57 protein-coding genes, 1 tRNA gene and 2 pseudogenes (1 of these 60 cut by a window edge) are annotated in these 55,870 nt (G+C 60.7%); 23 read left to right on the top strand and 37 right to left on the bottom strand.

The genetic code is table 11. The annotated features are described in order from the left end of the window. The 4 genes from AC1DYF_RS31850 to AC1DYF_RS31835 form a co-directional block, all read right to left on the bottom strand. A protein-coding gene (locus AC1DYF_RS31850; RefSeq protein ID WP_477881789.1) for an ABC transporter permease crosses the window boundary here: on the bottom strand, positions 1–48 show its 5' portion. Its footprint begins 897 nt before the window's first position; the window shows 48 of its 945 coding nt (coding positions 1–48); its start codon is at positions 46–48; its stop codon lies beyond the left edge, outside the window. Positions 49–292: 244 nt separating this feature from the next. Then, a complete protein-coding gene (locus AC1DYF_RS31845) occupies positions 293–2,308 on the bottom strand; it encodes a CocE/NonD family hydrolase (protein ID WP_477881787.1) in 2,016 nt (671 codons plus the stop codon). Continuing rightward, a complete protein-coding gene (locus AC1DYF_RS31840; RefSeq protein ID WP_477881785.1) occupies positions 2,305–3,567 on the bottom strand; it encodes an MFS transporter in 1,263 nt (420 codons plus the stop codon). The genes AC1DYF_RS31845 and AC1DYF_RS31840 overlap by 4 nt, the downstream gene beginning before the upstream one ends. Next, positions 3,567–5,681, bottom strand: coding sequence for an oxidoreductase (locus tag AC1DYF_RS31835; protein ID WP_477881783.1), 2,115 nt, complete (start codon positions 5,679–5,681; stop codon positions 3,567–3,569). The genes AC1DYF_RS31840 and AC1DYF_RS31835 overlap by 1 nt, the downstream gene beginning before the upstream one ends. A gap of 183 nt (positions 5,682–5,864) precedes the next feature. Between AC1DYF_RS31835 and AC1DYF_RS31830 the strand changes: the two genes are divergently transcribed. Then, positions 5,865–6,506 carry a TetR/AcrR family transcriptional regulator gene (locus AC1DYF_RS31830; RefSeq protein WP_477881781.1) on the top strand — a complete coding sequence of 214 codons (642 nt, stop codon included), beginning with the start codon at positions 5,865–5,867 and terminating at the stop codon, positions 6,504–6,506. On the opposite strand, the gene AC1DYF_RS31825 is transcribed toward AC1DYF_RS31830, so the two are convergent. The 3 genes from AC1DYF_RS31825 to AC1DYF_RS31815 all read right to left on the bottom strand — a co-directional run bounded on the left by AC1DYF_RS31825 (position 6,497) and on the right by AC1DYF_RS31815 (position 7,690). After that, positions 6,497–6,730, bottom strand: coding sequence for a hypothetical protein (locus AC1DYF_RS31825; protein WP_477881779.1), 234 nt, complete (start codon positions 6,728–6,730; stop codon positions 6,497–6,499). The two genes, AC1DYF_RS31830 and AC1DYF_RS31825, sit on opposite strands and share 10 nt — an antisense overlap. Before the next feature lie 147 nt (positions 6,731–6,877). Next, positions 6,878–7,180 carry a hypothetical protein gene (locus tag AC1DYF_RS31820; protein WP_477881777.1) on the bottom strand — a complete coding sequence of 101 codons (303 nt, stop codon included), beginning with the start codon at positions 7,178–7,180 and terminating at the stop codon, positions 6,878–6,880. 90 nt (positions 7,181–7,270) lie between these two features. Continuing rightward, the gene (locus AC1DYF_RS31815) at positions 7,271–7,690 is read right to left on the bottom strand and encodes a DUF2000 domain-containing protein (RefSeq protein ID WP_477881776.1); all 420 of its coding nucleotides are present in this window, start codon (positions 7,688–7,690) and stop codon (positions 7,271–7,273) included. Between the two features lie 133 nt (positions 7,691–7,823). Between AC1DYF_RS31815 and AC1DYF_RS31810 the strand changes: the two genes are divergently transcribed. Beyond that, entirely contained in the window at positions 7,824–8,312 is a 489-nt protein-coding gene (locus AC1DYF_RS31810; RefSeq protein WP_477881774.1) for an Lrp/AsnC family transcriptional regulator, read from the top strand. On the opposite strand, the gene AC1DYF_RS31805 is transcribed toward AC1DYF_RS31810, so the two are convergent. The 8 genes from AC1DYF_RS31805 to AC1DYF_RS31770 all read right to left on the bottom strand — a co-directional run bounded on the left by AC1DYF_RS31805 (position 8,300) and on the right by AC1DYF_RS31770 (position 16,557). Further along, the gene (locus tag AC1DYF_RS31805; RefSeq protein WP_477881772.1) at positions 8,300–9,268 is read right to left on the bottom strand and encodes a PDR/VanB family oxidoreductase; all 969 of its coding nucleotides are present in this window, start codon (positions 9,266–9,268) and stop codon (positions 8,300–8,302) included. The genes AC1DYF_RS31810 and AC1DYF_RS31805 overlap by 13 nt on opposite strands. A gap of 11 nt (positions 9,269–9,279) precedes the next feature. Continuing rightward, the gene (locus AC1DYF_RS31800; protein ID WP_477881770.1) at positions 9,280–10,011 is read right to left on the bottom strand and encodes a GntR family transcriptional regulator; all 732 of its coding nucleotides are present in this window, start codon (positions 10,009–10,011) and stop codon (positions 9,280–9,282) included. 3 nt (positions 10,012–10,014) lie between these two features. Next, positions 10,015–11,061: an aromatic ring-hydroxylating dioxygenase subunit alpha gene (locus AC1DYF_RS31795; RefSeq protein ID WP_477881768.1), complete on the bottom strand. Its 1,047-nt coding sequence runs from the start codon at positions 11,059–11,061 to the stop codon at positions 10,015–10,017. Positions 11,062–11,169: 108 nt separating this feature from the next. Continuing rightward, positions 11,170–12,060 (bottom strand): DMT family transporter, encoded by an 891-nt coding sequence (locus AC1DYF_RS31790; protein ID WP_477881766.1) that lies wholly within the window; start codon positions 12,058–12,060, stop codon positions 11,170–11,172. A gap of 151 nt (positions 12,061–12,211) precedes the next feature. After that, positions 12,212–13,255 carry an SIS domain-containing protein gene (locus AC1DYF_RS31785; RefSeq protein WP_477881765.1) on the bottom strand — a complete coding sequence of 348 codons (1,044 nt, stop codon included), beginning with the start codon at positions 13,253–13,255 and terminating at the stop codon, positions 12,212–12,214. 165 nt (positions 13,256–13,420) lie between these two features. Then, a complete protein-coding gene (locus AC1DYF_RS31780; RefSeq protein WP_477881763.1) occupies positions 13,421–14,680 on the bottom strand; it encodes a glycerate kinase type-2 family protein in 1,260 nt (419 codons plus the stop codon). 3 nt (positions 14,681–14,683) lie between these two features. Further along, positions 14,684–14,995, bottom strand: coding sequence for a Dabb family protein (locus AC1DYF_RS31775; protein ID WP_477881761.1), 312 nt, complete (start codon positions 14,993–14,995; stop codon positions 14,684–14,686). A 131-nt stretch (positions 14,996–15,126) separates the two neighbouring features. After that, positions 15,127–16,557, bottom strand: coding sequence for an aldehyde dehydrogenase family protein (locus tag AC1DYF_RS31770; RefSeq protein WP_477881759.1), 1,431 nt, complete (start codon positions 16,555–16,557; stop codon positions 15,127–15,129). A gap of 304 nt (positions 16,558–16,861) precedes the next feature. On the opposite strand from AC1DYF_RS31770, the gene AC1DYF_RS31765 reads away from it, so the two are divergent. Then, a complete protein-coding gene (locus AC1DYF_RS31765) occupies positions 16,862–19,393 on the top strand; it encodes a sensor domain-containing protein (RefSeq protein ID WP_477881757.1) in 2,532 nt (843 codons plus the stop codon). 50 nt (positions 19,394–19,443) lie between these two features. Here the strand turns inward: AC1DYF_RS31765 and AC1DYF_RS31760 are convergent, their stop codons facing one another. The 13 genes and pseudogenes from AC1DYF_RS31760 to AC1DYF_RS31700 form a co-directional block, all read right to left on the bottom strand. Then, a complete protein-coding gene (locus AC1DYF_RS31760) occupies positions 19,444–20,091 on the bottom strand; it encodes a LysE family translocator (RefSeq protein WP_477881755.1) in 648 nt (215 codons plus the stop codon). 110 nt (positions 20,092–20,201) lie between these two features. After that, the gene (locus tag AC1DYF_RS31755) at positions 20,202–21,629 is read right to left on the bottom strand and encodes an aldehyde dehydrogenase family protein (RefSeq protein WP_477881753.1); all 1,428 of its coding nucleotides are present in this window, start codon (positions 21,627–21,629) and stop codon (positions 20,202–20,204) included. A 147-nt stretch (positions 21,630–21,776) separates the two neighbouring features. Then, entirely contained in the window at positions 21,777–22,856 is a 1,080-nt protein-coding gene (locus tag AC1DYF_RS31750) for an ABC transporter ATP-binding protein (protein WP_477881752.1), read from the bottom strand. Beyond that, the gene (locus AC1DYF_RS31745) at positions 22,849–23,469 is read right to left on the bottom strand and encodes a helix-turn-helix domain-containing protein (RefSeq protein ID WP_477881750.1); all 621 of its coding nucleotides are present in this window, start codon (positions 23,467–23,469) and stop codon (positions 22,849–22,851) included. The genes AC1DYF_RS31750 and AC1DYF_RS31745 overlap by 8 nt, the downstream gene beginning before the upstream one ends. A 74-nt stretch (positions 23,470–23,543) precedes the next feature. Next, positions 23,544–24,602, bottom strand: coding sequence for an ABC transporter substrate-binding protein (locus tag AC1DYF_RS31740; RefSeq protein ID WP_477881748.1), 1,059 nt, complete (start codon positions 24,600–24,602; stop codon positions 23,544–23,546). A gap of 21 nt (positions 24,603–24,623) precedes the next feature. Continuing rightward, positions 24,624–25,430 (bottom strand): ABC transporter permease, encoded by an 807-nt coding sequence (locus AC1DYF_RS31735; protein WP_477881746.1) that lies wholly within the window; start codon positions 25,428–25,430, stop codon positions 24,624–24,626. Further along, positions 25,427–26,314 carry an ABC transporter permease gene (locus tag AC1DYF_RS31730; RefSeq protein ID WP_477881744.1) on the bottom strand — a complete coding sequence of 296 codons (888 nt, stop codon included), beginning with the start codon at positions 26,312–26,314 and terminating at the stop codon, positions 25,427–25,429. Before AC1DYF_RS31730 ends, AC1DYF_RS31735 begins: the two co-directional genes overlap by 4 nt. 81 nt (positions 26,315–26,395) lie before the next feature. Then, on the bottom strand, positions 26,396–27,679 hold the full coding sequence (locus AC1DYF_RS31725) for an NAD(P)/FAD-dependent oxidoreductase (protein WP_477881800.1): 1,284 nt from the start codon (positions 27,677–27,679) through the stop codon (positions 26,396–26,398). 308 nt (positions 27,680–27,987) lie between these two features. Beyond that, a pseudogene (locus AC1DYF_RS31720) lies at positions 27,988–28,159 on the bottom strand (DUF3175 domain-containing protein); the annotation flags it as partial. Positions 28,160–28,175: 16 nt separating this feature from the next. Beyond that, positions 28,176–29,336 carry an N-acetylglucosamine-6-phosphate deacetylase gene (nagA, locus tag AC1DYF_RS31715; protein ID WP_477881742.1) on the bottom strand — a complete coding sequence of 387 codons (1,161 nt, stop codon included), beginning with the start codon at positions 29,334–29,336 and terminating at the stop codon, positions 28,176–28,178. Next, on the bottom strand, positions 29,333–30,355 hold the full coding sequence (locus AC1DYF_RS31710) for an SIS domain-containing protein (protein WP_477881740.1): 1,023 nt from the start codon (positions 30,353–30,355) through the stop codon (positions 29,333–29,335). Before AC1DYF_RS31710 ends, nagA begins: the two co-directional genes overlap by 4 nt. 25 nt (positions 30,356–30,380) lie before the next feature. Then, positions 30,381–31,145 (bottom strand): GntR family transcriptional regulator, encoded by a 765-nt coding sequence (locus tag AC1DYF_RS31705; RefSeq protein WP_477881738.1) that lies wholly within the window; start codon positions 31,143–31,145, stop codon positions 30,381–30,383. After that, positions 31,142–32,029, bottom strand: coding sequence for a glucosamine kinase nucleotide-binding domain-containing protein (locus AC1DYF_RS31700; protein ID WP_477881736.1), 888 nt, complete (start codon positions 32,027–32,029; stop codon positions 31,142–31,144). Before AC1DYF_RS31700 ends, AC1DYF_RS31705 begins: the two co-directional genes overlap by 4 nt. A 210-nt stretch (positions 32,030–32,239) precedes the next feature. Between AC1DYF_RS31700 and AC1DYF_RS31695 the strand changes: the two genes are divergently transcribed. The 8 genes from AC1DYF_RS31695 to AC1DYF_RS31660 all read left to right on the top strand — a co-directional run bounded on the left by AC1DYF_RS31695 (position 32,240) and on the right by AC1DYF_RS31660 (position 40,756). Continuing rightward, complete coding sequence (locus AC1DYF_RS31695; RefSeq protein WP_477881734.1) at positions 32,240–33,133, top strand: N-acetylmuramic acid 6-phosphate etherase; 894 nt, start codon at positions 32,240–32,242, stop codon at positions 33,131–33,133. 177 nt (positions 33,134–33,310) lie between these two features. Then, positions 33,311–34,576 (top strand): ABC transporter substrate-binding protein, encoded by a 1,266-nt coding sequence (locus AC1DYF_RS31690; protein WP_477881732.1) that lies wholly within the window; start codon positions 33,311–33,313, stop codon positions 34,574–34,576. Positions 34,577–35,019: 443 nt separating this feature from the next. Beyond that, positions 35,020–35,967, top strand: a complete 948-nt coding sequence (locus AC1DYF_RS31685; protein WP_477881730.1) for a carbohydrate ABC transporter permease — start codon at positions 35,020–35,022, stop codon at positions 35,965–35,967. 10 nt (positions 35,968–35,977) lie between these two features. Continuing rightward, positions 35,978–36,817: a carbohydrate ABC transporter permease gene (locus AC1DYF_RS31680; RefSeq protein ID WP_477881728.1), complete on the top strand. Its 840-nt coding sequence runs from the start codon at positions 35,978–35,980 to the stop codon at positions 36,815–36,817. Then, positions 36,814–37,872: a Gfo/Idh/MocA family protein gene (locus tag AC1DYF_RS31675; RefSeq protein ID WP_477881726.1), complete on the top strand. Its 1,059-nt coding sequence runs from the start codon at positions 36,814–36,816 to the stop codon at positions 37,870–37,872. Before AC1DYF_RS31680 ends, AC1DYF_RS31675 begins: the two co-directional genes overlap by 4 nt. A gap of 32 nt (positions 37,873–37,904) precedes the next feature. Continuing rightward, positions 37,905–38,903 carry an ABC transporter ATP-binding protein gene (locus AC1DYF_RS31670; RefSeq protein WP_477881724.1) on the top strand — a complete coding sequence of 333 codons (999 nt, stop codon included), beginning with the start codon at positions 37,905–37,907 and terminating at the stop codon, positions 38,901–38,903. Positions 38,904–39,123: 220 nt separating this feature from the next. After that, on the top strand, positions 39,124–40,038 hold the full coding sequence (locus AC1DYF_RS31665; RefSeq protein ID WP_477881722.1) for an ROK family protein: 915 nt from the start codon (positions 39,124–39,126) through the stop codon (positions 40,036–40,038). Beyond that, positions 40,031–40,756: a copper homeostasis protein CutC gene (locus tag AC1DYF_RS31660; RefSeq protein ID WP_477881720.1), complete on the top strand. Its 726-nt coding sequence runs from the start codon at positions 40,031–40,033 to the stop codon at positions 40,754–40,756. The genes AC1DYF_RS31665 and AC1DYF_RS31660 overlap by 8 nt, the downstream gene beginning before the upstream one ends. A gap of 46 nt (positions 40,757–40,802) precedes the next feature. Here the strand turns inward: AC1DYF_RS31660 and AC1DYF_RS31655 are convergent, their stop codons facing one another. The 3 genes from AC1DYF_RS31655 to AC1DYF_RS31645 are packed head-to-tail and all read right to left on the bottom strand — an operon-like array spanning position 40,803 to position 41,612. After that, a complete protein-coding gene (locus AC1DYF_RS31655) occupies positions 40,803–41,033 on the bottom strand; it encodes a hypothetical protein (protein ID WP_477881718.1) in 231 nt (76 codons plus the stop codon). 38 nt (positions 41,034–41,071) lie between these two features. After that, on the bottom strand, positions 41,072–41,296 hold the full coding sequence (locus AC1DYF_RS31650) for a hypervirulence associated TUDOR domain-containing protein (protein ID WP_477881716.1): 225 nt from the start codon (positions 41,294–41,296) through the stop codon (positions 41,072–41,074). A gap of 55 nt (positions 41,297–41,351) precedes the next feature. Continuing rightward, positions 41,352–41,612, bottom strand: a complete 261-nt coding sequence (locus tag AC1DYF_RS31645) for a DUF2171 domain-containing protein (RefSeq protein ID WP_477881714.1) — start codon at positions 41,610–41,612, stop codon at positions 41,352–41,354. Between the two features lie 593 nt (positions 41,613–42,205). Between AC1DYF_RS31645 and AC1DYF_RS31640 the strand changes: the two genes are divergently transcribed. The 4 genes and pseudogenes from AC1DYF_RS31640 to AC1DYF_RS31625 all read left to right on the top strand — a co-directional run bounded on the left by AC1DYF_RS31640 (position 42,206) and on the right by AC1DYF_RS31625 (position 46,394). Then, positions 42,206–42,433 (top strand): hypothetical protein, encoded by a 228-nt coding sequence (locus tag AC1DYF_RS31640; protein ID WP_477881712.1) that lies wholly within the window; start codon positions 42,206–42,208, stop codon positions 42,431–42,433. Between the two features lie 94 nt (positions 42,434–42,527). Beyond that, positions 42,528–44,577 (top strand): annotated as a pseudogene (locus AC1DYF_RS31635) (ATP-dependent helicase). 119 nt (positions 44,578–44,696) lie between these two features. Next, a tRNA-Thr gene (locus tag AC1DYF_RS31630) sits at positions 44,697–44,771 on the top strand. Between the two features lie 81 nt (positions 44,772–44,852). Next, complete coding sequence (locus tag AC1DYF_RS31625; RefSeq protein ID WP_477881711.1) at positions 44,853–46,394, top strand: DUF6538 domain-containing protein; 1,542 nt, start codon at positions 44,853–44,855, stop codon at positions 46,392–46,394. Between the two features lie 39 nt (positions 46,395–46,433). Here AC1DYF_RS31625 and AC1DYF_RS31620 read toward each other — a convergent pair whose 3' ends face one another. Beyond that, a complete protein-coding gene (locus AC1DYF_RS31620) occupies positions 46,434–46,988 on the bottom strand; it encodes a hypothetical protein (RefSeq protein WP_477881709.1) in 555 nt (184 codons plus the stop codon). Between the two features lie 225 nt (positions 46,989–47,213). Then, positions 47,214–47,447, bottom strand: coding sequence for a hypothetical protein (locus tag AC1DYF_RS31615; RefSeq protein ID WP_477881707.1), 234 nt, complete (start codon positions 47,445–47,447; stop codon positions 47,214–47,216). Positions 47,448–47,680: 233 nt separating this feature from the next. Here AC1DYF_RS31615 and AC1DYF_RS31610 point away from each other — a divergent pair, with 233 nt between their 5' ends. Then, positions 47,681–47,908: a hypothetical protein gene (locus AC1DYF_RS31610; protein ID WP_477881705.1), complete on the top strand. Its 228-nt coding sequence runs from the start codon at positions 47,681–47,683 to the stop codon at positions 47,906–47,908. On the opposite strand, the gene AC1DYF_RS31605 is transcribed toward AC1DYF_RS31610, so the two are convergent. The 3 genes from AC1DYF_RS31605 to AC1DYF_RS31595 form a co-directional block, all read right to left on the bottom strand. Further along, the gene (locus AC1DYF_RS31605) at positions 47,895–48,617 is read right to left on the bottom strand and encodes an SOS response-associated peptidase family protein (protein WP_477881703.1); all 723 of its coding nucleotides are present in this window, start codon (positions 48,615–48,617) and stop codon (positions 47,895–47,897) included. The genes AC1DYF_RS31610 and AC1DYF_RS31605 overlap by 14 nt on opposite strands. Next, complete coding sequence (locus tag AC1DYF_RS31600) at positions 48,617–48,907, bottom strand: hypothetical protein (RefSeq protein WP_477881701.1); 291 nt, start codon at positions 48,905–48,907, stop codon at positions 48,617–48,619. Before AC1DYF_RS31600 ends, AC1DYF_RS31605 begins: the two co-directional genes overlap by 1 nt. A gap of 339 nt (positions 48,908–49,246) precedes the next feature. Beyond that, positions 49,247–49,684: a hypothetical protein gene (locus AC1DYF_RS31595; protein ID WP_477881699.1), complete on the bottom strand. Its 438-nt coding sequence runs from the start codon at positions 49,682–49,684 to the stop codon at positions 49,247–49,249. Between the two features lie 287 nt (positions 49,685–49,971). Here AC1DYF_RS31595 and AC1DYF_RS31590 point away from each other — a divergent pair, with 287 nt between their 5' ends. From AC1DYF_RS31590 to AC1DYF_RS31565, 6 genes are all read left to right on the top strand, one after another. Then, the gene (locus AC1DYF_RS31590) at positions 49,972–50,430 is read left to right on the top strand and encodes a Rha family transcriptional regulator (protein WP_477881697.1); all 459 of its coding nucleotides are present in this window, start codon (positions 49,972–49,974) and stop codon (positions 50,428–50,430) included. A 317-nt stretch (positions 50,431–50,747) separates the two neighbouring features. Then, positions 50,748–50,933: a hypothetical protein gene (locus tag AC1DYF_RS31585; protein WP_477881695.1), complete on the top strand. Its 186-nt coding sequence runs from the start codon at positions 50,748–50,750 to the stop codon at positions 50,931–50,933. Positions 50,934–50,994: 61 nt separating this feature from the next. Next, entirely contained in the window at positions 50,995–51,633 is a 639-nt protein-coding gene (locus AC1DYF_RS31580; protein ID WP_477881693.1) for a hypothetical protein, read from the top strand. A 526-nt stretch (positions 51,634–52,159) separates the two neighbouring features. Continuing rightward, positions 52,160–52,723 carry a hypothetical protein gene (locus AC1DYF_RS31575; RefSeq protein WP_477881691.1) on the top strand — a complete coding sequence of 188 codons (564 nt, stop codon included), beginning with the start codon at positions 52,160–52,162 and terminating at the stop codon, positions 52,721–52,723. Between the two features lie 355 nt (positions 52,724–53,078). Further along, entirely contained in the window at positions 53,079–53,579 is a 501-nt protein-coding gene (locus tag AC1DYF_RS31570) for a hypothetical protein (RefSeq protein WP_477881689.1), read from the top strand. 11 nt (positions 53,580–53,590) lie between these two features. After that, positions 53,591–54,151, top strand: a complete 561-nt coding sequence (locus tag AC1DYF_RS31565) for a hypothetical protein (RefSeq protein WP_477881687.1) — start codon at positions 53,591–53,593, stop codon at positions 54,149–54,151. Positions 54,152–54,552: 401 nt separating this feature from the next. On the opposite strand, the gene AC1DYF_RS31560 is transcribed toward AC1DYF_RS31565, so the two are convergent. Continuing rightward, positions 54,553–54,933: a hypothetical protein gene (locus AC1DYF_RS31560; protein WP_477881685.1), complete on the bottom strand. Its 381-nt coding sequence runs from the start codon at positions 54,931–54,933 to the stop codon at positions 54,553–54,555. A gap of 195 nt (positions 54,934–55,128) precedes the next feature. Here AC1DYF_RS31560 and AC1DYF_RS31555 point away from each other — a divergent pair, with 195 nt between their 5' ends. Continuing rightward, positions 55,129–55,689, top strand: coding sequence for a recombinase family protein (locus tag AC1DYF_RS31555; protein WP_477881683.1), 561 nt, complete (start codon positions 55,129–55,131; stop codon positions 55,687–55,689). Positions 55,690–55,870 lie beyond the last annotated feature (181 nt).

Below are 55,870 nucleotides of genomic sequence, written 5' to 3'. Positions count from 1 at the left end.
CAGGATGACGATGCCCAGCGCGATACGGCGGGTGACGAAGAGGGTCATTGGAGGGGACCTCCAAGCGCTTCAGAGTCCGAGGCGCACCCCCCTCTGCCCTCCTGAGCTTTTGTCGAAGGGCGGGCATCTCCCCCACAAGGGGGGAGAATGGGAGGGGCACCGCTTCGCATCCCTTTGCCGTCGCATTTTGGGCTACGCTTGATTGGGCCCGTGAGCGCGCTGCCTGCCACTCTCCCCCCTTGTGGGGGAGATGCCCGGCAGGGCAGAGGGGGGTAGCCAAAGCCGCTGACGATCAAATATGATCCCGATCGATCCATACATCGCCCTCCCGCTCGAAAACCTTGTCGCCCTTCTCCCGTGCTTCCAGCCGCCACTCCAGCCGGAATTTTGTCTCCGTCGATGTCACCACCACTCGTGAAGTCGTCTCGACATCACAATCCGCGCTTTTGTATCCAAGCACCCAACTTGTATCGAGTTTTGGCGACAGCGGATCGTCTTCGACGATCTCCATCCTGTCCGTCACGCGTGCCCAGGTCTCGTTTGCGCGATCTGTCAGATGCTGCCGGCCATGATTGCTGGACAGCGTCAGCGTCTCGCGGCGTTGGCCTGCATTGATAACCAACTCGTGCGTATGCTCTTCGGCTTCGATCTCCTCCATCGGTACCGGCGGCGAGATCTCGGCTTCCTCGAATCCGAATATGCCGTCATCCAGCTGCGGCGCGCGCATCGGCAGCATCAACTCGCAGGCGCCCGGTTCGATCTCGAAGGTCGGCATCACCGGTGCCGGCCAGAGCACCGGCCAATGCTGGTTCGACAACACCAGCCGCAGCCGATTGCCCTTGCCAAAGCGGCGGCCGCAATGATTGAGCTCCAGCCGTGCTGTCATCCGTTCGCCCGGAACGAGCGATACGGGACGCTCGCGGCTCGCGCGCTGCGAAAGGTTCAGCGCACCCCATGTCACCAGCGTGGATGTACCATCCGGCAGCACTTCACAAAGCCGGGCGACAATGGTGGCCTGGGGCACGCTCGACCGAAGCACCAGATCAACCGCAGGCGCGCCAAGCAGGTCGAAATCCTCCGTGACCGGCATGTCGAAGCAAAGGCCGAGCCCATCCTCGCGCCGCTGATCGCCGGCCATATCCGGCACCGTGCCGCCATAGCCGCCATAGCGGCCGCAATCGCGCCCGGCGGTGACGGGTGAGCGCAGCCACATCGTCGCACCTGCCTCCCGGTGATCGCCAAGCCGGCCGGCATTCAAGTAGAGTAACTTTTCGCTGACATTTGGCGACGGCCAGCTCGGCTCACGCACCCAGCGGCCGGGATGTTCGGGATAGCAATGAGCAGGCCGGTGCGGGTCCTTGATCAGCACCGTATAGGCCGGCTCATCCATGATGCCGGTGTCGATACCTTCAAGCCAATGCCGCCACCAGCGGATCGCTTCCTTGAGGTAGTGGATCGCTGGGCCGGGATTGCCAAGGAAGGGATAGGCATGCGTCCAAGGTCCGATCAGGCCTTTTCGTGGTCCCGAAAGTCCTGCCAGCAGCCGCGGCACGGCGTTGAAATAGGTGTCGTCCCAGCCACTGATCGCGTAGACGGGGATTTTGATCTGCGAGAAATCCTCTGAGACCGAGCCGAATTTCCAATAGGTATCGCGACGCTGATGCTGCATCCACGTCTCGGACCAACAAGCGGTGGCTTCCAGGCGCTGCCGCCAGATATCACGCCACTTGTCGCCGACGATTTGCGGGTCGGGCGGCAGCCCACCCATGCCGAGGATGAAGGCGGCCCACATGCCGTCCTCTGTCAGCAGATTGCCGCCGTAATAATGCACGTCATCAGCGTAGCGGTCGTCGGAACAGCAGAGCGCGATGACCGCCTTCAACGCCGGCGGCTGTTTCGCCGCCACCTGCAACGCATTGAAGCCGCCCCAGGAAATGCCGGTCATGCCGACAGAACCCGTGCACCATGGTTGCTCTGCCAGCCAGGCGATGATCTCGCAGGCATCGTCCTGTTCCTGGGCAGTATATTCGTCCGTCAGGATGCCTTCGGAATCCCCCGAGCCGCGGATATCGACACGACAGCAGGCAAAGCCGTGGCCGGCGACGTAAGGATGCATCTTCATGTCACGGAACACGGTGCCGTCGCGGCGTCGATAGGGGATGAGTTCGAGGATAGCTGGTACCGGCTTTTGCGCCGCATCCTCCGGCAGCCAGATCGTGGCAGCTAGACGTGTGCCGTCGGTCATGGTGATGAACACCGGATCGAGCGTGCGGACCTTTCGCGGGAAAGTGTCGACGATCCGGGTCATGGCTTGGTCTTCCCGCCATCGCCGGCCTCGTCATGCGGAGTCCATTCATAGACCATGGGCGAAGTCTGCGGGTAGGCGACGAACTGTTCGCGGCTCTTGGCGGCCGGCTGGCGATACAGCCGCCAGAGCGCATAACCGGCAAACAGCACGGCAAGCGCGATTGCATACCAGAAGAAGATTTTCGCACCGAACGGCGCGACACCGGCAGTGACGATTGCCGGACCCACAGTGCCACCAAAGGCCCAGAGCAAAAGCATGTTGGAGGACAGCGTCACGAATTCGCTCGGCTCGGCCTTGTCATTGGCATGCGCCACGCCGAGCGGATAGAAAATCTCGGAAATGCCGCCGAAGATCGAGAAGGCGACGAGGAACAGCCAGAAGGGCGTAGTCGGTCCGAAGAACAGAAAGATCGCGCAGAGCACAGCGAGCGCCACCGACAGCCACAGCATCATCATACGCCGGTCGAGCCGATCGGAAAGATAGCCAAGCGGGAATTGCAGAAAGAGCGCGCCGAGCTGCGTTGCCGCCATGAGGATGACGATGGTCTGCTGGTTGAATTTCAGCTCCAGCCCGTAGAGCGGACCGATCGATGCGAAGGTAGAGGAGATCAGCCCCGTCAGCAGGCAGGCCATGGTTCCCGACGGCGAGATCTGGAACGTTCGAAAGATCTTGATGCCCATCGGCACGTGCAATTGCGGCTCGCCGACCCAGATGGCGGTCACCGGCACCAGCGCCAGCACATAGGCCGCTGCCGCCATCATCAGCATCGCGTCGCCGGCCGGATCGATGTTGGTCGCCAGCAACTGGCCGGAGCCGTAGAACAGGCCAAGCAGCAGCACATAAAGCGTCAGGATGCGGCCGCGATTGGCGTTGGATGTCATCGCGTTCATCCAGCTCTCGATCACCACCGATTGCCCGGCATTGGCAAAGCCGACCACTGCCTGGATGATCATGAACACGGCCAGATTCGGCCGCATGCCGAGCGACAGGATCAACACGGCGGAGACTGCCGAGAGCGCCGCATAGGCGCGCACCTCGCCGACCGAGCGGATCAACCGTACCGAACCGACGCAGCCGACAAGAAATCCCGCACCCTCGGCGCCGACCACAAGACCGATTGCATCCGGACCATAGCCTTCCGCCACCAGCCTGAGCGGCAGGAGAGTGTGAAACAGACCCGAACCCACAGCGTGCAACGCCCCGCCGGCGAGCGGCGAAGCGACGGACCACGGCGACATGGACGGGGCCTCGTTCGCCATCAGGCCACCTCGAGACCAGCGATGGAGGTGTAGGACGGCTCGAACTCGACGATGGGTGCATCGCGGCGAAAGCCTTTCGACTTTTCGCCAAGCTCCATCGCATAGCGATGACCGCTATGCACGGCATGGGTGATGGCACCCGCCGCCAGTGCATCGCCAATCCGTTCGACGCTCTTTATGCCAGCGGCTTCGATCTCGGCGGAACGGGCGCTGAGTACGTTGAAAAGATGATCATTCGGCATGCGTAAGCCGACGATGACCAGGTTGAGGCATTGGATTCGGTGACGTTCGCCGGTGAAGAGTTGCGACAGGGTTGCGCTGTCGCCATCGAAAGCGGCGACCGTGGTCAGCGTTGTCACCGGCACGTTGCGCTTCGTCAGCGCCCGATGCACCAGCGGCAATTCGTTGGTCATGATCGTCCAGGCCGAAGCCTGGCCGGCGGGCGTTGCATAGGAGACCGGCACGCCCTGCGCCGCCAGGTGCTCGGTGATCACGCCGCCCATGTAATAATTGTCGAAATCGAAGACCAGCGTTTCGCCTGACGGCATCCGCCCACCAGCAATATCGTCGGGCGTGAAGACATTTGGATGCTCGATCCGGCCCATGGGGATTTCCATTGGCGAATAGAGCAGATTGGTCCAGTGCGAACCCGTCGCCAGCACCACATGATCGGGCGCCATGTCGATGATGTCGTCGATTCCGAGCTGGCTTTCCAGATACATCGACACATTGGTCATCTGGTTGAGCCGCCCGAGGCGATAATCAACCACTCGGTTCCATGCGGAGAGACCCGGCAAGCTCTTCTCGAAGGTCAGCCGGCCGCCGAAACTGGACTTCGCATCGGCGAGCGTCACCTCATGCCCGCGCCGGCCGAGCGTCAGCGCCGTCTCCAACCCGGCCGGGCCGCCGCCGATCACCAGCACGCGCTCGGGTTTTTCGGCCTTGCCCGGCTTTTCCGGATGCCAGCCGCGCCGCCATTCCTCGCCCGCCGTCGGGTTTTGGGTGCAGCGCACCGGCACGCCGTCATGCCAGCTCGAAATGCAGATGTTGCAGCCGATGCATTCGCGGATTTCCTCGATCCGATCTTCCCTGATCTTGTTGGGCAGGAAGGGATCGGCGATCGAGGGTCGCGCGCCGCCGATAAGGTCGAGCACGCCACGGCTAATCTGGCTGACCATCGTGTCCGGCGAAGTGAAGCGGCCGACGCCGACCACCGGCTTGTTGGTTATCTGCTTGACGAAATCGATCACCGGCTCATGGCTGCCCTCGCCAGTAAAACGCGAGGCGGAACAGTCCGTCGGGCTCGAATCCATCTTCACGTCGAAGAGGTCCGGTACGTCGGCCAACAGTGCGATCACCTCATGCGCCTCGGAGGGGTGATGCGTGCCCGGCCGTCCCCGCAGTTCTTCAAGCGAAATACGGAGCGCGACACCGCAATCCTTGCCCACGGCATCCTTGGTCGCTTCGATCATCTCGCGCACGAAGCGGACCCGGTTGGCAACCGAACCGCCATATTCGTCGATACGGTGATTGTATTCCGGCAGTAGGAATTCGTATCCGAGATAGCCCATGCCAGCATAGACATAAACGATGTCGAAGCCTGCCTGCCGCGCCTTGCGGGCGCCTTCCGCCTGCCAGCGCAGCACGTCCCTGATGTCCTGCTTGTCCATCGAGCGCGGCTTGAGATTGCCCATGAAGCCGACATGCGTTGCCATCCAGGGAATGCCGGAGGGCGAAATCGGCGCCACGCGTGTCGTGCGGTTCATCACCGAAGCACCGCCATGCCAGAGCTCGACGCCGGCCAATGCTCCATGCTTGTGCACCGCCTCGGTCATCAATGCATGTGCCTTGATGTCGTTGTCGTCCCACAGCGTCGCCATCGGCAGCGGCGAGTCATCGGAAGACAGGTCGATGGAACAGGCGCCGGTACAGATCACGCCCCAGCCACCCTCGGCCTTCATCTCACGAAAGCCGGCGCGGATATGCGGCAGGGCATTGGTCATGCCCGAGGCATGCGGAACCTGATAGAAACGATTGGGCGCGGTGACCGGTCCGATCCTGACCGGTTCAAACAGGATATCGTACCGCGATTGCGGCTTCGCCATCATATTCATGCTCGTTCCCCTGGCCGGCTTTTGCCGATCGTTGGGGGCAGGATAAATTTCCGACGCCTTTTGTCAAGCATTATTATACGAGTTTATAATTTCCCTTGAAATGCCTGTGAAATTAGATGGTTGCGCTGAATTTCAGAAAACGCTATTCAAAACGGTAGTGAGTTTATGAACGGGACGACACCGTTGACTGGAGCCAAGACCAAGCCGAAGCCGCGTGCCCGGTTCCGCCGCGAAGCACCCGAGGATCGCCGCCGGCAATTGGGCGAGGCTGCCCTTCGCTGCATCGTCAAGCATGGCAATGCCGGTGTCTCGGTGCGGCAGATCGCGGCCGAGGCCGGTGTCACGCAGGGGTTGATCACACACCATTTCGGCGAGATCAACGAACTCGTCGCCTATGCCTTCGACATCATGTCGACCGGTCTCTTGCAGCAGATCCTGAAGGCGGTGGACGAGGCTGATCCGACGCCGCAGGCGCGGCTCGACGCCTTTATCAAGGCATCGTTTTCGCCACTGCTCTTCGATCGCGATGTCCTGGGCGTCTGGGTGGTGTTCTGGGGGCTGATCCTGCATTCACCGCGCATGAGCGCTTCGCAGCAGAAGGAATATGCCGACTATGTCGAAACGGTCGACGGTCTGATCTCCAGCCTGTCAGAGGCGGAAGGCTTCAAGGTTGGTGATGTACGCTTGACCGCCATGGCATTCACGGCTCTGATGGATGGCTTGTGGCTGGCGTGGTGCTTGAACCCCGGTGCATTCCGGCCGGAAGACGGCGTACAGCTCTGCCGCAACTGGATCGAGGGTCTGAGACGCGGCGCTTACGCCTGAGCCGCTTCCTCATGCCTGGCAACGAGCTGCGCCTCCAGTTCGTCGCGACGTTCGCGATAGGCGCGCGCCATCGTGTGCGACTGCGACATCTGCATCTCTGCCGCTTCGACCGACTGCCCGTGCCGCTTGAGGTGCTCGATCACGATCTTCATCCGATCAGCTTGCCGCTCGCTTTCCTCCGCAAACCGGCGGATGGCTTCGATCTGTTCCTGTACATTCGACATGGCAATATCTCCGATAGGAAATGGATAGATGATTCGATCTGAGAGCGCTGTCGAAATTATACGATTTGTTAACGTTTGGTAACTTCGGCTCTATAGGCATTAATGCCTAGCCACGAACTTGCTGAAGCGGCTAAAACGCAAAGGCGATCAATGCCTGCGACTGCCAAACCAATAGCCGACCAAGGCGGCGAGCGCGAGGCTGCCGACCGGATAACGATCGACGGCCGTCTGCGCCGCAGTCTGGATGCGGTCTTGAGCAAACTTGGAGCCGTTCTCGGCAAGCTGTGTGATCGTCCGGCTGAGTTGGCGAAGCTCTTCCTTGATTTCGGCAAGCTGGGCGGCCTGATCTTTACTGCGTGGATTGCTGCCATAGCTGTCGTCGGCGATTGCCGCAGAATCGCCGATAATGCCTCTTGGAATGGGTTCGCCCATTGTTTCGTTCATCGCCATGCATCGGTCCTCCGTTTTGGCTAGAACCGAAATGCCGCACTTTGGTTCCTCCCCGGAACTGCCAATGATCGTGCGGAAGCTCCGAAACTGTCAGCGCAGCAATTTCAACGATCCAGTCAGCGACCGCACCCATTTTGCCGGGCCGCCGAGACCGATGCCGTCGATCACCTCCGCCGCAAGGTCGCGGCCGGGTATCGCCGCCTCGTAGTCGCGGTAATCATGCAATTGCCGGGCGAAGCGCGGAAAGGGAACGACGACCGCATGGTCCGCTGTCGGCAGTGCTTTGGCGAGCAGTGCCTGCAAGCCATCGCCATTGGCCTGCAGAACCGGGACCGGTCTGTTGGAACTGATATGAAATTGCCGGCTGGTGGCGTCCGTCAGTCGCTCACCGGCGAAGCGGGGCACGGCGGCGCCAAGACCGATGCCTAGCACGGCGACCGTATTGGTGAGTTCCCCGAGGCTCAGTCCCGGGTCCACGACGATCGCAACCTTCCAGTCATCCAACACCATTCACGCACCCCCTCGGCCTTGCGGGGATCATAGGCGTATGGCAGAGGAAAATCCTGCCCATTGCTGGCTTTATCTGCATTAGATCGGTAAAACTTACCTCTGAAATGTGAAAATTGGAAAGGAGTTACCGAAAATGGATGTAGAATCCGGCGATGTCCGCATTTTGCGCGCTCTGCAGAGTGACGGTCGGCTGACCAACCAGGAACTGGCGGAACGGGTCGGCATGTCGACGTCGCCGTGCTGGCGGCGAGTGAAGCGGCTGGAGGAGAGCGGCGTGATCCGTGGCTATCAGGCGATGATCGACCGCCGGGCGATTGGGCTTGGCGTGCTCGCCTTCATCCGTGTGCAGATCGATACGCATTCACACGATGAGGCGGAGCGGTTTTCCGATGATGTGCGCAAGCTCGACAATGTCATCGCCTGCTATTCCGTGGCGGGCGAGGCGGATTTCCTGCTGCAGGTGGTGGCGGAGGATCTCGATAGCTATGCCGATTTCGCCATGACCGTCGTCCGCCGCCTGCCCGGGATCAAGGAAATGAACACGATGTTCGTGCTCAAAGACATCAAGCCTTCAGCCGTGTTGCCGATTCCCGGCGAGCGAAGCCGGGATCAGGGTCGGTAGCCGATATCGATAACCGCGCGACCGCCCGTCAGGCGCGAGACACAGGCGCACATCTGGTGGTTCTCGGCTTTTTCCTCTTCGCTGAAAAACACGTCGCGATGATCGATCTCTCCATGTCTCTCGACGATGCGAACGGCACACAGGCCGCATTCGCCGCGCTGGCAATCGTAGATCATTTCCACGCCGGCGCCGATCAGCGCATCGAGCAGGGATTGGTCCGGCGGCACGACGATATCGATGCCGCGGTTGAGCACCGAGATCTCGAACGGCACCTCGGCGAATTTTCCGTTGTCGCCGAACACTTCGTAGCGCAGACGGCTCACGGGGCGACCGCTTTCGAGCCAGAGCCGCTTGACGGCCTCCAGCAGTCCGAGCGGCCCGCAGACATAGGCTTCGCCGTCTTCGGGTAGCGCGGCGATTTCGTCGACGAGATCGAATGTCCGTCCCTCGTCGGCCGGAAAAAATTCGATCGATTGGCCGAGCAGGTCCGACAGTTCATCGACAAAAGGCATGGCGGCGCGAGACGCTGCGCCGTAGACCATCCTGAGCGGTTGCCGGGCCACTGCCAGCGCGCGCGCCATGCCGTAGATCGGCGTCACGCCGATTCCGCCGGCAATCAACAGGTACCGGCTCGCCCGCCAGGAGAGCTCGAAGCGGTTTTCCGGCAGCGTCATTTCCACCGTGCCGTCCAGCTCGAGCGACCAGACGAAGCGCGAGCCGCCGCGGCTGTTGGGATGCAGCTTGACCGCGATCGCCAGGCAATTCGGCGCCGCCGGCACGCAGGTATAGGTGCGGATGGCGCGGGCACCGTCGATCGTGACGACGATATTGGTATGCGAGCCCGGATCGAAGGGCGGCAGCGCGCCATCGAGCTCGAATTCGACGCGGCGGACGCCTTCGGCGATCTCTTCGGCGGAGCGGACACGGGCATGCCGCCATTCTGTGTTCATACGCATCGCTCTCTCCTTCAGGCGGTCACAAGCGCCAGTCCCGGCACTCTCTTGATCAGGCTGCGATCTTCGCCGATGACGAATTCCAGGTTTTTGCGGGCGAGCCGCGCATGTTCGCGGCCGAGAAATTCGGCCCGGGCGCCCTCGCGCTGTTCGAGCGCGTTGACCATGTCGTGATGCTGTCGCTGGGCAAAGACCAGCGATTGCCGGAAGGCCGGAACGTCCTCCTGTTTCTCGAGGAAGGCGCTCGGCGAGGCGAAGGGCAGTTGCGCGACCCTTTCGAGTTCGCGGCGCATCGTCTCGCTACCGGGCAAAAGCGCCAGCAGCGCATGAAATTCGGCGTTGAGCGCGACATAGCGCTCGAACTGCATATCTTCCAGCCGTTCGGCAAAGGTCCTGTCGAGCGCATGGACCAACGCCCGAAGCTGGGCGAGCCGGGCGGCCGGCACGCCGCGTTCGGCGGCCAGGCGCAGAGCCGTGCCTTCCATCACGCCGCGCAGTTCGATGGCGTCGAAGACGTCGGCGATGGTGAAGCTGCGGACGGCATAGCCGCCGGAGGGAATGGCTTCCAGCAGTCCCTCCTGTTCCAGCCGCGAGAGCGCCGCCCGGAGCGGTGTTCGGGAAACACCGAGCATCTCGGCCAAGGTGACCTCCGACAAGCGTTCGCCCGCCACGACGTCGCCGCCCAGCACAAGGTCGCGGACGCCGAGCAATGCCTTCAACGTCTGGGAATCGCGTTTCGGCTCCATGATTTACTCCGCCGCCAGGCGCACGGCCTGTTCGCTGTCGATCATCCTGTCGATCAGCCGCCGCGCCCACATCGAGCCGGCATCGATGTTGAGATTATAGAAGACGTGGTCGGGATTGGCCTCGATCGCTTTCTGCTGCGCTTCGAGAATAACCTCATCCTCCCGGAAGACGCCGGCCACGGCTTCGCGCAGCTTGTGCGTCCAGGCCTGGTTGCCGAGGTCCCAGTTACGGACGAAGGCCCAGAAATAATGACAGGTGCTGCCGGTCTCGGGCGTCATCGTGTTGAGCACGAAGCCATTGACGCCCTGGCTGCGGTCGCCGTTGCGGGCACCGGTGCCGGCAACGGCAACACCGACATCGATGGCAATGGTCGACGGTGCCTCGCAATGGATGATCTGCCAGCGATCGACCTTGCCCGGACGCTGCAGCTGCGCCGACCAGAAGGGCGGCGGGTCGATGCCTTCCATCCATCGGGTGACGGTCGCTGTCTTTTCGGAATGCGTGACCTCGAACGGTGCTTCTGCAACGGCGCGATTGCCGATCGACGAACCGTGGACGAAAGTCTCGTGGGTCAGGTCCATCAGGTTGTCAACGACCAGGCGGTAATCGCATTTGACGTGGATGACCTTGCCGTCGCCGGTCCATTCTGGATCGTCATTCCAGTGCAGGTCGGGAATCTTTGCCGGGTCGGCGAGCGCCGGATCGCCCATCCAGATCCAAAGGAAACGGTGCTTTTCCTTCAGCGGATAGCTTTTCACGCAGGCAGATGGGTTGATCGTGTCCTGCGATGGCATGTAGACGCAGCGGCCGGTCTCATCGAATTCCAGCCCATGGTAGCCGCAGATGACATTGTCGCCATGCAGTTCCCCCTTGGAGAGCGGCAGCAGCCGGTGCCAGCAGGTGTCGGCGAGCGCTGCCGCCCTTCCGTTCTGTTTGCGAAACATCACCACGGGCTTGCCGCAGATCATCCGCGGCAGCAGCGCTCGCTTGACCTCGACATCATAGGCGGCGGCATACCATGCATTCAGGGGATATGTCTGTGCGTTCATGACCGGCTCTCCTCCAAGACCAGGTCATGCGTACCATCTGTATACAAGATAAGTCAATAGTGGAGAATTTTGCCCACTTCCATCGGAATTCCCCTTAAAATGTATACATCAAGGGGTCGCGTTCGGCGGATTAAGATTTTTGAGCAGCCGCTCGCCGAACAGGATGATGCAGCCGGCGAAGAAGATCAGCCCGGCGCCGTAGAAGACATTGTGCGCCGGCACATCACCCCAGATGACGAAGCCGAGGATGAAGGCCCAGACCAGTGACGTATATTCGAACGGCGCGAGGATCGAGACCGGTGCACGGCGCATGCCTTCGAACATGGCGAACTGGCCCAGCCCGGCAAACAGGCCGGTGGAGGACATGAGCAACAGTTCCTTGAACGAGATGTGCACCCAGAAGAACAGCGAGGCGACGCCGGTCATGATGACGAAGAAGCCGCTCGATATCATCATCTGCACCATGGTCTTTTCGTGCATCGCCGTCTTGCGCAACAGCACGCTGGCGCAGGCCCAAAGAACCGCGGCGAACAAAGCCATGCCGACCGGCAGCGAAAGCGTGAAGCCGTGGCTGATCGGATCGACGGCGACCATGACGCCGATGAAGCCAAAGATCACCGCCAGCCAGCGGATCGATGGGACCTCCTCTTTGAGGATCGGCACCGCGAGCAAAGTGATCAGGATCGGCGAGGCATAATAGACAGTGGTCAGCTGTGCCAGGCCGAGATAGCGAGCGGCATTGTAATAAGTCAGCCAGGCGGAGAGCAGCAGCAGATTGCGGATGAAGAGCGGCCCGATGACCGGCGAGGCGACCGCGCGCATGAACAGCGGCTTGCGGCCGATGGCGAAACAGCAGCAGAAGATCACCACGCTGCGGACGAACAGGATCTGGAAGACCGGCAGATCGGTGACCAGCCATTTCACCGAGGCATCCTGCAGCGAGAACAGGAAATAGGAAGCGATCGTCAGCATTACGCCTGACAGCACGGTCTTGGTCATGCAGGACTCCGGAAGGCCGCAAATCAGCAGATTGGCTGAACGGCCGTTCAATGCATAATCCCGGAGCCGGCCGGACGGAAGTCCCAGCCGAAAAAATGTAAGGCTTTATTACGTTTGACGTGCCTTCGTGCGGTGGATCTTGGCCGCCTGTCTATTCGGCTGGGGTCAGGCCCGCCAGTCCCGTCTCGGTGCGGGTCACCTTCGAACCATAGCGGAATTCGCCCGGCGTAATGCCGCGGGCGCGCGCCGTGCGGATCGCGGCACGCTGGGCCGGGATGATCTCGACCAAAGGCGACAAGAGCGGCGACAGTGGCTTGTAGGACCAGTCGCGGCCAGGGCCGATCAGCCTGACCTGGCCGCCGGCGCGACGGATATCGGCGGCCAGCGCCAGATTGAGCTCCTCATCCCGATCCTTCGGGGCGAAGCCGATGGCGCGGAAATCCTGATCCATCACTTCGAGAGGACCGTGGCGGAAATTGCCGCCGCTCATCGGGATCGATGGCATGCGGGCCATTTCGTGGAACAGCAGGCCGGCAAAGCGAGCGGAGGCAATGGAAGGGCCGCGGCCATAGAAATAGACCGGGCCGGTCGTGCCGGGAAAATCGTCCTCATCCTGCATATGATCATTGACCAGTGCTTCCATGGTTGGAATGACCGGCTCGAAATCACTGCGTTCGCTGATCCCCGGCCGCTTGGAAAGCGCCATCAACACGGCGAGCGTGCCGAGATAGGTCTGCATCGCCACCATCGTGTCGCGCGGGCTGCCGACGATCAGCGGGTGGTGGGCGCGCTGCGCCAGCGAACCGGGCTCTTCATTGGTGACGCCGATGGTGACGGCGTTCAGGCCGATGACGGCGTCGAGCAATTGCACGGTCTCGATCGTCTCGCCGGATTGCGAGACCACGACGATCACGGCATTGCGGCACATCATCAGCCGGTGGCGAACGAGTTCGCCGGTTTCGATCAGGTTGGCGGAAATGCCGTGGGCGGACAGATGATAGGTTAGCGGCAGCGCCACATGATAGGACCCGCCCATGCCGGTAACAATCACCGGCCGGCCGCTCAACACCGTCGCGCGCGCTTCTTCGAGCTGCGATCGACCGGGACCGAACAGGCGATCGACGACAATACCCATCGACTTCGGCTGGTCGGCGAAGTCGTCTTCGACAGTTCTCGGGGTCTTCTGATTGGCCATTTTCGTTATCCCGTGCGCATGCTGACGGTAAAACGCACAACTCCGTCCGTTAACGGAGACTAACAGGAAAATTTCGGAAAAAAGAACTGACGCTCAAGCATAGCGCGTCTGCAAAAATGCGTGACTGGCCTCGCGTTTTGGGCAGCGTAGCTGTTTTGAGTGATGCTACCGGATCAAGATCGCCCTGAAATCATTGACATTCGTCCCCGTCGGCCCAGGAGCAAACAGATCGCCCACGGCATTGAACGCCGTCCAGGCATCGTTGTTGTTAAGCAGCTCCGACGGCTGCATCCCCGCCGCCACCAGCCTGGCGACGGTGGTACCGTCGGCGAATGCGCCGGCATTGTCCTCGCTGCCGTCGATACCGTCGGTGTCCGCCGCCATGGCCTGGATACCCGCATGACCAGCAATATCCAGCGCAAAAGCGAGCAGGAATTCGGAATTGCGTCCGCCCTTGCCCTTACCGCGCAGGGTCACGGTCGTCTCGCCGCCGGAAAGCAGCACTATGGGTTTTTGGAACGGTCGATTGCGATAGAGCACTTCGCGGGCGATCGCAGCATGGATTCGGCCTGCCTCGCGCGCCTCGCCCTCGATGGCATCGGACAGGATCGCCGCCTGGATGCCGGCCTTCTCCGCTTCAGCCGCCGCAGCTTCCAACGACACCGATGCGGAGGCGACGACATAATGGCTGTTGCGGGCAAAGGCTGGATCGGACGGCAATGGCGCGCCGGCCCGGCCGGAGGAAATGTGCCGGAGGATGGGTTCGGGAAGCTCGATGCGGTAGCGCTTGATCTCTGCCAACGCATCTTCCGGCGTCGACAGGTCCGGCACGGTCGGGCCGGAGGCGACATAGGCCGGATTGTCGCCGGGAATGTCGGAGACGATCAGGCTAACGACGCGGGCCGGATAAGCCTCCTTGGCAAGACGCCCGCCCTTGATACCAGAGACATGCTTGCGGATGGTATTCATCGCCGAGATCGGGGCTCCCGAGGCGAGCAAAGTCCTGTTGAGCGCGATTTCGTCGGCGAGCGAGAGGCCTTCCGGCGGCGACGGCAGCAGCGCCGAACCGCCGCCGGAGATAAGAGCAATCACCAGGTCGTCGGCCGTCAGCCCTTTGACCGTCTCGAACAGGCGGCGGGCGCCGATAATGCCGTTCTCGTCCGGCACCGGATGGGCGGATTCGAACACCTCGATCCGCTCGGTCCTGGCGCCATAGCCATAGCGGGTGACGACAAGACCTTCGAGCGGTCCGTCCCAGTGCTTTTCCAAGGCCGCCGCAAGCTGCGCCGCGCCTTTGCCGGCGCCGATGACAATGGTACGGCCTTTCGGCTTCTCGGGCAGGAAGGGCAGGATGGCGCGTTCGGGATCGGCGGCCTCGACCGCCTTGTTGAACAGCGTGGTGAGGAATGGTTTGGCGTCCAGCATCGTTTAGACCTTCATATCGAAGACGATGAGGCCGTCGACGCCACCTTCGGCATTGGCGACGAGCTTTCCGCCGGCCGCCTGGTGGGCCGGATCGACGAGATAGGCGTCACGCGCCGCCTCGTCGGCGAAATCAAACCAGAAACCGTCCTTGAAGCCATGGATGACAGGCTCTTCCGGCGAGACGTTCGGCCCGAAATGCGACCCGAGAATGCCGCCGAGATGACCCTTCAATGCCTCCAGTTCGGCATAATGCGCCGCCTTCGTTTCGGCGGTCACGCTGGATTTGAAGCGCAAAAGGACGATATGGCGAATCATGATCTGCCTCCCGGAAATCTGTCTCTGCCGATTCGCCCCATTCCGCGACGGCGGTCAAGCCGTCCCTGTGCGCAAAAAGAAAGGCGGGCCGAACTTCTTCGGCCCGCCTCGCAAATATCGGAGGTGTCAGATCAGGGCTGCGTATAAGCCGTCTTCACCGTGGTGAAGAACTCGTTGGCATATTTGCCCTGTTCGCGCGGACCGAAGGACGAACCCTTGCGGCCGCCGAACGGCACGTGGAAGTCGACGCCGGCAGTCGGCAAGTTGACCATGACCATGCCGGCTTCTGCATTGCGCTTGAAGTGGGTCGCATGCTTCAGGCTGGTCGTGGCAATGCCGGACGACAGGCCGAACGGCGTGTCATTCGCAGTCGCCAGCGCTTCCTCGTAATCCTTGACGCGGATGACGGAGATGACCGGCCCGAAAATCTCTTCGCGGCTGATGCGCATCTGGTTGGTGGCTTCTGTGAACATGGCCGGGGCCAGGTAATAACCGGGGGTTTCACGCTCGACACGTCCGCCGCCGACGAGCTTGGCGCCTTCCTGCTGGCCGATGGCGATATAGTCCTCGTCCTGCTTCAACTGGCTCGGATCGACCACCGGGCCGATATTCGTACCCTGCTTCAGCGCATTGTCGATCTTGAGGCCGCTCATGCGCTCCTCGACCGCCTTGACGAAACGGTCATGGATGCCTTCGGTGACGATCACGCGCGACGAGGCGGTGCAGCGCTGGCCGGTGGCAAAGAAGCCCGAATTGACGGCGGCTTCGACGGCGACGGTGAGATCGGCATCGTCGAGCACGACGAACGGGTTCTTGCCGCCCATTTCGAGCTGGAACTTGCGGTTATGCTCGATCGAAGCGAGCGCCACGCGCTTGCCTGTGGTCGTCGAGCCGGTGAAGGTCATGCCGGAAAGGTCGGGGCTGTCGAGCATGACCTGGCCGACGACCGAGCCCTTGCCCATGACCAGGTTGAGCACGCCCTTCGGCAGGCCGGCGCGATTGAGGATGTCGACGATCGCCCAGGCCGAGCCCGGCACGAGTTCGGCCGGCTTGAACACCACGGTGTTGCCGAAGGCCAGCGCCGGCGCGATTTTCCAGGCGGGAATGGCGATCGGGAAATTCCAAGGCGTGATGATGCCGATGACGCCAAGCGGGTCGCGGGTGATCTCGACGCCGATACCCGGACGCGCCGACGGAATGATTTCACCGGCCAGACGAAGGGTTTCGCCTGCAAAGAAATCGAAGATCTGGGCAGCGCGGATGACCTCGCCAGTGCCTTCCGGCAGGGTCTTGCCTTCCTCGCGCGACAGAAGTGCGCCGAGCTCGTCCTTGCGCGCCAGAATCTCGTCGGAGGTTTTCTTCAGGATCGCATGGCGTTCGAGAATGCCTGAGCGCGACCAGGCCGGGAAAGCTGCCTTCGCCGCTGCAATGGCATTCTTCATGTCCTCGGCGGTGCCGCGCGCATATTCGCCCACGACCTCATTGGTGTCCGATGGGTTGATGTTGGGAACGGCGTCGCCGCCCGTCCATTCGCCCGCGATGAGATTCTGGTGAAGTGCCATGTTTCCTGTCCCGTGATGATGTTTTGGAAGGCCGGCCGGACGGCCGGATGTGAGATATCCGAATTTTGCCGCTGGGGAAACCGATTAAGACGTGAGACGTCCTCGATCAAGAATTAATATGACTTTTTATTTATGGCATATACCAGTGATTTTCAACTGCGGCCAATCGCGAAATTTGAACGGGAGGCCATGGCCGCCTGGATGTCGAGGAAACGTCCGGACGAATGGCTGCCGTATGCGCAGGTTAATCGGAATTTAAGCCGATCGTTTTATACACTTTGCGAACATGTATGAGAGTAGAGATTTGGCGTCGCCGGGCAAGAAAAACAATGACATCGCAGTTGTCGCGCCCGGTGCCGATCATCCTCTCGTCGGCTCGATCCAGCACGCGCCTATGGGGGCGGTCCTGTTGTCGGAAGATTTCCGCATCGTCGCCGCCAATGATGCCTTCTCCAACCTGATGTCGGCCAAGCCCGGCGACGATCTGTTCTCGCACATCCATGCCGAGGACAGGGAGAGCCTGAGGTTCCACATCACCCGGCATCGGCTCTCGCAGCGCAATATTTCGAATATCGAAATCAGGATCATCGACCGGCAAGGCGCCGAACGCTGGACGCTCGCCAGCATTTCGCCCGGCGCAACCGAGCCCGCTTCGGCAATTATCCTCTGGCTTGTGGACGTCGATCAGCGCAAGCGCGAGGCGATGGAGCGGCGGAGATGGGAGGAGCGCTGGAACAGCGCGCTGGTTTCCTCGACGCTCGGCGTCTGGGATCACGATTTCAGGAATGGCACCATGTATTATTCGGATACGTGGAAGCTGATCCGCGGCATGCAACCGGACGAGGAAGTCCAGGCCGACACCGACGACTGGATTCTCTCCGTCCATCCCGACGACCGTGCCCACGTGCTCGAATGGATCCGCCGCCAGAACGAGGGCGAAGTCGCCTCGGCCGTGTTCGAATATCGCGAGAAGCGCAAGGACGGCACGTGGGTCTGGATCGAATGCCGTGGCTCCTGCGTCGAATGGGATGCCGATGGCAAGCCGTGCCGCATCGCCGGCACCGATCTCGATATCACCGACCGTAAGGCAACAGAGGCAATGCTTGCGCATATGCAGCGGCGGCTCGAACTGGCCCTGGAAGTAACCCAGATCGGCGTGTTCGAGGCCGATGTCGCCGCAGACACCGTGCTGCTCGACGACCGATTGCTGGCGATGATGGACATGGTTGGCGAACCGCATCTGCAAGGCGGTGGGGACTGGGTACACATCATCCATCCCGATGACCGCCGGCCGGCTCAGCAACAGATCGACGGCCATTTCGAAGCCAATGCCGCGTTCAGCAACCAGTTCCGCATCATCCGCAAGGATGGCAGCATCCGCCATATAAAGGCAAGGGCCGCTCCCTTCGAGGATGAAAGCGGCCATCAGAAATATATCGGCGCCAACTGGGACGTGACCGCCGACGTCACCATCCGCGAAGAGCTGGAGCGGGCGAAATTGCTCGCCGAGGCGCGCAACCGCGAGCTCGAAGCGACGCGCGCCAAAATCGAGCACAATGCGCTGCACGATTTCCTCACCGACCTGCCCAATCGCCGTTATCTCGACGAGAGGCTCGCCAAGCTTGGTTCTGGCGCGCATTCCGGGCTCGCCGTGCTGCATATCGATCTCGACCGCTTCAAGCAGATCAATGATACGTTGGGACATCAGGCCGGCGACTTCATGCTGCTGCATGCCGCCCGGGTGCTGCGTGAGAATACTGGCGACGGCGAGTTCGTCGCCCGTATCGGCGGCGACGAATTCGTCATCCTCACGGATTTCGGGGGCGACAGTGCCAGGCTGGCCGTTCTTGCCGATCGCATCATCGAGCAGATGCGCCAGCCGGTGCATTACGGCGGCATGGCCTGCCGCATCGGCGCCAGCATAGGCATTGCCTGCGATCCGCATGCCGAGATCGACGCCAAGCAATTGCTGCTCAATGCCGATATTGCCCTCTATCGCGCCAAGAGCCGCGGCCGCAACCGCCACGAATTCTTCTCGATCGACATCCAGCATCAGGTGATCAACAACAAGCGGGTATCGGACGAAATCCTCGCGGCGCTGGAACGCAGTGAATTCGTACCGTATTACCAACTGCAATTCTGCGCGCGCGATCTTTCCGTCGCCGGCGTCGAGACATTGGCGCGCTGGCAGCATCCGACAAAGGGCCTGCTGGCCCCCGACACCTTCCTCACCATTGCCGAGGATTTGGACGTGGTGGCGGCGATCGACGCGATGATCTTCGAGAAGGCGCATGTAGACTTCCTCGCCTGGCAGGGACTCGGCATCGAAATTCCGAAAGTCTCCGTTAATGTCTCGACGCGCCGGCTTTACGATCCCGATCTCGGCGACAAGCTTGCCAAGCTGCCGATCATGCCGGGCACGGTGTCCTTCGAACTCCTGGAATCGATTTTCCTCGATGATTGCGACGACACCGTCGCCGACAATCTCAAAACCATGCGCCGCATGGGCATCGGTATCGAGATCGACGATTTCGGCAGCGGCCACGCCTCGATCATCAGCCTGCTGAAGATCGGGCCAGGCACGCTGAAGATCGATCGCGAACTGGTCATGCCGATCATCGAGGCCAAGGAAAAGACCAGGCTCGTCGGCTCGATCATCGAGATCGGCAAGTCGCTGAACATCCGGGTCGTGGCCGAGGGTGTCGAGACCCCAGAGCATATCCGCATCCTGCAGAGACTCGGATGCGACGCATTGCAAGGCTATGCCCTGGCGCGGCCGATGCCGTTCGAGCGGATCGAGCCGTTCGTGCGCGAGGAGAAGTGGCGGCTGAAGTGATCTTCGCCGAGAGAAGCCCTTACTTGTCTGATCGGGACCCGGGCGTCATCTCAATGACGTGACGCATTGCCGGTCATGACAATTCTCAGCCCCAATGCCACCATGACACATCCGGTAAAGCGCTCTTGCCATACCAGCAGGCGAGGCCAGCGGCGGAGCCATTGCCCCACAGTCCCCGATGCCAGCGCGACCGACCCGAGCGAGAGGATGCCCGCAAGCTTCTGGATGGTCCCAAGGATGATCAACTGGCTCCAGACGGGACCGGCATGCGGAGAAATGAACTGCGGCAGGAAGGCGAACATGAAGAGAAGCGATTTGGGATTGGTGAGACTGTTGAGGCAGCCTTCCCGAACGGCAGCCCAATCCGACGACACGCCGGGAACGACTGTTCGCTCCTGTGGCGGCTTGCGGCTCGCCCACAGCATGCGAGCCCCGAGATAAAGCAGATAGAGCGCGCCTGCCCATTTTAGAACCAGCAGGCTGGCGGGATAGGCTTGCATCAGCGATGCAAGTCCGAGGACAAGAAGGCCGACCTGGATGACACCGGCCATGAACACCATGCCGACAACAGTCAGCAAGGCGATTTTGCGGCCTTGCCCAACACCGCGCGCCAGGACCAACATCATATCGGGGCCTGGGCTTATCTCCAGGAGGAACAATGCGGCGATAAACGTGAGAAGCGTGGTAAAGTCCAGCACTTATAGTTCGAGCTCACATGCGATTTGATTTGCCGCTCCTGGTCGTCAGACGAGGAGAAATCGGGAGCGAGCGCGGCGACCGTCGGGCCGCCGCCCCGCCTTGCTCTCATTTATTCGCCGTAGCCGACGATGCTCTTGATCTCCAAGAAGTCGTGGATACCGAAGTCGGCATATTCGCGGCCGTTGCCCGACTGCTTGTAGCCGCCGAAAGAGGAGAACACGTCCCAATCGGGATAGTTGATGTTGACCGTGCCGGCGCGCATTTCGGCGGCGACGGCGCGGGCGTGCTGGATGTTTTCCGACTGGATATAGGCGGCGAGGCCATAGACTGTGTCGTTGGCGATCTTGATCGCGTCGGCATCGTCTTCGTAGGACAGGACCGAAAGCACCGGCCCGAAAATCTCTTCGCGGGCGACGGTCATCTGCGGCGTCACATGGCCGAACACGGTCGGTCGGATGTAGTAGCCGCGGTTGAGGCCGTCCGGACGGCCGACGCCGCCGGCCACCACGGTCGCACCTTCGTCGATGCCGGCCTGGATCAGACGCTGGATCTTGTCATACTGCATCTGGCTGACGACCGGGCCGAGATCGGTGCCTTCGGCCTTCGGGTCGCCGGTCCTGAACTTTTCCGCTGCCACCTTGGCGATCTTCAGCGCCTCGTCATGGCGGGTGCGCGGCACCAGCATGCGGGTGGGCGCGTCGCAAGATTGTCCGGTATTGCCGAAGCAGCCTTCGACACCCTTGGTGACGGCGCTCTCCAGATCGGCATCTTCGAGGATGATGTTGGCTGATTTGCCGCCGAGTTCCTGCGCCACGCGCTTGACCGTGTCGGCGGCCGTCTTGGCGACGATGATGCCGGCGCGGGTCGAGCCGGTGAACGAGACCATGTCGACATCGGGATGGCCGGCCATGACCTGGCCGACATCCGGACCAGTGCCGTTGACCAGGTTGAAGACGCCCTTCGGCGTGCCCGCCGTTTCCATGACCTCGGCGAAGACGATGCCGCTGATCGGGGCGATTTCCGAAGGCTTGAGCACCACGGTGCAGCCGGCGGCGATCGCAGGCGCCACCTTGCAGACGATCTGGTTGAGCGGCCAGTTCCACGGCGTGATCAGCGCGCAGACGCCGATCGGCTCCTTGACCACCATGGTCGAGCCGCGCTGCTCGCTGAATTTATAGTTTTCGAAGGCGGCGATCGTCGCTTCCATATGCGCACGGCCAGCCCAGGCCTGGGCATCGCGGGCAAAGCCGATCGGTGCGCCCATTTCGTCGGAAACCGCCTGGGCAATATCCTCAAAGCGGTCGTTGTAGACTTCGAGGATGCGCTTGAGCAGCGCCAGGCGCTCGGCATGTGAGGTCTTGGAGAAGGTGGCGAAAGCGCGCTTGGCGGCGGCGACGGCCTTGTCGACATCGGCCTTCGTGCCGACGGCGATCTTCGTATAGGCTTCCTCGGTCGCCGGATTGATGACGTCGAGCGTCGCGGGCACGACCGGGTCGACCCAGGCGCCGTCGATATAGAATTTCAGATGATTGCTCATGCAATTGCTCCCGTTTGTTATAGCCCTGTTGTTCTTGTTCTAACCAGACTTTCGCCGGCAAGCCAACGAAAGTCTGGTTAGAACCCTTATGTTTTGCCGCAGGTTCTTGTCGGAAAACCGTGGAACACTTTTCCGGAACCTGCTTAGTCAGGCCGGCAGCAGCGGGCAAGAGGCGCCCGGCCTGAGGCCGATGTTGAGGATGGTGCCCGGACGGCAGGAGGCATTCTCGCCCTGGCGCGGCATATCGATGACGATTCCCGTCCCTGCGCCGATCTCGGAGTGAACACGCAACGTCTTGCCGTGAAAGACGACGCTTGTGACGCGGGCCGGTATCGTCGTCGGTCCAGCCCCGGAAGCGATCAGGTCTTCCGGCCGCACGCCGACCATGGCAGTCTGGCCCGTCAGAGGCGCCACGCCATCCTCCGCCGGAATGTCGATCCGCAGCCCATCGGCATCGAAACGCAGTTGTCCATCCGATAGGCCGATGAAGCGCGCCGAGAGGATATTCATCGTGCCGATGAAGCCGGCGACAAAACGCGTCTTCGGCCGATCGTAGAGTTCGGCCGGCGAGGCGGTCTGCTCGATCCGGCCCTTATTCATCACCACGATGCGGTCGGAGATCGACATCGCTTCGGTCTGATCATGCGTGACCATGACGAAGGTGGTGCCAAGGCTCGATTGCAGTCGCTTCAATTCCACCTGCATCTGTTCACGCAAGTGCGCATCGAGCGCCGAAAGCGGTTCGTCCAGCAGTAGCACGCGCGGTTCGCAGACGATGGCGCGCGCCAGCGCCACGCGCTGCCGCTGGCCGCCGGAGAGTTCGAGCACACGCGCCTTCACCTTGTCGGCGAGGCCCACCATGTCGAGCGCGGAGGCGACACGTTTGCGGCGCTCAGCCGTCGGCATTTTCCGCAGCGCCAGGCCGAATTCGATATTCTCCGACACATTCATGTGCGGGAACAGCGCATAGTCCTGGAAGACGGTGTTGACCGGCCGGTCATAGGGTCGAAGCGGCGTGATATCGTGGCCATCGAGCTTCAGTGCACCTGTCGTCGGGCTTTCAAAGCCGGCGATGACGCGGAGCGTCGTGGTCTTGCCGCAGCCGGAGGGGCCGAGCAGGCTCAGAAACTCGCCAGGCTGGATGTCCAGGTCGATGGAATCGAGACCGATGACGCCGCCGGGAAATTCCTTGCGGACGGCCGACAGCGTCAGCAATGGATCAGGCATTGTCGCGCACCTCGGAGGGCTTGGTCGTGTTGATCCAGAGGATTTCGGCGCGCACCCGGCCATTGTTGTTGAAACTGTGCAGAAGCGTGCTCTTGAAGGCGAAACTATCGCCCTGGCGCAAAGTATAGGCCGTACCGTCAATAGTGAGTTCGACCTCGCCGGTTAACACGTAGCCAAATTCGTGGCCGGCATGCGCATAGGCTCCCTCGGTATTACCGCCCGGTTCGACGGTAACGAGCATGCCGGTCAGCGCAGCACCCGGCGGCGACAACAACGCTTTGGCAATGCCCTCGATATGCATCGGCAGCGGCCGACGCAGATGGGCACGGACGCAATAGAGATCGGATGATGCCTCGTTGCCATCGCCGATCAGCGTTCCCGGCTCGACGCCGAGGGCGGCCGCCAGCGGCCAGATGACCTTCACACGCAGCGACGACAGCCCGCGTTCGATCTGGCTGAGCGCCCCGATCGAAATGCCTGCTTTGCCGGCCAGTTCGTTGAGCGACAGATTGCGCTCCAGCCGCAATGCCCGCACCCGACGGCCGACCAGCACGTCAGCCTCGTTGCCGTCGCGTCCCGACTTCTCGACCAGTTCGTCCAATTGCTCACCCATCCGTCTATTTCCCGATCATCTTCGAAGCCGCGCAATAGCTATACCTCCGCGGCTTCGAAGCCGAAAGCCTGCGATCAACCGCCGGCCTTCACCTTTTCGAACATCTTGGCGATGTCGTCGTTCTGCTTCATCGGGCCGGTGAAGATCGTCGACTTCAGCATCACGTCCGGATCGGCGGGAAGCTGCAGATTGTCGAGATCGGCTTTCGGCACCTGGTCGAAGGCGGTCTTGGTCGAGGCGCCGTAGCCATAGTTCTCGATCAGGTATTTGCCCGAATCGGCTTCCAGCCGGCTGTTGATGAAATCATAGGCCAGATCGACATTCTTGGAATCCTTGAGCAGCACATAGCCGCAGGTCCAGGTCAGCATGCCTTCCTTCGGCTTCATGAATTCGACCGGCACGCCCTTCTTCTTCAGCGCGACGGCAGAGGCATTCCAGGTCATCGCCGCCACCAGTTCGCCCGAAGCCAGCGATTGTTCGACCGAGGTCATGTCGGTTGTGTAGGCGCTGAGCAGCGGCCGCTGTTCGCGCAGTTTGTCGGCAACCTTGTCGAGATCGGCCGAGCTCATGTCGAACGGATTGACGTGTGCCAGCAGCGCCGCGACGATCGGCGTGTCATGCACAGCGTCGATCGTCGCCATGCGGCCGGCATATTGCTTGTCCCAGAGCAGGTTCCAGCTTTGCTCGGGATTCTTCACCAGGTCGGTGCGATAGAGGATCGAAGTATTGCCCCAGTCCCACGGCACCATCCAGACCTTGCCGTCGCCGGCCTGGATGTCCGGCAGATTGCGGAAGGTCGGGAAGATATTGTTCCAGTTCTTGATGCGCTTGGTATCGATCGGCTGCAGCAGGCCTTCCTTGTTCCAGCGTGCCACCTTGTCGTAGCAGGGATGGGCGAGATCCGGACGGAAGCCGGCCTTCACTTTCGTGAAAGCATCGTCATCGTCGCCGAACATCGAATATTCGACGGCATCGGGGTGTGCTGCGAGGAAGCTCTTGGAAAAGTCAGGCAGCTCATAGCCGGACCAGGTGAAGTATTTGAGCTTGCCGTCGGCGAGCGCCTGCCCGCCGATCGAGACCAGTGCGGCAGCCAGGAGGGCCAGTCCTGTCTTGGCCAGGAATTTGCGTTTCATGTTCATTCTCCTCTCGGTGGTTTATCGTTTTTGATTGGTAAGCCCACGGTGACGCAACAGTTCTGCGGTACCCGCGATAATGATGCTGACGGCGAGGATGGAACTGCCGAGCGCCATGACGATCGGCAGCGATTTCGGGAAGCGCAACTGGCTCCAGATATAGAGCGGCAGCGTCTGCTCGGTGCCAGCCAGGAAAAAGGCGATGATGAATTCGTCGAAGCTGGTGAGGAAGGCCAGCATGAAGGCCGAGCCGACGGCCGGCAGGCTGAGCGGCAGCATGATCTTCCAGAAGACATGGAACTCATGCGCGCCAAGATCCTCCGCTGCTTCCGGAATACTGCGCGGAATGCCGGCAAAGCGGCCGCGCATGATCACCACTGTCGTCGGCAGCCCCGCCAGCACATGGCCAGCGATGATCGCTGTCCGCGATGGGCCGAGGCCGGCAAGATTGACGAGAATGAGCAGCGCGATACCGATGATCACGCCAGGGATGAGGATCGGCAGCCGCGCGATCCCGGAGATGGCCAGCGCCGCCCGCGACTGACCGAAAACATCCATATAGGCGATGGTGATCCCGCAAAGCGTGGCGATCGAGGCCGCCGAAAGGCCCACTTCGAGACTGGTGATCAGCGCGTCGCGCAGCGCCTCATTGTCGGCCAGCGAACGATACCATTCGAGCGTAAAACCCTGCAGCGGGAATGCCGCCTGAATGGAATTGTTGAACGAGAAAAGCGGGATCAGCGAGACCGGCAGATAAAGGAAGACGAGATAGGCGAGCACGTAAAGGCTCAGCCAGTTTCGTCCTGCCCGGAGTGCCATCGCCCTCATGTGCGGCTCCCGAATTTTCTGTCGAAGAAGCGGACGACCAGGATCAGCACCAGGATCAGCAGCATGACCGACACGGCAAGCGCTGCGCCGAACGGCCAGTCATTGGCCTTGCCGAATTGCGCCTGGATCAGCGAGCCGATCATCGTGCTCGCCGGGCCGCCGACCAAAGCCGGCGTCACATAGTCGCCCACCGTCGGCACGAAGACCACCAGCGCGCCGGCCAGCACGCCCGGCGTCGAATAGGGCAGGATCACCTTGCGGAATGTCGCGAAAGGGCGCGCGCCGAGGTCCGCCGCCGCCTCGGCCAGCGATCGCGGCATGGTCTCCAGCGCCACATAGATCGGCAGGATTGCAAAAGGCGCATAAGCATGCGCCAGCGTCACCACCACGGCCGCGGGTGTGTTGAGGAAGGCCAGCGAAGGCTCGCGCAAAATACCCGTCCCCAGAAGGAAAGAATTCAGCACGCCGTTATAGGCAAGCACGATCTTCCAGGCAAAGACGCGCAGGAGATAGCTTGTCCAGAAGGGCAGGGTAACGAGGAAAAGGATAAGGCTGCGATGCCGGCCGGCACGGAAGGCCAGATAATAAGCCACCGGATAGGCGGTCACCACTGTGGCGAGCGTGACCAGGCCGGCGATCGTCACGGAGCGCACCGCCACCATCGCATAAAGCGGATCCGTGACGATCGAGACGAAATTCTCCAGTGAAAAGCCAGCGCCGGTCAGCGAACCGTCATTGCTGCGAAAGCCGAGGAAGACGACCAAGGCCAGTGCGAAGAGAACGAGGACGAACGTCACCAGTCCGCCCGGCAGCATCATGCCGATCCGGAAGGCGGCTGCTGAACCGCTTTTCACACTCGGCTGGGTCTGGGCGATCTCCGTCATGGGACCGTTTTCTGAAAAATGAAATAAATCCTATAATTTTCATTTTTCGGAGACTGTCAAGAAAATTTCATGGGGTCTCAGTCACTGCTCGATCGCATCCAGCGTTCGATACCAGGCGATCAGCGCGCCGACGCCGATACGGCGGAACATGTGGAACGGGATCGGTTTGATCGCCGTGATCGGAAAGGGCAGCGCGTCTGGATCGCCGTTTGCGAGATAGTCGACGACATGTCTTGCCGCCGAGGTCATCAGGCCGATGCCGCGGCCCTGGCAGCCGACAAGCGTGACGAGGCCCTTTTCCGGCTCGTGGAAATGCGGCAGATGATCCGGTGTCATGGCGACGCGGCCATACCAGCGCTTGTCGATCCGGATATCGGACAGAAGCGGGAAGAGCCGGATCATGGCGCGTTCGAGATGCCCCCAGTCGTCCGTATGGCTTGGCGTGCCCATCGGGCCGCGGCCGCCAAGGATCAGTCGATCATCGGCAGTACGGCGATAATAAACCAGAATGCGCCGGGAATCGGAGACCGCCTGCCGCTCCGGCAGGATGTCGCGGCTGGTGCGCTCCGGCAGCGGTTCGGTGGCGATCTGGAACGATTGCAGTGCCACGAGACTCTGCGCCAGGCCGGGAATGAGGCCGCTCGAATAAGCATTGGTCGCCAGGATCACCTTGCGGGCACGGATCGACTTGCCGTTGGCCAGCGAGACGATCCAGCCGCCCGTCCCCTTTTCCATCCGGATACACTGGGTGTTCTCTGAAATTCTTGCCCCGGCCTCGGTGGCGATCCGCGCCAATTCGAAGACGAATGCGAGGGGATTGATGCCGCCCGCGCGCCGATCGAGAAAGCCGCCGTGATAATTGGCTGTGCCGATGAGTTTCTCTATGCGGTTGGCGTCGAGCATTTCGACATCGGCGCCGCGCGCAGCCCATTGCCGGTGGCGGGTTGCGGCAGCTTCCATTGCGGCCTCGGTATGGCACGCCTGAATCCAGCCATTGCGATTGTGTGGCACATCCAGATTCTCGTCACGGATGAGATCGAACACCGCATCCGCCGTGCCTGCGGCAAATTGAATCAGGGCCTCGCCGCGAGCACTGCCGAAATGTTCGAGCAGCCATTCCGGATCGTATTTCAGGCCGGGGATCACTTGTCCGCCATTCAGCCCGCTTGCCCCTTCGCCGATTCGCGCGGCCTCGACGACATGCACGTCCAAGCCACGCCGCGCCGCATGCAGGGCGGAGGTCAGGCCCATGAAACCCGCGCCGATCACAACAATATCGACATTCTCATTGTCTTGGATCGGCGCGCGATAGTCGCTGCGATGGGCTTGTGTCACCCATACAGGCTCTGAAAAGGCCGCCATGATCCAAACTTCTCCGCCAGAAGTGAAACCCCATGGAACTGATAGGAGAATTTCACAAAGCTGAAAAGAATATTTCGACGGCGGAGGTTTCTAATTCCTCACGCGTCACACATCTTGCGTTGCAGTATTGCGCGACTTTCCCGCCTCAGCGATTTGTCGTTTTCAATTCTTGATGGGTGCGATTCAACCCTTGTTTTGTCGTACGGAATGGTACCGCGCGTTGTATTTGGCGCAGGAAGCGGAACATTTCCTTATATGTCGATACATAAACGGCTGGCTGACAAGGGCGAATGACCGGTGTGCCGCGGCGCTTACCCTTGCTTCTCCTTGCCGAACGCTTTGCGCAACTCGTCCTTGGCCTCCTCAAGCACGCGTTTCTGCCCCTCGGGCAGGTTCTTGCCGGCACGGGTTGATATAGAGGGTCAGCATCGACATGGCCGAGCGGAAGGGACTCGATTTACGGCGATCCGACGCCTCGGCGGCGCCGCCGAGCCGCGGCTTACGCCTCGAACACCCGCTCCCCGCCGATCCAGGTGCCCTTCATCCGATAGTCCTCGGTCAGCACCACGAAATCCGCATCGAATCCCGACTGAAGCCGCCCTTTGCGACCTGCCACGCCCATCGCCTCGGCCGGGTTGATGCTTGCCATCCGCACGGCCTCCTCGAACGGCAGGCCGAGTTCGCGATGCACGAACAGCACAGACGACAGCATGTCGATATCGGCACCCGCCAGCGTGCCGTCTGCCAGCGTCAGCCGGCCGTCCTTGCGGAAAATCTGCCGTCCATTCAGCATGAAGCCGGGCAGGTCCGTGCCGATGGTCGACATGGCGTCGGTAACGATAAAAATCTTGCCTGGTCCCTGCTTGGCGTTGATCGCAATGTTCATCGCGGCTGGATGGACGTGGAAACCATCGGCGATCAGGCCGCAGGAAAGCGCGCCGAGATTGATCGCCGCGCCCACCAGCCCGGGAGTCCGGTTTTCCAGTGGGCTCATGGCATTGAAAAGATGCGTCGCGGTCTTTGCGCCCGCGGCGACATAGTGCTCGGCGGTTTCATAAGACGCGTTGGTATGGCCCAGGCTGACGACGAAACCGGCATCCACAAGCTGCCGCACCTGGTCTTCCGTCGTGTTCTCAGGCGCCACCGTCGTCATGATCGCGTCGAACACGCCTCTGAGCGCCAAGAGATTGTCGAGGTCGGCCTGTTCCATTGGTCGAATCAGGCCCGGGTGATGCGTGCCCTTGCGCGCCACGGAAAGATGCGGGCCTTCGAGATGCAGGCCGAGAAAGCCCGGCACATTCCGTGCCTTCGCCTCACGGCCAGCCGCAATTGCTGCAGCAGTGATCTCGCGCGTGTCGGTGATCAGCGTCGCCAGCAGTGCCGTGGTGCCGAATTGGGCATGCGAGGAGCAAATCTGGGTAATGCCTTCGACGGTTTGCTCGTCGTTGAGCATGACGCCGCCGCCGCCATTGACCTGGAGGTCGATGAAGCCGGGAACCACGACCGAGCCCTTGCAGTCGATCTGCTGTATTCCCGCAGGTGTTTCGTTAGCCGGCGAAATAGCTTTGATTCGGCCGTCCTCGACCAGCAGGGCACTATCGTCGTGCCAGACATCGCCGTCGAAAATCCGGGCATGGGTGAGGGCGAGATACGTGCTCATCGCGTCTCCGTGACTTTCTTGAGGGCGGCCGGGGCGTCGGGGTTAAAGCCGCGGGCGCGCGACCAGGCTTCGACGAAGCCGTAGAAGGGAACGATCAGCGCCAGCGCATCGGTCAGCGGATGGCCCGTTTCGACGAAGGGCAGGCGACGCGCCGAGGACGCGCCGTCGGCGGTGATGAAGGCGAGCGCACCCTTGGCAGCGAGGCCATCCGCTGTCTCACGTACCGAGGGTAGCGCGGCGTCGCGGGCGGCGAAGGTGACGACCGGAAAGCGCCGGCCGACCAAGGCCACCGGCCCATGCAGCACTTCGGCGCTGGAATAGGCCTCGGCATGCATTTCGGAAGTTTCCTTGAATTTCAGCGCCGCCTCGCCGGCGATGGCAAAGGATGGGCCGCGGCCGAGCATGTAGAGCGATTCGGCATCGCCGAGTTCGTCCATCAATTCCTGCCAGGAGAGCGTGGTAGCTTTGCGAAGGCTTTCCGGCAGCCCGGCGATCGAGGTTTGCAGGGCCGTGTCGCCAGTCCATTCACCGAGAATCGCGAGACCGGCAAGCACGGAATTGAAGAATGATTTGGTTGCTGCGACCGCCAGTTCCGGGCCGGCCTTGATGTCGATCGGATGGGCCGAAGCGTCGGAGAGCGGCGAGGGAAGGGTATTGGTGAGCGAAATGGTCAGTGCGCCGGATTGCGTTGCCGACTGCGCCAGAGCGACGATGTCCGGGCTCTTGCCGGATTGCGAGATCGAGATCGCCGCTGCAGTATTCAGCTTCAGCGATCTGCCATAGATCGAGGCGAGCGATGGCCCGATCGAAGCGACGGCGCGGCCGGCCGTCTGCTCGATGGCATATTTGAGAAAATGTGCCGCATGGTCGGAAGAGCCGCGGGCAATGGTGATCAGGAAGGCGGGATCCTTGACCTTCAGTGCCTGGCCGGCCTCCTTCAGCGCGCTGGCCGATTGGCTGATCAGCCGTGCTGCGGCTTCCGGTATTTCATCGATTTCCTGGCGCATATGCGTCGACATGGGGGATTCTCTCTGTTGGCTGTGGTCAGGCGTCCACAAGCGTCATTTCTGCAACGAAATCATAGGCGTCGCCGCGATAGAGCGAGCGGGTGACTTCCACCACGCGCCCCGAGGCGAGATAGGAGACGCGCTCGATCGCCAGCCCCGCTGAGCCGATCGGCACGGCAAGCAGCGCGGCTTCCTCCTTGCCGACATTGGTCGCCGAGATACGCTGCACGGCGCGCACCGGCCGATGGCCCGTGCGGTGCAATTCCGCATAGAGCGAGGTTTCGACCGACTTCGGGTCGGGCAGCACGTCGGCCGGCAGGCTGGCACGCTCGATGGCGAGCGGCAGTTCATTGGCAATGCGCAGGCGGTCGAGCCGCGCCACCATGATGCCGACCTTGAGGCCGAGCTTCATCATCTCGTCGGGCGAGGGGGTGAACAGGCCGCGCACCAGCCATTCCGAATGGGTGGTATAGCCGCGCCGCGCMATGTCTTCGGTGAAYGAGGTGAGATGCGACAGCGGCTGCTGCAGCTTCGACACCGGCTGCATCACGAACGTGCCGGAGCCATGCTTGCGCATCAGCAACCCGTCCTTGACGAGATCGTCGACGGCCTTGCGCACGGTCACGCGGCTGACATTGGCGAATTCGGCGAGGTCGCGCTCCGGCGGCAATGCCTGGCCATGGCTGAGCTTGCCGGTGCGGATCGCGTCTTCCAGGCTCTGCCGGAGCTTGATGTAAAGCGGGCCGGAACCGACATTCTGCAATTCGTCCGGCGACAGGATGGCGGAAAGCGCGTCACTCATTCGGCAACCTCGCGTCGGTCGGAGAAAGCGGCGCGGGCAAGCGCGATCGCGCCGGTAAGCGCATCGGCAACCGGTTGGACAAGCCGTTCGCGATGCCGCTCCGCCAGGAAAGACGGATAAAGCCCGGCCAGTCCGCCCAGCAGGCAGAGCCTGCCGCCGCTGGTCAGTTGCGCCACCCTGTCGAGCGAGGCATCGATGTCCGCACCTGCTTGCCGCAGGATACGCATGGCGGTCTGGTCGCCGGTCGAGGCGAATTCGAACACGCGCGGTGCGAATCGGCCGAAATCACCTGGCTTGGCGCTCTGCGAGAAGGCGACCATTTTCGATGCATCATTGTTGAATTCTTCAAGCAGGCTCGTCGTGAGCGGCGTCTTTTCGATAATGCCGTCATAGGCGAGCAGGCTCTCGGCGAGCGCGCTCTGCCCCAGCTTGCCGCCGCTGCCCTGGTCGCCGAGATGAAAACCCCAGCCGCCGATCGAGAAGACACGATTGCCCTTGCGGGCGATATAGATCGTGCCGGTGCCGAGAATCGCAATCGCGCCATCACCGTCGCCGAGCGCGCCCTGCAGCGCGATCAGCCCGTCCGATTCGATGATCGAATGCGCAAATGGCAGGCGCGGAACGATGTAGGAGACGGTGTTTTCGGCATTGTTGCCGGCAAGGCCGAGAAAGGCGTCGGCGGTGCGCACGAAATCTTCGCTGAGTCCCGCATCGGCAAAAGCGGCGCGGGCCGCCTTGGCGATATTGATGAGCGCGGCGTCCGGTGCGGTCATGATATTGGCATAGCCGGACTTGCCGCGGCCAAGGATATTGCCCTGGCGATCCGCCACGGCCGCGCGGCAACTCGTGCCCCCTCCATCGATGCCAATCAGATATTGCTGCATGAAAATGCCTCCTGAAACTGATGATACCAAAAAAATACCAATATCCAAGCGCCAAACGTAAACTTTTCGATAAAAAACTTTATTTGTGTAGAAACAATGGTTTAATGCGCGCCACATGGAGGCGGTATCACAAAAAATTAATGAAAAAGCAATTTCCTCTGGACAATTGGTATTTTTTTGGTTTTAAATTGCTGCAGAGGAGATTTCCACATGGGATCACGCGGAACAGAGGCATCGAACGAAAAGGCGAAGGGGCTCGACACATTGTCGTCGGCCGAAATCCTTCGGCTTTTGGGTTCTGCCCAGCAGGAGGCGGCGCATGCCGTCGACGCCGCCCATGATGCGATTGCTAAAGGGGCGGCCCTTGCAGCCAATACGATTTCGGCCGGCGGCAAGCTGGTCTATGCCGGCGCCGGCAGTTCCGGCCTGATGGCCATGGCCGATGCGCTCGAGCTTCCCGGCACCTATGGTATTGCCAATGACCGGATCGTCATCCTGCTTGCCGGCGGTGTCGCCGACCTGCTCGATCTCAAGGGATCGCCGGAGGACAATGTCGATCAGGCGCGGGCGGATGCCGAGCGCGTGATTGGGGCCGGAGACTGCGTTATTTCGATTTCCGCCAGCGGTTCGACGCCTTACGCACTTGCCGTCGCCGAGGTGGCCAAGGCCAGGGGCGCGAAGGTCATCGCGATTGCCAACAATGCCGGCGCAAAGCTGTTCGCCGGCGCCGATGTGGCGATCCTGCTCGCAACGCCGCCGGAAATGGTTTCCGGTTCCACCCGCATGGGTGCCGGCACGGCGCAGAAGATCGCGCTCAACATGTTCTCGACGCTGATGGCGATCCGGCTCGGCCATGTGCATGACGGCCATATGGTCAATCTCAGGGCCGACAATATCAAGCTCAAGAGCCGTGCGGCCCGTATCGTCTCGGAAATATCCGGCGTGGAAATTCCCGAAGCCGGGCGGCTTGTCGATGTAGCCCACGGCTCCGTGAAGGCGGCGATCCTGCTGGCGGCGGGCGCCGGAGACAGAAATTCGGCTGAAACCATGCTTCGGGAAAGCGGCCAGAATGTCCGGCGCGCGCTCGGCATGATCGGCAGATAGCGCATGTCGTCCGAGGCCGAGAGCCGGTTTCGGGATGACGACAGGCGTGATGCGAAAGACTATCGCCGGCCCGGTTGGGGCGGCGACGCGTGAAAACAGGGATCTGGGACAGAAATGCCCCAGGCAAATGACAGTTGATGGACGCCATGGTGGCGTCACACCAAGAGGGAGAACAAAATGACCCGTAATCTCATTACCAGCCTGCTTTTGGGCACGAGCCTCGTCTGCTATGCCGGCATTGCATCTGCAGAGGACGTGACGCTGACCATCGAAAGCTGGCGCGGCGACGATCTGGCCATCTGGAAAGACAAGATCATCCCGGCTTTCGAAGCCAAGAATCCGGGCATCAAGGTCGTCTTCTCGCCGACCGCGCCGACTGAATATAACGCTGCCTTGAACGCCAAGCTCGATGCGAAGTCGGCCGGCGACCTCATCACCTGCCGCCCGTTTGACGCTTCGCTCGAACTCTACAAGAAGAAGCAATTGGCCGACGTGACCAAGCTGCCGGGTATGGAAAACTTCGACAATGTCGCCAAGTCCGCCTGGACGACCGATGATGGCTCGGCCAGCTTCTGCGTGCCGATGGCGTCCGTTATCCACGGCTTCATCTACAACAAGGACGCTTTCGCAAAGCTCGGCATTTCCGTGCCGACAACAACCGCCGAATTCTATGCCGCGCTTGATAAGATCAAGGCTGACGGCACCTATACCCCGATGGCCATGGGCACGAAGGACCTCTGGGAAGCCGCCACCATGGGCTACCAGAATATCGGCCCGAACTACTGGAAGGGCGAAGAAGGCCGCGTGGCGCTGATCAAGGGCACCCAGAAGCTCACTGATGAGCAATGGGTCAAGCCTTATGAAGAGCTCGCCAAGTGGAAGCCCTATCTCGGCGACGGCTTCGAAGCCCAGACCTATTCGGACAGCCAGAATCTGTTCGAGCTTGGCCGCGCGGCAATCTATCCGGCTGGCTCGTGGGAGATTTCGGGCTTTAATGCGCAGATCAAGGACACTTTCAAGATGGGTGCCTTCCCGCCGCCGGTCGAGAAGGCCGGTGACCCCTGCTACATTTCCGACCATACCGATATCGGCATGGGCGAAAATGCCAACACGGCGCACAAGGCTGAAACGGAGAAGTTCCTCAGCTGGGTCGCTTCGCCGGAATTCGCCGAAATCTACGCCAACGCGCTGCCGGGCTTCTTCAGCCTCAACAAGAACCCCGTGAAGATGTCCGATCCGCTCGCCCAGGAATTCGTCTCCTGGCGCGGCAAGTGCAAGTCGACGATCCGCTCGACCTACCAGATCCTGTCGCGCGGCACTCCGAACCTCGAAAACGACACCTGGACCGCATCGGCCAACGTCATCAACGGCACCGAAACGCCGAAGGATGCTGCTGACAAGCTGCAGAAGGGTCTCGACAGCTGGTACAAGCCGGCGAAGTAAGGGTGACATCGGCCCTGCCCCAACGAGGGGCGGGGCTATTCATACGAACGGAATCTCGATGGAGGCTCATGATCGGCTTCGAAGAGGAGCATCGATCATGGGCCCCTCATCTGCAATTTCTATCGTTTAGCTGTTGCGCACAACCTCGAAGGTGTCGTGCCGTTTGTGGGCGCAACAGCTAAGCCGATGAAATTGCTTCTTCTCCCACAAGGGGAGAAGAAGAGATGGGCGAGGCGCCGCCGCGGGTTGCCTCTCCCCTTGTGGGAGAGGAAGCAAAATCAAGGCGTTAGGAAATGCGCACTGGACGTTGCCACGCCAGCGAGGGTGCGCGCATTTTCTAACCCTTAGATTTTGCAGGTGAGGGGCTCATACGGCATGCTGATCTGACGCAGCTTTCAGCAACCCCTTGTAAAACTGACGATATCTACAAACAAGGCCACTCCATGACCAGCGACGATCCGTCAATTCCCCTGGGCGCTATCCGCCGACCCTTCCGATGGCATATTATTGTCTTCATGCTGCCGGCCTTCCTGGTCTACACCGCGGTGATGATCATCCCGCTCGGCGGAACGCTCTGGCTGTCGCTCTATAACGAGGTCGACAATGTCAGGCACTTCGTCGGTTTGGACAATTTCAAAAAGCTGTTCGGCGATCCCAATTGGTCGATCGGCTTCTGGAATGCATTGAAAAACAATACCATCTTCTTCTGTATCCACATGCTGGTGCAGAATCCGATCGGCGTCATACTGGCGGCGATCCTCTCCATCCCCAAGCTGCGCTTTACCACCTTCTACCGCACCGCCATCTTCCTACCGACGCTGCTCTCCTTCGTCATCGTCGGTTTCATCTGGAAGCTCATCCTGTCGCCGATCTGGGGCGTGGCGCCTGATCTCCTGAGCTATGTCCACCTGAAATGGCTGTTCGGCCCCTGGCTCGGCAGGCCGAATACGGCGCTCGTCACAGTGTCGCTGATCTCGGTCTGGCAATATGTCGGCATTCCGATGATGTTGATCTATGCTGCCTTGCTCAACATCCCCGACGAAGTGCTGGAAGCGGCCGAAATGGACGGCATCACCGGCTGGAGCCAGTTCTGGAAGATCAAGCTGCCGCTGGTGCTGCCGGCGATCGGCATCATCTCGATCCTGACCTTCGTCGGCAATTTCAACGCCTTCGACCTGGTCTACACCGTGCAGGGCGCGCTTGCCGGTCCGGACGGATCGACCGACATCCTGGGCACGCTGCTCTACCGCACCTTCTTCGGCTTCCAGCTACAGCTTGGCAACCATTCGATGGGCGCGACGATCGCGACGGTGATGTTCCTGATCATCCTTGCCGGCGTGTGCTTCTATCTGTTCGCCGTCCAGCGTCGCATGCGCCGCTACCAGTTCTGAGGAGGAAGATATGTCGAAAGCTCGTTCTTCTGTCCGCCGTTCGATCGCAGCCCACGCGGTGCTGATCGCCTATACGATCGTGGCGCTGTTTCCGGTGTTTATGACGATCATCAATTCGTTCAAGTCGCGCGCTGCGATCTTCCGCAATCCGATGCAGCCGCCGCTGCCCGGAACCTTCGACCCGATCGGCTATACGACCGTGCTCGGCCAGGGCGATTTCCTGCACTACATGCAGAACTCGCTGATCATCACCATCGTCTCGATCTTCTTCGTTCTGCTCTTCGGCGCCATGGCCGCCTTCGCACTGTCGGAATATCGCTTCAAGGGCAATACGCTGCTCGGCCTCTACATGGCGCTCGGCATCATGATCCCGATCCGCCTCGGCACGATCGGCATCCTGCAGGGCATGGTGGCCACCGGCCTTGTCAATACGCGCACGGCGCTGATCCTCGTCTATACGGCACAGGGCCTGCCGCTGGCGATCTTCATTCTGTCGGAATTCATGAAGACGGTCTCCGACGACCTGAAGAATGCCGGGCGCATCGACGGGCTGTCGGAATATGCAATCTTCTTCCGCCTGGTTCTGCCGCTGGTGCGTCCCGCCATGGCGACGGTCGCCGTCTTCTCGATGATCCCGATCTGGAACGACCTGTGGTTCCCGCTGATCCTGGCGCCAGCTGAGGCGACCAAGACGATCACGCTCGGCGCGCAGGTATTCATCGGCCAGTATGTCACCAACTGGAATGCGGTTCTGGCAGCGCTGTCGCTCGCCATCGCGCCGGTCCTCATCCTTTATCTCATCTTCTCGCGGCAACTGATCCGCGGCATCACGGCAGGAGCAGTGAAATGAGTGAAGCCCCCATCCGGGTCCTCGTCGCCGGCCTTGGCAATATGGGCATGAGCCATGCCCAGGCCTATGCCAAGAATTCCGGCTTCGACATTGTCGGCCTCGTCAACCGCTCGAAGGTGGACCTGCCGGACCTGCTTTCCGGCCGCGCTATCCTGCCGTCTTTCGCCGAGGCGCTGGCCGAGCTGAAGCCGGAACTCTGCTCGATCAACACCTATTCCGACAGCCATGCCGACTTTGCGGTCAAGGCGATGGAGGCCGGCTGCCATGTCTTCGTCGAGAAGCCGCTGGCAACCACAGTCGCCGATGCCGAGCGCGTCGTCGCCTGCGCCCGGGCCAATGGCCGCAAGCTGGTGATCGGCTATATCCTGCGGCACCATCCTTCGTGGATCAAGCTGATCGCGCTGGCCCGCGACCTCGGCGGCCCCTATGTCTTCCGCATGAACCTCAACCAGCAATCCGTCGGCAAGACCTGGGAGACGCACAAGGCGCTGATGCAGACCACGCCGCCGATCGTCGATTGCGGCGTCCACTATGTCGATGTCATGTGCCAGATCACCGATGCCAAGCCGGTTTCGGTGCGCGGCATGGGCCTGCGCCTCTCCGACGAGATCAAGCCGGACATGTATAATTACGGCCACCTGCAGGTGCTGTTCGACGACGGATCGGTTGGCTGGTACGAGGCCGGCTGGGGTCCGATGATCTCGGAAACCGCCTTCTTCGTCAAGGACGTGATGTCGCCGAACGGCTGCGTCTCGATCGTCATGGACCCGAACGCCAAGTCCGACGACATCGATACCCACACCAAGACTTCGACCATTCGCCTGCACAAGGCCAAGGCCGGCCCGGACGCCAAGTTCGTCGAGCCCGACCAGATGCTGCAGATGGCCGGCGAGCCGGGTCATCAGGACCTCTGCGATCTCGAGCAGGCCTTCGTGTTCAAGGCGATCCGTGAGGACCTGGATCTTGAGCGCCACATGAACGACGCGGTGCAATCGCTCCGCATTTGCCTGGCGGCAGACGAAAGCGTCCGCACCGGCAAGATGATAGACCTCTAAGGGGTTTTCACCCCAAAACCTGGAGAACCTCGTTGGGTAATCTCACGCTTAAATCGGTAAACAAGTCGTTCGGCCCGGTGCATGTGCTGAAAGGCATCGACCTTGACGTCAACGACGGCGAATTCGTGATCTTCGTCGGCCCGTCGGGTTGCGGCAAGTCCACGCTTCTGCGCAGCATTGCCGGCCTGGAAGACATCACCTCGGGCCAGATCGTCATCGACGGCAAGGAAGTGTCGGCCACCCCGCCTGCCAAGCGCGGCATTGCCATGGTCTTCCAATCCTATGCGCTCTACCCGCATCTGACCGTGCGCGACAACATGGCGCTCGGCCTGAAACAGGCCGGCGAGCAGAAATCGGTGATCGACGATCGGGTGAAGAAGGCCTCGACCATGCTGTCGCTGGAACCCTATCTGGAACGCCGACCGGCCGAACTTTCCGGCGGCCAGCGCCAGCGCGTCGCCATCGGCCGCGCCATCGTGCGCGAGCCGACGCTCTTCCTGTTCGATGAGCCGCTCTCCAACCTCGATGCCGCGCTACGCGTCCAGACGCGTCTCGAAATCGCCAAGCTGCACCGGCGGCTGAAGGCGACGATCATCTATGTCACTCATGACCAGGTCGAGGCGATGACGCTGGCCGACAAGATCGTCGTGCTCAATGCCGGACTTGTCGAGCAGGTCGGCTCGCCGATGGAACTCTACAATCGCCCCAACAATCTCTTCGTCGCCGGCTTCATCGGTTCGCCGCAGATGAATTTCATCGATGCGGAGCGCCTGGGCGAAAGTGGCTACAAGACGCTCGGCGTCCGGCCTGAACATATGACGCTGTCGCGCGACAGCGGCCAGTGGTCGGGGAAGGTCGTCCATGTGGAGCATCTGGGCGCCGAGACGATCGTTTATCTGGAAAGCGAGAAGGTTGGGTCGTTGACGGTGAAGCTGTTCGGCGAACATGCCTTTGCCGTGGATGACGTTGTACATGCCTCGGCCAATGGCGCCACGCACCGGTTCGATGCGGAGGGCAGGGCGATTCGATGATTGCGACGCGGAGGATGACGCTACCCCCCTCTGCCCTGCCGGGCATCTCCCCCTTAAGGGGGGAGATTGGATGGGGCACTGCCTCGCCACAATCTTCTTCAGCACTCTCAGCCCTCAACGGCAATTTGTGGCAGGCGGTCAGCCGCTTGCCAATCTCCCCCCTTGAGGGGGAGATGGCCGGCAGGCCAGAGGGGGGTGAGCCACTCGCTCCAACCTACCTATGATTCTCTGCCTCGACATCGGCGGCAGTTGGATCAAGAGCGCCGTCGCCCGTTCGGCCGACGATATCCAGATCCTCGACCGCTATCCGACCCCTCTCGATGACTATCCGGCTTTCATCGCTATCCTCCGCGACATCATCGCCGCCCAGCCGCAAACACCCGCCTGCCTTTCGATCTCCATGACCGGCGTCGTCGATCCCGAGACCGGCATCATCACCTGCGCCAACATCCCCTGTATCGACCAGAGGCCGCTCCAAGCCGATCTCGAAGCCACCCTCAACCTCCCCGTCATCATTGCCAACGACGCCGATTGCTTTGTCCTCGCCGAAGCCGGTGCAGGCGCGGGGAGAGGGCATGCCATCGTCTTCGGCATCATCCTCGGCTCCGGTGTCGGTGGTGGACTGGTGGCGGACGGCAGGCTGATCAATGCCAAAGGCGGCTTTGCCGGCGAATGGGGGCATGGCCCGATTGTCGCGGCCTTCGCCGGCGATCCGTCGGTTGCCATCCCCGCTTTTCCCTGCACCTGCGGCCAGAAAGGCTGCGTCAACACCATCGGCGGCGCGCGCGGGCTGGAGCGGCTCTATCAGCACCTGCATGCCGAGGAAATCGCCAGCACGGCGATCATCGAGGCCTGGCAATCCGGTGATTCAAAGGCGGTGCGCACCGTAGAAATTTATGTCGACCTCGTCGCCTCGCCCTTAGCACTTGCCGTCAATATTACCGGCGCTTCGATCGTGCCGGCCGGCGGCGGACTCTCAAATTCCCAGGAACTTCTCACGGAAATTGACCTTTCCGTAAGAAGACGGATACTAAGGGAGTTTCGCCGGCCGCTCGTGGTGAGGGCCGGCTGCGATGTGGAGCCGGGCCTGATCGGGGCGGCATTGATGGGACTGGAACGAAGCCGGCATGGCTGACATATTGCTCGAAGTCTGCGTGGACGACGTCGCCGGGCTGGAAGCTGCAATCGAAGGCGGGGCCGACCGCATCGAGCTTTGCAGCGCGCTGGCCGTTGGCGGCTTGACGCCTTCAGCCGGCCTGATGAGTGCGGCGCAGCGCTCGCCGATCCCTTGCTATGCCATGATCCGCCCGCGCGCCGGCGATTTCATCTATACGCCGCGCGAAATCGAGATCATGACCAATGACATCTATTTCGCAGCCTCCGCCGGTCTCGCCGGCGTGGTGTTCGGCGCCAGTGCCGCAGATGGACGGCTCGACACGGAGGCGCTGATTGCGCTCTGCAATGCCGTCAGCAACATGCCGCGCACGCTGCATCGCGCCTTCGATCTCGTGCCCGATATCGACGAGGCGATCGAACTGGCGATCGAATGCGGCTTCGAACGCATATTGAGTTCCGGCCGGGCAGCGTCCGTTGACAAGGGCGTGGACGATCTTGGCAAGGCGCTGAAGATCGCCGATGGCCGCATCTCGATCATGCCCGGCGCCGGCATCAACCTGGCAAATATCGATGCCCTCCTTGATCGCCTGGATGTCAAGGAAGTGCATTCCTCCTGTTCGGCCAAGGTTGCGGTGAAAGACGAACACCTCATCACCTTCGGCTTTTCGGCCGCCGAAGTCCGTGTCACGGACCGGAATACGGTCAGGGCAATGAAGGATCGGCTGGCTGCGCGCTGAGCGGTGTCGCTGACTATGGCAGCCGCTGCTCGCGGATCATGAACACTCAATGCTTCGTGCTGGCACTCGGCCGGAAAGGCCTGGCTTTCCGGGGGGCCGGATCGTCCGCCGGATCGGGGTCCTCGTCAAAAGCGTGCCGCTGTCGCTCGATGGCATCCCCAAGCGCCGTCAGGATTTCCGCCGAGGAAAACCCGGCTTCATTGGCCTCGGCGATGATCACCTGCAGATAGACGTCGATGAAATCTTCAAGATCGGAAATTTCGAGGGACTGAGGCACGGCGAACTCCTTTCCGGCTTGTACTGATGAACACATGGTCACGCCTTCCCGAGAGGCTTTACCTCACTTGCGCGCTTGAGCACGCGGTCGCCATCGTCCTGACGGATCAGCAGAACGGGCTCGGCTTTCGACGCCTTGCGCTTGATTTCCTTTCCCTTGATCTTGCGACTGACAGTCTCGGTGAAGCGCTCGACGATCTTGCCCTTCGCGTGGTAGGCACCCCACCGCCATTCGACGGCGTCGCACTTTCGAAGCTTGGTCATTGGATATCCCCCATGAAGAAGCCGGGCGGAACCCGGCTTCTTCAGTGGATTTGGCTTACTGCACCGAGCGGCCGCTTTGTTCTTCTTCGTCGCTGATTGCCGCGGTGCTCGCCACGGACAGCTGCACGCGATTGCCCCGCACGGCTTCCACCAGTTTGAGATCGATGAAATGATGGTGGCCGGCATGGCCCGGCTGCTTGCTGTCGGCCTTGGTGAGCTTGATCCGGTCGCCCTCGACGCGGTCGACGGTGCCGACATGGCGGCCGTCCTTGCCGACGACTTCGGCATGTTCGCGGATATCGGATGCATTGAACATGATGGTCTCCTTCCGTGTTGTCCCAGGGAAGACAACGCTTGCCGCGCCGTTTTGATCCATGGCGGTGGTTGGCCGTCGATTGCGAGGGCAAACACGAAACTTCTGACCGCCTCGCCGACATCACCCCGGCGGCCGCGCTCTCTCCGGTCGCCAGGATGCGATTGCCCTCATCAAGGCCGTCGCGACGATGAGCGCCCATGATCGCGAGGATAACGACGGTTCCAGCAGCGCTGAGCCGTCATGCTTTATCTGCGCTTGCCGGATGGCCATGTCGAAATCTTCGAGGTTGCGAAGCCAGACACCGGCTGCTGAGCGTCGACTTAGTGAGCCGGCTAGAAGAAACGCGGCACGGCGGTGCCATAACCGTCAAAGAAAGCGAAGTAGATTCCGGAAAAGTGTCCCGCGGTTTTCCGACAAGAACTTGCGACAACACAACGGACAAGCGGATGAATTGTTGGCTTGCCAACGAAAGTCTGCTCAGCCGGAAGCGCAGCCGCCGATCAATAAATCGTGAGAGCTATTGGAACTTGATGCAGCACTCACCAGTTTTTTTAATACGGGATCAATCTGGTGGGCTGCCGTATAGGTGCCACATGATCAAATTGTTTTCGATCTGCCTGCTGCTGCTGATCGCCACCAATACCGAAGCTTCGATCCGCTCCTTCAAGACGGACGATACCCCCACTCTCCGGCCGGTAAGCCTGATGCAGCAGCGCCAAGCCATGCCAAGCAGACCTGCCTGCAAGCCCATCCTGCTCCTGCTGCGTTTTCCGGATGGCCGGTTCATGCTGGTGGGCATGGTGTTGCCGAAGACCTGCTGAGGCAGAGCCTCCCATCGGACCATGGAAGGCGCCGGACTTCCCAAACGGCCGCGAATCCCCTACGTTCGTATTTCGTTCCGAACGAGGGAATTGGATGGCGGCGGCCTATCTTGAGAAGTTGAACGATGCGCAGCGTCGCGCAGTCGAGCATGGCTGCAATTCGGATCAGGGCACTATTGCCGGACCGCTGCTGATCATCGCCGGCGCCGGCTCGGGCAAGACCAATACGCTTGCCCATCGCGTCGCGCATCTGATCGTCGCCGGCGCAGACCCGCGCCGTATCCTGCTCATGACCTTTTCGCGCCGCGCTGCCGGCGAGATGGCGCGCCGCGTCGAACGTATCTGCGCGCACGTCCTGGGCTCCGCCGGAGGTGCCGCCGCCGAGGCGATGAACTGGAAAGGCACGTTCCACGGCATCGGCGCCCGCCTGCTGCGCGAATATGCCTATGAGATCGGCCTGAACCCGGATTTCACCATCCACGATCGCGAGGACAGTGCCGACCTGATGAACCTCGTGCGCCACGACCTCGGTCTGTCGAAGCTGGAAAGCCGCTTTCCCACCAAGGCGACATGTCTGGCGATCTATTCCCGGGCCGTCAATTCCGAAACTCCGCTCGACGAGGTGCTGCGCGCCGCCTTTCCCTGGTGCTCCAACTGGCAGACGCAGCTGCGGGAGCTGTTCGCCGGCTATGTCGAGGCCAAGCAGGCCCAGAACGTGCTCGATTACGACGACCTGCTGCTCTACTGGCAACAGGCGGCGGTGGACCCGGTTCTGGCCGGCGAGATGGGCGGTCGTTTCGACCATGTCCTGGTCGACGAATACCAGGACACCAACCGGCTGCAGAGCTCGATCCTGATGGCGCTGAAGCCGGATGGCTGCGGGCTGACCGTGGTCGGCGACGATGCCCAGTCGATCTATTCCTTCCGCGCCGCCACCGTCCGCAACATTCTCGACTTTCCCGGCAATTTCGAACCGCGGGCCGATATCGTCACACTCGACCGCAATTACCGCTCGACCGGCCCCATCCTCGCTGCTGCCAACGGCGTGATCGAACTGGCCCGCGAGCGCTTTACCAAGAATCTCTGGACCGAACGGCAATCCGAGGATCGGCCGCGAGAGCGATCAGGCCCGCTTCGTCTGCGACCATGTGCTTGACAATCGCGAGCGTGGGCAACTGTTGAAGCAGCAGGCGGTGCTGTTCCGCGCCTCGCATCACAGTGCGGCGCTCGAAATCGAGCTCACCCGCCGCAACATTCCCTTCGCCAAGTTCGGCGGGCTGAAATTTCTGGACAGTGCCCATGTCAAGGACATGCTGGCCATCCTGCGCTTCGCCCAGAACCCGCGCGACAAGGTGGCGGGTTTCCGTCTTCTGCAGCTTCTGCCCGGCATCGGCCCACAAACGGCAGCCAAGACGCTCGACGCCATGCTGGTCGCGCCTGACCCGCTCGCCGAAATGGCAGCGCTGGTGGCCCCGCCCAAGGCTGCCGATCATTGGAATACGCTGACCGACCTGCTCCAGTCGCTGGCAGTCCGCACGGCCGGCTGGCCGCAGGAGCTCGAACAGGCCCGTCTCTGGTACGAACCGCATCTCGCCCGCGTGCACGAGGATGTCGACGCCCGCAAGGCCGATCTCGCCCAGCTCGAACAGATCGCCGGTGGCTATGGCTCGCGCGAACGCTTCCTCACCGAGCTGACGCTCGATCCGCCGGATGCCGTCAGCGACCAGCCGGGCGTCCCCTCGCTCGACGAGGATTATCTGATCCTCTCGACCATCCACTCGGCCAAGGGCCAGGAATGGACCTCCGTCTTCATCCTCAACTGCGTCGACGGCTGCATCCCCTCCGATCTCGCCGTCGGCCAGTCGGATGACATCGAGGAGGAACGCCGGCTGCTCTATGTGGCAATGACGCGGGCCAGGGACAGCCTCTCGCTCATCGTCCCCCAACGCTTCTACACCTACGGCCAGAACGCCCAGGGCGACCGTCACGTCTACGCCTCCCGCAGCCGCTTCCTGCCGGCGACGCTGCTGCAGTTCTTCGAGGTCGGCACCTGGCCCAAGCCCGCCGCCAACGACCGTGCGCCGCAGGCGGTTCGCCAGGTCCGCGTCGATGTCGGCGCCAAGATGCGCGGCATGTGGCGCTGAGCGGGAATTTCGCCAAGGCTGAAATTCTTTGGAATTCCGATGATTGGCGCTTGCGCTCACCGCCAACCTATGGCAATAGCCCGCCTGCCCGACCGGAAAGCGACTGCGCCGGTCCTGATGCTGCCGTAGCTCAGTGGTAGAGCACACCCTTGGTAAGGGTGAGGTCGAGAGTTCAATCCTCTCTGGCAGCACCATTTGTTTCTCTTGCATTTCCAAATAGTTGAGTGGTATCAGCGGCTTGAAGATTGCCCCGGTCATGTACAGGGGGTGTATTCATGGTGTTGATGATGGCCAACCCGACCAAGATGCCGACTGGCGTCTATTACTTCGTGCAACGCGTTCCCACCGACCTCATCGGCAAGGTTGGCCGGAAGGTATATTCGTATTCCCTCCAGACGAAAGACCCCAAAGAAGCCCGTGCGCGCTTTATCGAGGAGGCCGCAAAGAAGGAGCGGGAGCATGCTGCCCTTCGCTCTGCCCCGTCCGCAATTCCCCACAAAGAACTACTGGCGCTGGCCGGGAAGGCATACCAAGGGTTCGTGGCAGCCCGTGATGAGGAGCCGGGAGAGGAGACGATATGGGCTGCCTACAGCGGACTCATGGCGCGCCTTGAGAAGTCTGGCCCGGAAGTCAAGGAGCGCTGGTTTGGGGAGGAGGCAGACAGGCTCCTGATGGAAGCGGGGAAGGCGGCTGACGATTACAGCAGGCGGCGACTCATTGACGAACTGCACAAGGCTTACCGGCTGGCGGGAGAATATCAGGCCCGAAGAGCGGGCGGGGACTATAGCCCCGACACGAATGCAGCGCGGTTTCCCGCACCAGCACCCCTGAGTGCTGCCACGAAGGCGACCCCCTCAGTTGCCAAGGGGAAGGTGACGATCACCCAACTGTTCGAGTGGTGGAAGCTGGATCATACTGCCAAGGAGAGAGCGCCAGCGACGGTCGATGAATACGAGAGCAAGACTAATGCCCTGATAAAATGGCTAGGCCATGATGATGCCGTGCGCGTCACAGGGGAGAACCTGTCGGACTATCTGGACCACATGCAGCAGACTGGCCTTTCTCTCAAGACTATTGCTGACAAGTACCTGCCCCACATAAAGGCAATATTTAGAGCGGCGTCGGATAGGCAGAAAATCACCACCAACCCAGCACACGGTCTAAAGCGAACGGCAGGCGAGCGGAAGCTGACCCGAGGACCGGGCTACACCGATGCAGAAGCGAGCACCATCCTGCTGGCCGCGAACAAGGCGATATTGTCCGAGGGAAAGCATAGCGCGGAGACCAAGATCGCTTGCCGGTGGGTGCCATGGGTTTGTGCTTACACAGGTGCTCGTGTGAACGAGATCACGCAGCTTCGCAAGCAGGATGTCTATCAAGAGCATGGCATCTGGCTGATTAACATTACCCCAGAAGCAGGCACCGTGAAGAACCGCCAATATCGCCTTGTCCCCATCCACCCACACCTTGTCGAAATGGGCTTCCTCGACTTCGTCCGGTCCCACGCTGACGGCCCTCTCTTCTACCAGTCAGGCCGCAAGAGGCGAGGGGAGAAGAGTTCTCAGGCCGAGAACGTTGGCTCTGCGGTGGGCACCTGGGTGCGCTCACTGTTCGACCCGTGGGATACAAGGCTCCGGCCAAATCATGCGTGGCGGCACAGGTTCAAGACTGTGGGCCGGGATGTGGGGATGGAACTGCATTACCTCGACATGCTCCAAGGGCACGCGGATGGCAGAGCATCGACGGGCTACGGGGAAACGACCATCAAGGCCCTAGATCGGGAGATGCGAAAAATTCCCGCTATCAAGGTGGATTAGAGGCCTCCATTCACTCCACCCAGTGCGGCAACAGGCGGCTTAGACAGGTAGGTGGATGCGCTTCACCGCCTTCGACTTCGCTTCTGCATTCTGATTCGCAGCCTGCGCTTTAGACGTGCGAGAATTGTACTCCGCTGTCGATCCCTGCTTCTCCACCAACTCGGTTATGAACGGGGAGCTTGGCCATACCTTGGCCAACTCTTTCATCGTCTTGGTGCGGCGCGCATATCTGTATTGTCCCACTGTTCCCTTGTAGAGCCTCTTTACCGCCAAATAGTCAAACTCTGCCCCCTTGGTCTTGAACGAGGGGAAGGGCCACTCCTGGAGAAGCGAATTGAGATATCCGAAGACATCCTCGTCGGCCGCTCGGCTGGCTGCCGAGGCTTCAGCGGCTGCAAGGTGCGTAGCCTTGTCAGTGAGAGTGCCGTTGTAGTCACTAACATCCCAGTGTTTATTGCAGTCATCGCAGTCGAGCCTGTAGCTGATACTGACCCGCGACCAAGGATTGTCGGGTGACTCCACAACGCGCTGAACTTTCCCAGAAGTGCAGGGACAAATAGCGACGTCAAAATAATTCGTTTCCCACGTGCTCACAGTAAATCATCTCTCCTGTCATTCAGCCTAGTAGCTTACGGCGGCGCTCGTTGTCGTCGATCTGACGCCGCACCACCAAAGGGCAATGCGTTCGCCCCTTAGCCGGATCGGCCGCACAGCGCGTTTGCGAATTCCCCGGTGTTTTGGCCAATCGTTGGCCTTGGTCGCGTTGATCTGTCTGCCCGGTGCCAGAAAGACGCCCGCCCGTGCGGAGCAGCAGCCCGCCTAATCGCTACATTCCATCATGTATCGGCTTTGCATCTTTTCTTCGTAGCGTGCTCTGCTTTTCAGCGCTGACAACACGTATCGGTTCCAGACGTAGAGCTGATGGCGGCTTAGGCTTTCGGTGCTGCTGTCATTATTGAGAACCTTTAGGGCGATGCCCTGAGCCGCCCCCTCGAGATCATCGATAACCTCACCGAGTTGGAACTCGAAAGACATCTCCATGCCGCCGCTCATCCCTGGAACTCCTCGACTGCCGACTCAAGCCTAGCCCTTTTGAAAATGACGGCAAGCAATGAATTGAACGCTCTGTCGGCGCGGCTTGATTTCTCCACAGCCCAATAAGAGCGCTCCGCCTATATTCGATATCACGCCATCCCGGATATCGAAGTCGCTATCGTGTACACTGCGGCGGTAAGCTCTTGCGGAACCTGCGATTGCTGGCATCATTGTCATGTCAGGAGCACGCCATGAATCCGCCACGACGCCTAACGCCCTACGATGACCGCTTGCTTGATTGCGAGGAGGCCCTCGAAGATGACTTCCTGAGGCTAGTGGATAGGGCCTGCGATCACGGCTGGAATGCTACAGAAATCGCGGTCGCCATCACCAACCTCGCGGACAATCTCATCTTGAAGCTGGCGGCACAGGACGAGACGTGCATGCAAATCCTGGCTGCGAAGTTCAAGCGGCCTTAGGGACCGGCTCTAGGCGCATGATCTCGTCATCCGGCAGAGGCCTTTGAAGGTGCTTCACATCGCTCCAGGGCTTCGTGAGCCAGAGGTCGATCTCAAGGTCATTCCTCAAGATCACCGGCATAGCCTTGTCGTGGACCTCACCGACAACCCGGTTTGGGCTTGTGGTCAGAAAGCCGAACAGGTCGATGGTCTCAAGGCCGGTCCTTACCTTCCGCACAGATGTCCACTGCGGCACCCATATCCCAGCAAACCAGAACAGCGGTTTATCCTCGTTCATGGCAAACCAAGCATTCGGCGTTCTTCCGCCCTCGACCTTGGAGGCGGGGTCAGGTTCCGCGAACTCCGTCACCGGCACGATGCAGCGGTTTTCCACCCCAAGCCAAGGTTTCCAGTGGGAACTGCTGGTATTGCGCACGTTCGTCGTGCCGCCGTCTGGCTCCATTTTCAGCAGCTCGTCGAAATTGACTTCCTTGCCCTTGGCGCGAAGCTTGTTGGCCCGCACGGTCGCCGCATCAAGTAGAGCCTTCTTGGAACTCGGCAGCCCCCAGCGGACACTGGCAAGCTCAAGCTCACCACCATTGTTGCGGATGATGGGAGCCTCGTAGTCCGGATAAATCTCGTAGTAGTCCTTGATGTTGATGCGGCTGTGGGCCTCTTGCGCCCACTTGTTCTGCCAGTCCTTCGGTTCCATGCGGAAGAGGTTGCACATTACAAGACTCCGTCCTTCCAAACCGGCAGCCGCTTGTAAGTCACCTTCACCAAGCGACGAACTTGCAGATGCCTGACATCAGGCCCGTAAATGGCCTCCCAATCCGCAACCATATTCCGCTTCTCACCACATTCGTCGCAGCGGAACCAGTTGGGGATTTCATGAATGCCGATAGGGCCGCAGAGCGTCAACAGGTCTTTTGGCAGATATCGCCGCATGATACGGCAATGCTGGCAGATCACCTTGACCAACATGCCGTCGATATCGGCTTGAGCCAAGGTGTAGGCCATCTGCCTGCGGGTGTAGCCGTTTCTCTCAGGCAAAACGTACTCCTGCTACCTCGGCACCCTATGGAAATGGATGACGCTCGCACCACGAACGTTGCATCTCGTGCATCGAAGCCGCCGCGCTAGCTTCATCACCGGCACCGTGGAGCCACGCTCGGCCTCAAGACGCCAGCGATCTATGACAGTATCTCGACCACAGGAATGGCATTGAGCTGAGAGAAACCACGCGGCGGGGAGATCACCCAGCGTAAGCTTCTTGGCGGCCTCAGACGCAGCAAACAGCTCGCTAAGTGTGAAGCCATTGAATGGGCCGTCGCGGTACAAGAGGCCGCCGCGATCACGCTACTTAACAAGCCTCAACTGGGCAGGTGGCTTTCCGTGCCGTTCGTGCAGGCCCGCTAGATACCACTCAGTCAAATCATCGCCGCGCTCATAGTCTCGCTCGAACATGGCCCGCTGATGGGGATTTGCGCGGCTTCGCTGGTAGGCCTTCTGGACCTCGTCCGGGTAGTCAATCAGGTTCATGTTGTCCAGGTCTTCGATGTCCATGTCCATCCAGTCGTATGGCAGTTTCTGCCAGAGGATGACACGGGAGGCTAAATAGGCCCGGACAATCTCCTCGTCGCTGGCGGTGGCGACGAATACGTTCCACTCCTCCTCAGCCTTGTCGAGTATGGCGGCGAGTTCCGGCGCTCGCTCTTTCATCCTGTTGTATTCAGCTTCGGTCATGTGCTCGCTGTAATCGGAATAGGGGCCGATTGGCTCGTATTTGTCGAACATTCGCTGTCTCCTTCACGCTGGAGCGATGTTCTTATTTTGTTCTTAGAGGGCGTGAGAGTCAATACGCTGTTCGAACGGAAATCTGACCGGCAAGCGCCGCGCCAGTTCGTGCGCCGGTATCGACCCTACAGCGCATTTCCCCCTTCCGCAGTGCTTGGCTCATCTTCCGCCCCATGCGCGCTAGTTGGCCTACCCGCGATCAGAAAGAACGCCCGTCGGGGGAATTACCACCCCCTTAAGTATAGACGAAACGTCGCCCCAAGCGGGCCACTCAGCAGGACACTTTCATGAACGCTCTGACCAACCTCTCCACCGCTCCCACCATGTCCAGCCGCGAGATCGCTGAGCTGACCGGCAAAGAACACAAGAACGTCCTGGTGGACATTCGTAAGGTTCTCACTGAGCTGAAATCTCAGCCGAGTGATTTTGCCGGCGATTACATCGACTCCACCGGCAGAAGGCTCCCAGCTTATCTGCTCCCCAAGCGGGAGACCCTAATCCTCGTCTCTGGCTACTCGGTCGCCTTGCGCGCCAAGATCATCGACCGCTGGCAGGAGCTGGAGGACAGCGCGGCTCATCCTATCGTGGCCGTCCCCAACTTCTCGAACCCCGCTGAGGCTGCCCGTGCGTGGGCCGATCAGTTCGAGCAGCGGGAAGGGCTTTCCCTGAACAGTCAGGGGAATGTCGATGCCCCCAGAATTGGGGACAGCTATGCTGCCTTTGCGCCAGACCCTCATTTGGAATGAGATACATACCGAGCGAGCAGTTCACCGCGTTCGCGGGATAACTCCGTTTAGCGCGCAATGGTGCGACATTCTGACTCGGGCCCCTGATCAGGCTTGTTAACGCGCGAGGCCAAACCGACCCCGTCAACCCGGTGATACTCCCGGCACCTCAGTCACGGACAATCCTTGCATTTTTGCATTAAATTCGAATTCGATTAAGCCATTGAAAAATATTTATTATTATCTCTTGACGTTGTGGCGCAGGCGGGAGTCTAACAGGACCACCGCAAGGCTGCACTGGGGCGGACCGAAGCTGGGCAACGTGAAGGGAATTGAGAATGCGCATGCGTTTTGTGGTGCTCGGACGGAAGCTGTTTATCGAGGTGTCCGGCCTCGACCACATCTTTATCGCGACCACGTGGCACGAGTTTTATTACAGCCGAGAATGGTGGTTCGAGGGTCGGAATGGCCGCAATCGCCATTGGTGCTTGGCCCGGCCGGCGCCCGCTATCGCTGGCAACTGATCATTGAAGGACGATGACGGGATGTCGATATTTCGCAGCCTCAAAACACTCGCCTTCCCTATTGGCTTTGGGTGCCAAGCGCCATGACGAGCTTGTCAGCTTCCACGAGCGAGACGGTCAGCAATTCGTGCTGCTGTCGGACCTTTGGCGGCTCGCCGGCACGGAGGGCGATCCGACCAGTGCGCTGGAGACCTACTCCGCCACTCTCGGTGATCGGGCCCCCCAGAACATACTCTTGAAAACACAGCCGCCGCGCGATGCGCTTGTGTCCCGAGCTATGGCAACTTGGCTGGTCGAGGACCGGCTTTCAAATGGAGCCTCCGCGTTCTTCGACGAGTACACTGTTGCTTGGCTATTCGACGAGGCGTGCCGAGCGTTCCACGGCCCGGCCATCATCATGGACATCTTTGAGCGAGTCGCCGCCACCCCTGAGGACCAGCCTAACCGTGTTGGGCTTCAGATGGAAATCGACCGGGTGGCACAGGCGATGCTGCGGCACTGGGGTTACCAGCGAAACGGCTTTCCGACCTTGGATAGGGGACAGACAGCGTTCCTCCGCCGCCTCACGATGAGACAAAGCGATAGCCGCAGAGCCGTCCATGCAACGCGCGTGGCTGCTCGCTTCTTTGATCTCAACGCGCAAGAGGTAGCGGAGAAGCTTCGTCGTGAGCCTGGCGACGTTTTCCTGCGCTCCTCGTGACCGATGTGGACCACAGGAATTACCACCCCCTTATGAAAAGAGGAGATGATTCCCCCCACCTTAGTAAAGACCTCAATGAATTAACCCTCCTTTATGGGGAATAGAGGAGGACTTCAGGAGAGACTTCAAGCTGACCTCTTGAAGGCAGACCACTGAAGGTAGTTATCTCTATGGGGATTGATGATGAAGTCCAGTGATCATCAAAACCTAAAGAGCCCCTCAAGGTGTCCCTTAACGATACCCTATAAGGCGACCTGATCGCCGCATCCATCGTAACACCTGAACGTAGCCATCCTTGGCACTCGACTATCGAGAACGTTCGTGGATGACGTTCCTTGCCGGTCCTGTCAGCTTCGATGCTGGCTTGGCCGGCTCTCGCTCTGTCAGTCGTGATCGCCCCGGTTACTTGCCCTCTGAGGCCGGTAGCTGGGGCTTTCTCGTTTCTACCAGAGCCTATCCACCATCCACCCATCCATCATCGACAGAGCATCATCCGGGCATGTCCCCGGAGAAGAAAGGAACATCCATGACAACACTATCCGATTTCGGCAGAGCCTTTAGAGACGCCCGAACCTCCGGCAAGAAGACCTTCTCGTGGCGCGGCAAGCTGTACACGCCCAAGCTCGCGTCTGAGACAAAGCAGCCCAGGAACGTCCCCACACCGGCGTCCCGTCCCTCGAACCTGACCGCAMACGACTCTATGGCGGCAGGGCGACAGGCTGAGCGATCGGTGGCTGCGTCACAATCGTCCGCCAGTTCGACAGCCTCGACAACCCCGACAAGCTCGACCACGCCGGTCAGCAGTGCGAATGTGAACTCCGAGCTGGCAGCAGGCCGTTACAAGACGGCCCGTCAGCCCGTCACGTCAGTCAGCACCACGAAGGCAATCAGCAGAGCGAACATCGACTCCGCGACGAACGTGGTCAAGAAGCCGCAGGCTATGGCACGGCAAGTCATCATTCCCTCGTCCACCACGACGAAGACTGTCAGCAGAGCAAACGTGAACGCCGCCACGAACACGGTTGGCAAAAACCCGGCTCTCGATCTCAGGATCAAGAAGAAGGGCTATCTGGCTGTCTTGTTTGAGTAACGACCTGACAAACCTTTGACGCCTCGCTGAAGCGCACCCGGGAAGTGCTATTTACCGGTGCTTTGGGTCTGGTGATGGCCTAGATGGCCATCGCCAATTCCAGAGAAATGCGTGGATATCGTAGTTTGCCTCAAGGCGACTGTAGCGGGAGCTGGATACACGCGCCGCCCAGCCGCCCACGAGTGTGATGCCCCAGATCACATACGGCCCTATCCACCTCAAATCTTGGAAAAGGAGAAGCCACGCAAGACCGATGACTATTGCGGCTCTCCAAATCTGAAGCGCGATCTTTGTCACAACCCTACCGCGTCCATCACTCATCGACCGCAAGCCATCAATCACCAAGGAAATCTTTATGGACGACAATACCACGCCGCCCGAAGGCCAGCTACTAGCCGAGAGCGCCCCCGAGTACGACACCACGATGGTCGAAAAGTTCGAAGACTCGCAGGGCGCTCAGACCGAACAGACCGGCATTCAGGAAGCGCTGAGCATCCCTCCCATGATCAATCCCGCTTGTACGGCATCCCCTCTCAAGATCATCATCACGGCCCTCAAGCCGGACCATCGCGGGCAGCCCTATTCGGTCTCATTCGAAGGCGAGACCATTATCTCCAAGTCTCACGTGCCGTCGCATGACGCATGCCGCTTTCTGGCCGAGCAGGGCTTCACCGGCCCACTGGAGGTCTGGTCCGGCATCGAGCCATTCGCCCGACTAAAGATTGCCGACCTCGTCAAAGCTGCCAAATGGACAGTCAAGGAGGGGGACGCACACGGCCCGAAGTTCTCGCCCTATGTCCGCTTTGATAGGTCCGCCTTCATGGCGAGGCTTGAGGTCGACAGGGAAGCGGCGTGAGGGAGACCGGGATGCAATACACCCGTGAGGTCTTCGACCGTACGACGGGGGAACTCGTTGTCATCGATCTAGGTCACTGGATCAGTGTTAGGGAACTCGGCGAGATGCACGGCCTCGGCAGACGACAGACAACGGAAGTGCTCCGTAAGCTGGACGTGTTGCAGGTCGAGGTCACAGGCCGGACAGTCAGGCACCGCCTCGCTCGCTGGTTCACTGAGCGGGGCTTTGGGAAGCGCCTGAAGCGGCTGACCGACAGGTTCCCCTTCGACGTCCTCAGCCCGGCAGGGCAGGAATGGATCAACAGCCTATGGCCATTGGCCGTCGCTGAGATCAGGCAGGAAAAGATGACTGGTCCCGTCTGTGCGGCCCGCACGGCATTGGAGGCATTCTCCGCAGATCGGAGGCCTATGACGGCGCAGATGCAAGTCTGCTGGCTCATCGATCACCACCCTCACTTGACCCAGCAGCAAATGGGAGAGGTGCTGTCGATCTCGCAACAACTGGTCAGCGGGACATCACGATCAGGGCCGAGCAGTTGGCCCGGATGGTCGCACTCAAGACCACTCCGCTGACGGAGTTGGGGCTTGCTCTCTCCCACTAGGCGATTTTCCTGATGGTTGTAACCATGATGGGGAAAGGACTATACACAAGAGTACAACAAGCCAAAAAATGACTTGGCGCTGTCTGGTCCCCCATCGGCAACGATCTGGCCACGGTCTCAGCCCATCACCGCCAGCGTCCCGTATAATCTGCCCGTCAAACGGCATTCTTCGTTATCACCACCCCGGCTATTTTAAGCGTTCTCGGTCGGGGTGGTATGTTGGGGTGCATATGGGCACGGAAGGGCGCTAGACGGGCACCCCAAATGTTTTTGGCAGAAATCTGTTTGCCCAAATCAAATAAGAGGCTTCGGCGGCTCCCCCCCCGGCACCCCCTCTGTGTTCGCTTCGTCGCTGGCCTTGGCCGCCACGCCCTATTGCGGCAACGGTGGCTTCTTGTTATCCGGCACCTCGAAGCTAGTAGTGTTGACCTCCGGCGGTCCCTCTCGTCTCCAACGTTCGATGACGTGATTTCGCAAGCAGGTCGACCATTGCTCGTACTGCTTGTCCATCCATTCGGGGTAGAGCGCTTGGCAGGCGGCTTCGTCCAGTCTCACCTTGCGATGTTCTATATTCCTCATTCTCCAGTACCTGTCGATACAAGCAGGTGAAGCCGGGCCTACCTTGTAGCGCGCAAGGCAAGCTGCATTCGAAGTCTCGCGGCTAAGATATTTGAAGTCGTCACATCCGGTCAGAAGACAGATCGGCATCAGAAATACCATCCTCCATTTCGTCATCTTCGAACCTTCCGCCATGGCATTGTCGTGGGGTGATGAAACTATCCCATACTCTTGGCGGACAAGACAGCACAAGCAATCGTCTCACTAGGGCCTGCCTCTGTGACTCCCTGCCGGATGGCAGTTTCGTGGTGTCATATGAATGGGTATTGACTTTTGGCACTGACAGTGTCTCAATATCCCAGATGCTATTGACACTCCCAAGGAGACACCATGCCATCCACCATCATCGGCTACGCCCGCACCTCTACCGCTGAGCAAGTCGCAGGGCTTGAGGCTCAGGTGAGAGACCTGAATGCAGCGGGCTGCGAGCGCATCTTTCAGGAACAGGTGTCGTCGCTCGACGCTAACCGCAAGGAACTTGAGCGGGCGCTGGACTATGTCCGTGAGGGTGACACGCTGGTGGTCACCAAGCTTGACCGCCTTGCGCGCTCGATGGCGAACTTCGTGGACATCACCAGCAAGCTCAAGTCCAAGGGCGTGGGCCTCAAGGTGCTCAACCTGAACCTTGATACATCCACCCCCACGGGCAAGCTCATGTTGAACCTCATGGGTTCTATTGCGGAGTTCGAGCGGGAGCTGATGCTTGAGCGCCAGCGCGAGGGCATCGCCAAGGCTAAGGCTGACGGCAAATACAAGGGTCGAGCGCCCACGGCCCGCGCCAAGGCTGAGCAGGTGCTCCGTCTGAGGGCTGAAGGCAAGACCGTGGAGGCCATCGTAGCTGAGCTTGCTGTGAGCCGCTCCAGCGTCTTTCGAATACTCAGAGAGGCGTAGCGCGCCATGTTTGGGTTTTAGTCTTTCGCTACTCGATTATGTGTTTTCACCGTGCCAGCATAGCGGATGGATTCGGTTATCGCCTCGATTGCAGTAGTTTCTGGAGCCTTGTGCAGGCTACCCGAGGCTACCAGTGGCTACTCGAGGCTTCTCGAGGTTACGAGGGGGGCTTCTAGGGGGG

It is taken from the genome of Rhizobium sp. P2_G9 (assembly GCF_056403475.1).
This window is presented reverse-complemented; position numbering and strand designations above follow the sequence as displayed.

Excerpts from the sequence above, each read along its gene's own strand:
- AC1DYF_RS31845 (WP_477881787.1), bottom strand. The coding sequence starts at position 2,308 with ATGACCCGGATCGTCGACACTTTCCCGCGAAAGGTCCGCACGCTCGAT.
- AC1DYF_RS31840 (WP_477881785.1), bottom strand. The coding sequence starts at position 3,567 with ATGGCGAACGAGGCCCCGTCCATGTCGCCGTGGTCCGTCGCTTCGCCG.
- AC1DYF_RS31835 (WP_477881783.1), bottom strand. The coding sequence starts at position 5,681 with ATGAATATGATGGCGAAGCCGCAATCGCGGTACGATATCCTGTTTGAA.
- AC1DYF_RS31825 (WP_477881779.1), bottom strand. The coding sequence starts at position 6,730 with ATGTCGAATGTACAGGAACAGATCGAAGCCATCCGCCGGTTTGCGGAG.
- AC1DYF_RS31820 (WP_477881777.1), bottom strand. The coding sequence starts at position 7,180 with ATGGCGATGAACGAAACAATGGGCGAACCCATTCCAAGAGGCATTATC.
- AC1DYF_RS31815 (WP_477881776.1), bottom strand. The coding sequence starts at position 7,690 with ATGGTGTTGGATGACTGGAAGGTTGCGATCGTCGTGGACCCGGGACTG.
- AC1DYF_RS31810 (WP_477881774.1), top strand. The coding sequence starts at position 7,824 with ATGGATGTAGAATCCGGCGATGTCCGCATTTTGCGCGCTCTGCAGAGT.
- AC1DYF_RS31805 (WP_477881772.1), bottom strand. The coding sequence starts at position 9,268 with ATGCGTATGAACACAGAATGGCGGCATGCCCGTGTCCGCTCCGCCGAA.
- AC1DYF_RS31800 (WP_477881770.1), bottom strand. The coding sequence starts at position 10,011 with ATGGAGCCGAAACGCGATTCCCAGACGTTGAAGGCATTGCTCGGCGTC.
- AC1DYF_RS31795 (WP_477881768.1), bottom strand. The coding sequence starts at position 11,061 with ATGAACGCACAGACATATCCCCTGAATGCATGGTATGCCGCCGCCTAT.
- AC1DYF_RS31790 (WP_477881766.1), bottom strand. The coding sequence starts at position 12,060 with ATGACCAAGACCGTGCTGTCAGGCGTAATGCTGACGATCGCTTCCTAT.
- AC1DYF_RS31785 (WP_477881765.1), bottom strand. The coding sequence starts at position 13,255 with ATGGCCAATCAGAAGACCCCGAGAACTGTCGAAGACGACTTCGCCGAC.
- AC1DYF_RS31780 (WP_477881763.1), bottom strand. The coding sequence starts at position 14,680 with ATGCTGGACGCCAAACCATTCCTCACCACGCTGTTCAACAAGGCGGTC.
- AC1DYF_RS31775 (WP_477881761.1), bottom strand. The coding sequence starts at position 14,995 with ATGATTCGCCATATCGTCCTTTTGCGCTTCAAATCCAGCGTGACCGCC.
- AC1DYF_RS31770 (WP_477881759.1), bottom strand. The coding sequence starts at position 16,557 with ATGGCACTTCACCAGAATCTCATCGCGGGCGAATGGACGGGCGGCGAC.
- AC1DYF_RS31755 (WP_477881753.1), bottom strand. The coding sequence starts at position 21,629 with ATGAGCAATCATCTGAAATTCTATATCGACGGCGCCTGGGTCGACCCG.
- AC1DYF_RS31750 (WP_477881752.1), bottom strand. The coding sequence starts at position 22,856 with ATGCCTGATCCATTGCTGACGCTGTCGGCCGTCCGCAAGGAATTTCCC.
- AC1DYF_RS31745 (WP_477881750.1), bottom strand. The coding sequence starts at position 23,469 with ATGGGTGAGCAATTGGACGAACTGGTCGAGAAGTCGGGACGCGACGGC.
- AC1DYF_RS31740 (WP_477881748.1), bottom strand. The coding sequence starts at position 24,602 with ATGAAACGCAAATTCCTGGCCAAGACAGGACTGGCCCTCCTGGCTGCC.
- AC1DYF_RS31735 (WP_477881746.1), bottom strand. The coding sequence starts at position 25,430 with ATGAGGGCGATGGCACTCCGGGCAGGACGAAACTGGCTGAGCCTTTAC.
- AC1DYF_RS31730 (WP_477881744.1), bottom strand. The coding sequence starts at position 26,314 with ATGACGGAGATCGCCCAGACCCAGCCGAGTGTGAAAAGCGGTTCAGCA.
- nagA (WP_477881742.1), bottom strand. The coding sequence starts at position 29,336 with ATGAGCACGTATCTCGCCCTCACCCATGCCCGGATTTTCGACGGCGAT.
- AC1DYF_RS31710 (WP_477881740.1), bottom strand. The coding sequence starts at position 30,355 with ATGTCGACGCATATGCGCCAGGAAATCGATGAAATACCGGAAGCCGCA.
- AC1DYF_RS31700 (WP_477881736.1), bottom strand. The coding sequence starts at position 32,029 with ATGCAGCAATATCTGATTGGCATCGATGGAGGGGGCACGAGTTGCCGC.
- AC1DYF_RS31695 (WP_477881734.1), top strand. The coding sequence starts at position 32,240 with ATGGGATCACGCGGAACAGAGGCATCGAACGAAAAGGCGAAGGGGCTC.
- AC1DYF_RS31690 (WP_477881732.1), top strand. The coding sequence starts at position 33,311 with ATGACCCGTAATCTCATTACCAGCCTGCTTTTGGGCACGAGCCTCGTC.
- AC1DYF_RS31685 (WP_477881730.1), top strand. The coding sequence starts at position 35,020 with ATGACCAGCGACGATCCGTCAATTCCCCTGGGCGCTATCCGCCGACCC.
- AC1DYF_RS31680 (WP_477881728.1), top strand. The coding sequence starts at position 35,978 with ATGTCGAAAGCTCGTTCTTCTGTCCGCCGTTCGATCGCAGCCCACGCG.
- AC1DYF_RS31675 (WP_477881726.1), top strand. The coding sequence starts at position 36,814 with ATGAGTGAAGCCCCCATCCGGGTCCTCGTCGCCGGCCTTGGCAATATG.
- AC1DYF_RS31665 (WP_477881722.1), top strand. The coding sequence starts at position 39,124 with ATGATTCTCTGCCTCGACATCGGCGGCAGTTGGATCAAGAGCGCCGTC.
- AC1DYF_RS31660 (WP_477881720.1), top strand. The coding sequence starts at position 40,031 with ATGGCTGACATATTGCTCGAAGTCTGCGTGGACGACGTCGCCGGGCTG.
- AC1DYF_RS31650 (WP_477881716.1), bottom strand. The coding sequence starts at position 41,296 with ATGACCAAGCTTCGAAAGTGCGACGCCGTCGAATGGCGGTGGGGTGCC.
- AC1DYF_RS31645 (WP_477881714.1), bottom strand. The coding sequence starts at position 41,612 with ATGTTCAATGCATCCGATATCCGCGAACATGCCGAAGTCGTCGGCAAG.
- AC1DYF_RS31640 (WP_477881712.1), top strand. The coding sequence starts at position 42,206 with ATGATCAAATTGTTTTCGATCTGCCTGCTGCTGCTGATCGCCACCAAT.
- AC1DYF_RS31625 (WP_477881711.1), top strand. The coding sequence starts at position 44,853 with ATGGTGTTGATGATGGCCAACCCGACCAAGATGCCGACTGGCGTCTAT.
- AC1DYF_RS31615 (WP_477881707.1), bottom strand. The coding sequence starts at position 47,447 with ATGAGCGGCGGCATGGAGATGTCTTTCGAGTTCCAACTCGGTGAGGTT.
- AC1DYF_RS31610 (WP_477881705.1), top strand. The coding sequence starts at position 47,681 with ATGAATCCGCCACGACGCCTAACGCCCTACGATGACCGCTTGCTTGAT.
- AC1DYF_RS31605 (WP_477881703.1), bottom strand. The coding sequence starts at position 48,617 with ATGTGCAACCTCTTCCGCATGGAACCGAAGGACTGGCAGAACAAGTGG.
- AC1DYF_RS31600 (WP_477881701.1), bottom strand. The coding sequence starts at position 48,907 with ATGGCCTACACCTTGGCTCAAGCCGATATCGACGGCATGTTGGTCAAG.
- AC1DYF_RS31595 (WP_477881699.1), bottom strand. The coding sequence starts at position 49,684 with ATGTTCGACAAATACGAGCCAATCGGCCCCTATTCCGATTACAGCGAG.
- AC1DYF_RS31590 (WP_477881697.1), top strand. The coding sequence starts at position 49,972 with ATGAACGCTCTGACCAACCTCTCCACCGCTCCCACCATGTCCAGCCGC.
- AC1DYF_RS31585 (WP_477881695.1), top strand. The coding sequence starts at position 50,748 with ATGCGCATGCGTTTTGTGGTGCTCGGACGGAAGCTGTTTATCGAGGTG.
- AC1DYF_RS31570 (WP_477881689.1), top strand. The coding sequence starts at position 53,079 with ATGGACGACAATACCACGCCGCCCGAAGGCCAGCTACTAGCCGAGAGC.
- AC1DYF_RS31565 (WP_477881687.1), top strand. The coding sequence starts at position 53,591 with ATGCAATACACCCGTGAGGTCTTCGACCGTACGACGGGGGAACTCGTT.
- AC1DYF_RS31560 (WP_477881685.1), bottom strand. The coding sequence starts at position 54,933 with ATGGCGGAAGGTTCGAAGATGACGAAATGGAGGATGGTATTTCTGATG.
- AC1DYF_RS31555 (WP_477881683.1), top strand. The coding sequence starts at position 55,129 with ATGCCATCCACCATCATCGGCTACGCCCGCACCTCTACCGCTGAGCAA.